Consider the following 57,671-nt stretch of genomic DNA (forward strand, 5'->3'; position numbering starts at 1 on the left):
CGTTACCACGGTCGCGCCCGCAACGGCAGCCGCATCCTGATTCTGGGCTCCGATCCACCGGGCGGGAGCGCCGTAGACAGGTTCTGTCACATCGGTACCGGGCGGCAGTGCCGAATGGTTGTCCGGCATCAACGCCAGCACCATATCCGGGTGCAGCGTGCCACGGGCCTGTTCCACCCCCTGAACCTTCACCACATAGGTTCCCATCTCAAGATCCGCCTGATCCGTCAGCCGGATTTCCGGCAGGATCAGACCGAAACTGGTGGCGATATGGGTTCGCATATTGGCAATCCGCGCATCCAGCCCGGTGCCCTCATCCAGAACCATGCTCACCAGATCCGGTGCGAACTCCAGGTGCAGATCGTCAAGGTCAAGAATATCACCAAGCGCCTTGGACGGCGCCGGATTGGCCGCCTCTTCAAGCTGTTCTTCAACCTCGGCCTCTTCGGCGCTCTGTTTTTTCATCTGAATGCGATACGCCGCAAAGCCCAGAGCCGCGCCGCCAACGATGAAGGGAAGGAACGGCAAACCGGGCACCAGCGCGAAGAGAACCATCAGAACCGCAACGGTGGTCAAAGCGGCCGGGTGTTTGCCGAACTGTTCGAACAGGGCGATATCGGTGGCGCCGGTGGCACCGCCGCGCGCCAGCAGCAGGGCCGCGGCAATGGAAATGATTACCGACGGGATCTGCGAAACCAGACCGTCGCCGACGGTCAGGATGGCGTAGGTTTCAAAGGCGCTACCTACCGGCATGCCATGCACCAGAACACCCATCACCAGACCCATCACCAGGTTCAACAGGGTGATCAGCAGACCGGCAACCGCATCGCCTTTGACGAACTTCGATGCACCGTCAAGCGAGCCAAAGAATGTGGTTTCGCGCTGGTCATTTTCACGGCGAGCCCGGGCGGTGGCATGATCAATGGCACCAGCGGACATATCGCTGTCGATGGCCAACTGCTTACCCGGCATACCGTCCAGGGCGAAACGGGCGCCCACCTCGGCCATCCGGGCCGCGCCCTTGGTGATGACCATGAAGTTCACGATCAGCAGCACCCCAAAGACCACAAGGCCCAAGAAAACACTGCCGCCCATCACGAACTGGGCAAAGCCCTGGATAACATCACCAGCCGCATCGGTTCCGGTGTGACCCTGACCAATGATGAGTTTCGTCGACGAGACGTTGAGCGACAGCCGCAACATCAGAGAGGCCAGCAGGATCGTCGGGAAGGACGAGAAATCCAGTGGTCTTTCAATGAACAGCGTGATGGTGAAGATCAGAATCGCCAGACCAAAGGAGGCAGCAAGACCAACGTCCAGCACCCAGGACGGCATCGGCAGAATCATCATCACGATGATCGCCATCAATGCCAGCGCCAGCAGCACGGTGGGGCTAAACAGCTGTTGAGGTGTGATTTTGGGCACCTGTAATGTCCCCTATTTCAAAGATGTCAGTGCAGGCCGGGCAGGTGCCACGGCATGCTGGGAATATGTTGAAGACCGCACGGCAGAGGGCAGCTGCCCGGTCCTGGACCAGCGCCGAGAGCGTAGCGAACGGGAAGGACGCAGCGCGCAGCTGTTCGTGCGGGGGAGACCAACCCCTGCCTGTTCACGCGTTGAGAAAACGGAGAAAGCGACAGCCGTGTCGCCGGGGCGCAGCCTGTCGAGTGAAGCAGAATCACCCAAGGACGGCGGGACCTGCTCAAGGTGCAGCGGCTGCCCAAAGCGCCGCCGCCCAATCAGGCGTATTCTATGTTGTTTTTCCGGCATTCTGCCCGTTCCAATTGCGGATTCATCCACGGTTCAAGCTAGGCAAAGACGGTTTACAAACCGTTATCGCCCAACGCAAAGACCGCCCTCAAAAGAGAGCGGTCCATGATCTAAAGGAGCCTTCGATTACTCTGTTTCAGCGCGTGCGGCTTTCAGCTGTTTCAGCAGATCTTCGATCCCGCCGCGGGTGCCCTGGCTGCTTTCGACAAGTGCACGGGCATGGGCCAGCGGTGTCAGACCTTCGGGATCCTTCGCAGTCTCGCCGATTTCTGTGGTCATGTCGGCAACTTGCCGGAACGGAGTTCCCTCATCCGCTTCCAACGACTGGATCGCTTCCAGGTTTTCGGAGTGCCAGAAGCCGCGGGCCGCCGCGTTCTTGTCCTCTGCGACCTGCATGTATTCACCCGACCGACCGTATTCACCATTGCGCCACAGCGCCTCGGCGCGCAGACGGTTGGCCTCGGTGCTCTCCAGCCCCATCAGTTCAACCAGAGCCCGCTGCGGCTTATTCAACGCCAGAGCAGCTTCGGCCAGCATCTCGCGGCGTTTTTCGTTTTCGGGCTCCAGCGCCAGTTTCTTCAGCAGGGACATGGCCTGCTCTGCAAATCCGAGATCCAGCAACCGGCGCGCGATGATATCTGCGACCGGCGCCGCTTCTCTGGCGGTGGATTGCATCGCAAAGACGAGCGCATACTGAAGGAAGGTTACGTCGTCCGCGCGCTCTGTGAGAAGAGTCATCAAAGGTTCCAGAGCCGCCGTGCGGGCGGCCGGACCATCGCGGTTGCTGAGGTCCTTCAGCTCTTGGAATGCATCGTGAAAACGTCCGGTGAGCGCCAGGGCGGTGATCTCGGCCTTGCGCAGATCTGCCCCCAGTTCGCCGTCGCGATTCTCGTGCTCATAAGAGCCGACAACATCCGGCACGTCCGGCGACAGAGCTTTATCTTCCTTATAGCTGAGCACAATCAGCTCAATCAGGGCAACCGGAGTATTCTCTGTGCGTTCCGCAACAGCTTCGGTCAGTTTTTCCGCAGCCTTTTCCGTGTCCCCTTCCAGATCCGCAATCGCGGCCTCGGCCATATTCAATTCCGGCACGTGATCAACACCGGTCCGGTTCACCGACCTCAGGATCGCGCCGGCTACATGATATTGCTCTGCCTCGGAAAAGAGAGAACTGACCTTGGGGCCAAGGTGCACCCGCAGATGTACAGGCAAACGCCCAAACGCCTGCTGAATGGCATCGGTATTGGCACCTTTCTTGATTTCACCGTCCGCCAATACCGACCACAGGGTAGTGTCGCCGTCACAGATTTGCTGTCCGGAAAACGGATGGTTTATCGGCAATGTCTCGCCTTCAACGAGATCCGCCAAAGCATTTAGGATATTTTTGTTTTCCGGTGTCAGCCGGTCCTCGGGCATGGCTTGGATCATCGCCTTGGCTTCGGCGCCAAAGCCGAAAAAAATGTAGAGTTTCGCCAAGGCCAGCACACCTGCCGGATTAACGTCGTCAAACTCGCGAACTAACGCACTGCGCAGCGGTCCCACCTGATCGGCAAAGGAGCTGTCATTGCCCCAGTTGTATACGGCGATACCATGATCAGGCAGGCACAATTCGGATTCATCCTCTTCGTCACGGGCGCGGGCGAGAAGCCCCGCCTCCCGATCGACTGCGGATGTAATGGAGATATTATCCAGTGGATCCAGTGGGCGCCCATCCCGGTCCAGCGGATTGATCTGCCGCTGTCCGGCATCGATCTGCCCACCTGCGATGGCGATGTCCAAAAGACCCTGGTTCGCGGCCCGGCCAATCTGACGCAGCAGGCGCTGTTCAGAGGCGTTCACGGTCGCAGCGCGGGCCGATTCTTCCATATCGAGAAGCAGATTCACTTCCGGCAACGTCATCGGCTCCTGCGGCTCGCCCATATTGGCCTTGACGAAATCCGGCGTCGGCACATTGCTTGCTTCGGCACGCGGCTCCAACGGCAATAGCGCAGGCAGACGTAACTGTTCGGAGCTCGCTGCGGCGTGCATTTCGGACTGGGCGACGGGCGCCTCCACACGAGTTGTACTGGTTGCTGGCGCGGGTGGTGCGCTGCGTTCCACCGCAGCAGCGAGATCCAGCGCCAGGCGGGCATCCGCGATGGCGCTTTGTCCCAGATTGAACCGGTAACCGGATGTCGGTTGCTCGGTTTTCGGCTCCTCGGCGGTTTGCAAAGGAAGGGAGGGCACGAAGGGCCGACCATTGCCTACGGCGGCACCACTGCCTGCCGTGGAATAGACTGGTTCATCGTTGCCATCACGGATATCGATCACGAGATAGCCATCGCGTTGCACGTAAGACCGGATTTCGCAGTTGCAGCCCAGATCCATCCGCAACGGCTGCCCGGGCGCGGCCTGCCCGATGGCCCGCAACCGGTCCCTCGGGATCAGGTTGAAAACGCGGGACGTGTCATAAACGATGTCCCGGGCGCCGATGTTCAATGTCGCACTCCGGCCACTTTGTGTCAGCGACCAGTCCGCCCCATTGGGCAGACGCATAACCAGCCGGGAAAATCCGTCGTGTTCACCTGAGCGGGCCACGATCGTCTGGGCCCGGGCTTCGCCCGAGACCAGAAGACTGGCCAAAACTGTGGCAGTTATCGCGAGTGCGCGCCAAATCATGCTGCGTCCTGTTTCACCGATCTGAGAGCTTCTTCCAGTTCCGAAAAACCGGGGCGGATGTGAGACGGGGTATTCTGACGCCCGACCTCGATGCAAATTGCTGCCGCGTGGTTATGCAGGTTGGCCACCAGTACTTCGCGGATCAGCTGATAGAAATGCGCGTCTTCCTCGGTCACCGATTTGACCTTGCTGGCGAAGGGGCCAACCAGGCCATAGGCCAGGAACACGCCAAGGAAGGTACCGACCAGGGCGCCGCCGATCATCTTGCCCAGAACCTCTGGCGGCTGGTCGATCGAGGCCATGGTCTTGATCACACCCAGAACCGCCGCAACAATCCCCAGGGCCGGCAGGCCGTCTGCCATGGTCTGAAGCGCGTGGCTACCGTGCATTGCGTGATGCAGGTTGGCTTCCATCCGCTTTTCCAGAACTTCCTCGACCTGATGCGGGTCGTCGTAGTTCATCGAGGCCGAGCGCATGGTGTCGCAAATCAGGTTCACCACCTCCTTGTCGGCCACGATTTTAGGGTATTTGTTAAACACCGACGAATTTTCCGGGTCTTCGATATGCTGCTCCACCTCGACCGGGTTCGCACGGGCGATCCGGATCAGGGAAAAGAGCAGGCACAGCAGATCCCGGTAATCATCCGGCTTCCACTTGGGACCCTTGAAGACTTTCCCAACATCCTTGAGCGTGTGTTTGATACCGCTCATGTCATTGCTGATAAGAAAGGCACCGACCGCTGCCCCGCCAATCATCATCAGCTCAAAAGGAAGCGACTTCAGGATGATGCCCATCTTGCCGCCAGCCATCAGATACCCGCCAAAAACCATGGCAAAGATGACGACAATACCTATAATCCCGATCACAGGTTCACTCCGAATTGTGTTGCTTTATAGAAGCTTAGGTGAGTCTGATTAAAAAAGACTAATCAACTGGGCCAAGTTCGACCGGCCCAAGTTATTCCGTCGGTACGGCGCCATTTCTTCCGGCCAGCACAACGCTGATCGTATAGGCCGCTTCGGGGCTCAGACCGGCCATGATGCCAGCTGCTGCCTCGGGACGCATGCGCGCCAGAAATCCGGCCGCAAAAGTCGGATCCATCTCTTCAAACAGTGCAGCCGATTCTTTTGGCTTCATCTGTTCGTAGACGGTGGTCAGCCGGGCCACATCCGCCTCGGTCGCACCATCGGCCAGGGCCAGAGTGGATTTCAGCTTCTCCTCGGCATCCTGAAGCGCTGCCAGTTTGGTGTCGATCGCCTGGTCCGCGATCTCCAGCGCCTTCATACGATCCTCGATTTCAGCCTCGCGGGCTGCAAGAGCCGCTTCGCGTTCCTTGAACGCAGCCAGCATCGCCTGCAGCTCTGCCGAAGACGGCATCGATTCGCTGCGCATCTCGCCTCTATCCGCGTGATCTTCGTTGCCTTCTTTTTGAAGGCTGGCAACTTCACGAGCAATCGCCGGACCTGCGTCGAGACCGAGGCGAAGAATCGCTGACCCCATCAGCAGCAATGCAATCATCATCAGGGTGCCGCTTTTTGCGCGAGCGCCCTTCTTTGATTTCTTTTTCTTCTCGCTCATCACGCCACCCGATTCTGACCACGAGCGTGACGGACAAACATCAGGCCGGAGGAGCTGGACGTATCCTCGGCCGGTTTTTCCGGCTCACCCTGCGATCCGTAGGCTTCCGCCAGAGCATCGTGCTCTTCGGTACCCTGGGCTGTGGGCTGCGGCGCTTCGGGCACTGCGGCTTCGGGCATGTCATGCATCGAGGCCATCATCAGCTCCAGCCGCTGGGCAACCGTCTCTGCGCGTCCGGTGAGCTGTTCCAACGCCTTGCTGGAGCCATCCGACACCTTCTGGGCCGATACGAGAGATTTGTTCAGGTCATCCACCTGCGCCGAAAGAACCGCGACGGCACCGCCGACGCCCTTTTCCAGATCGTTGAACCGTTTCAACCGGCGCGACAGCACCAGACAATAGAAACCAGCTCCAAGAGCTCCGGCTGCAAGCAGGATATCAGCAATAAGGTCCATCCTGTCCTCCTAGTTTAGTACGAAATCCATGATCAGCAGATCCCTCACGCGACCCTGTCCGGTCGCGATATTGATCCGCCGCAGCATCTGTGCGCGCAGTTTTGGCAGGGCCATCGGATCGGAAAGATCCTTAACCTCCAAAGCGCGTAGATAGCTGTTCAGTACATCGACAACTCGTGGGAGGACTTTTTCGACCTCGGCCTGATGGGCCAGATCGACCTCTAGTTGTGCACGGAACCGCAAATGCCGAATGCCGCTGGGACTTTGCAGCGATATTACAATCGGTTCCATTTCGATGAAGGCAAGATTGGCAATATCCTCTGCCGTCTCACCACTATCCACGCCTTCTGGCGCCTCTTCGGTCATATGCGCCGATTCGGGCGCTGCTTTGTGACCAAAAGGAAGAAGGCCTGACTGAACGGCGAAGAATCCGCCGCCCGCACCAGCTACCGCAAGCACAACCCCTATAATCAGGGGCATTTTGCTTTTTTTGGCTGGTTCTTCTGTATCTACTACAGCGTCTGTCATGGCTATCCCTAAAACGTCGTGCTCCTCTTCATAACCCGTGAGGAACTAACCGAATGTTAAGGCCGTTCGTTCAAAAAGGTTGCACGCCGGACAGAACGCCGGTGCGACGGAGGTTAATGTGCAGCAGATCAAGAATGTCTGGGCAGGTTTGGATACGCGGAAGCGCCTGATCGCAATTGGCGCGACTTTGGCCGTGATTCTCAGCATCCTGGCGATGTCCAATTTGGCAACCAAGCCAACAATGCAATTGTTATACGCCGGGCTGGAAAGCGGCACGGCCGGAGATGTGGTGAGCTCGCTTGAGCAGCGCAACATCCAATATGAAGTCCGCGGCGGCTCTATTTATGTGCCCTCGGACAAACGCGACGAGCTTCGGATGACCCTGGCAAGCGAGGGCCTTCCGGCAAATGGCGGGCGCGGTTACGAACTGCTCGATTCGCTCAGCGGGTTCGGAACGACTTCGCAGATGTTCGACGCCGCCTACTGGCGTGCAAAAGAAGGCGAGTTGGCCCGGACCATCGTCGGCAGCCCGCATATCACCCAAGCGCGAGTCCATATTGCCAATACTGGAACGAATCCTTTCCAGCGGACCGCAGATGCCACCGCATCGGTATCCGTGGTGCCGATGGGGTCGCCCATTACACCGGCGCAGGCCAACGCGATTCGCTTTCTGGTTGCCTCGGCCGTCACCGGCCTTGCGGTGGAAAACGTCGCCGTCATCGATGCCAATGGTGCCCTGATCGGATCCACCGAGGCTGCAGCAGCAGCGGGTGCAGGCTCCGATGACAGGTCGCAATCCATCCGCGATCGGGTCATGCGCCTTGTTGAGGCCCGCGTCGGCCATGGCAACGCAGTGGTTGAAGTCAGTGTCGAGACCGTAACCGACACCGAATCCATCCGCGAAAAGCGGGTCGACCCGGAAAGCCGTGTTGCGATCAGCACCGATGTGGAAGAACGCGCCGATTCGTCTCAGAACCAGGCCGGAGAGGTGACCGTCGCCTCGAATATTCCCGATGGGGATGCTGCATCAGGCCAGGGTTCCAAGGCGAACACCAGCGCAACGCGGGAACGGGTAAACTACGAAATCTCCGAAACCGAAAAAGAGATCGTGCGCGGCCCCGGTGCCATCAAGCGTCTCACCGTCGCAGTGCTGGTCAACGGTGGCATGGCGACCAACGAAGCCGGGGAAACCGTCTTCGAACCGCGCCCCGAAGAAGAACTGCAAGCCCTGCGCGAGCTGATTTCGGCCGCTGTCGGATTTAACGCGGACCGCGGTGATGTGATTACCCTGAAGTCGATGGATCTTCCCTCTGTCGAGCCGCAGGGCACGGTGGCCACCAGCTCCTTCATGGACAATCTGTATTTCGACGCCATGTCGCTGATCCAGATGGGGGCCCTGGCACTGGTTACCCTAATCCTTGGCCTCTTCGTTGTCCGCCCGATTCTGTCCAACAAAGGATCCTCTGTCGCCGCGCTGAGCGCACCTACCGGCGGTGCATTGCCTGATCTGCCCGCCTTGGGCGGAGGTGGCGACTTCATGTCGAACCCGGACATGGGTGCGAATCTCGCCCTGGACGGAGAAATCCAAGACAACATGGGCGGCGATTTTGCTCCGCTGGGAGATATGCCCGGCATGGGTAGCGGCCTGGACGACCTGGGCGGACTGCCCGCACTGGGTGGTGGTGGCGAAAACCCCGTCGACAGGCTGCGCTCCATGATCGGTGAACGTCAGGAAGAAACCGTCCAGATTCTGCGCGGCTGGCTGGAAGAGAACGAGGAACGAGTCTGATGAGTATCACGCACCTTCTGGAAGACTTCGGCGGCGGTTCAGCCGTCGAAGCCCCCGACCCCGGGCTTTCCGAGGAGGCCGTCGAAGAACAAAGGCTGGTGTCCTTTGAAAAGGGATACAGCGCTGGCTGGGAAGACGCCATCAGCGCAAAGGATCAGGAATCAACGCGGATTTCGGCCACGCTGGCCAGTTCGCTTGAAGACCTGAACTTTACCTACCACGAGGCCCAGGCCCAGCTCATCGAATCGCTGGACCCGATGTTCAAGGTACTGACCAGTTCGGTCCTTCCGGATGCTATGTCAGCCACCTTTGGCCACCACATCGTTGATCAACTGACCGATATGGCCCGGTTCCAGACCGATCAGGCGATGCAGATCGTGGTGTCGCCGAGCGAAAGCCATGCGGTCCGTGCCCTTGTTGCAGAAAACATCTCGGTTCCGGTGAAAGTTCAGGAAGACGACACCCTGGCCGAAGGTCAGGCCTATCTGCGTGTCGGCGCCTCCGAACGCGAACTAAACAGCTCCGCGCTGCTCGAATCTATTCATGGTTCGATCGACGCCTTTACCTATCATGTCAGAGAGGACAGCCAGTATGGATAATGCAGCCGAACTCAATATGAAAGCCACCGATGCAAGCAACCCCTTCGTATCGGTTCCAGTGGAAGTGGTTGTTTCGGTCGGCAAGGCCCGGCCACTGATCCGCGATCTGGTCAACCTTGGCGAAAACGCGATCCTGACTCTGGACAAACGGGTCGAGGATCCGGTTGACCTTTATGTCGGGGACCGTCTGGTCGCCCGCGGTCAGCTGGAAGAAATGGAAGGCGATCAGGCTGGTCAGCTTGCCGTGCGCCTGACCGAAATTGCCGATCTGCAAAACGGGCTGGGATGACACACAAACCTATCGCCTATGCGGCGCTGGCGCTTTTTCTGGCGCTGGCCCTGCCGCAGGCCGCCGTTGCTCAAGAACTGAGCCTATCATTGGCGGATGGACAGTCGATTTCGGCGCGGTCCATCCAGCTGATTCTGCTGATCACCGTGCTGAGCCTCGCGCCCGGCCTTTTGATCATGGTTACCTGCTTTCCGTTCCTCGTAACGGTGCTGTCGATCCTGCGCCAGGGCATGGGTCTGCAGCAGGCGCCGCCAAACATGTTGATGATCAGCCTGGCGTTGTTCCTGACCTATTTCGTGATGGAGCCGGTATTCAACGAAGCCTGGGTGAACGGGATCAGCCCGTTGATCGAAGAACAGGTGGACGTCGAAACCGGCATTACCCGGGGGCTGGAACCCTTCAGAGCCTTCATGGCAAACCGGCTGGATCCGGACACCTTTTATGCCATCGCAGATCTGCGCCCAGCCACCCAAGGGATCGATCCGACAGCCGATGCGCCGCTGTCCGTTCTGGTCTCCAGCTTTCTTCTGTCGGAAATCGCGCGGGCATTTCAGATTGGCTTTCTGGTCTTTCTGCCCTTCCTGGTTATCGACCTGGTGGTCGCCGCTATCCTGATGTCCATGGGTATGATGATGGTGCCCCCAGCAGTGGTCTCCCTGCCGTTCAAACTGGCGTTCTTCGTGGTCGCCGATGGCTGGAGCCTGATCGCAACCGCCCTGGTACGCAGTTACTATCCATCCTAGCCAGACTGGCAGACAATCAAGACAGATCTCAGCCCTCCGAACAGCGGTTCGGGGGGGCTTTTATGTTATGTGCCGTGACGCGCTCAGTTTGTTTTTGGAAAAGATCCTCGAATCCTAGATTCCCTTGAAACTGCTCCGTGTCTGCTTGCGAAACGATGCGCATTCTTCACCTCGTGCATAAGCCACAAGCAACGAAGCAGGTTCTACAAAACATGTAGGTCTACTGTGCGGACAAAGCTACCGTTCGCTGCAGTCCAAATGTCAGCTCTGGCCTCCGCCAGTTTACAGTTTCAGCAAAACGCCTATTCGGCTTCGCAGGGCTTTGTGGCTTGCTCCCCAGATCCTGCTGCAAAAAAGGTTCCATCAGGCTCGAACGTAAGTGTGGTGATCACAGTGCACTTGTTAGGGTTCCGATCTGACAGCAAGAAGCCTGTAAGTATGGACGGAAGTATGGGAGTCACGTGTAGGACAGACTCGTGCGTTCCGGCACTGATCAATTCTGCATGTCTCATTAGAAAATATCGCAGCAACAGCGCCTGCTCAGCTGCGCTTAGAGCGAGGTTTTCATCGGCTAGCTTAATTCCACATAGGTGCCGCGTTGGGCCATCTCGAGATGTCCAATTCGTGAGCACAACGTAAAACCGTGATTCAGGGAGCATCCAGGCCTCTTGGGCCGATGAGATGCCCCAATCCCGTACATCGCGGTCTGCGATGTCACGCCGTTGAAATCCTTCGTTTTCAAACGCCGAGTTCGTTTCTATCGCCACGCGGCAACGTTCGAAAAGGATATCGAAGTCATCCACCAAGCTTTGTGCATGAACTGGACCGTTTCCGAACCAGACTGCTGCCGTAAAAGTTGCAAGCCAATGCATTCTCGAGGTGAATAGGCTCATGGTTCCGGTTCGTAATTTCTTGAAACGGACTTTGGTCAACAGCGCAGCATACGTCAAGATGGGCTCAAAGCCGACCAACGCGCTTTGCATACTTGGCCAAAGAAAAGCCCGGACCGCGCAAGCGATCCGGGCTATTGTAATGTGCTTTGGCTGGCTTCAGCGCACAACGAATTCCGCGTGCAAAGCTCCCGCCGCTTTCAGGCTTTTCAGGATATCGATCATGTCCCGTGGAGAGACACCCAGCGCATTGAGCCCGGCAACGACCTCGGACAGAGACGTGCTCTCCGGAACTTCGGCCAGTTGGATGCCCTCCTCCTCTTCGATGGCAGCACCAGTGCGCGGAACGACGACCGATTCGCCATTTCCGAACGGGTTGGGCTGTACCACAAGCGGTGCTTCTTCTATCCGGAGGGTCAGGTTACCCTGGGCCACGGCCACCCGCGAAATCCGCACGTCGCTGCCCATTACAATGGTGCCGGAAGCCTGATCAATGACAACACGCGCCTTGCGCTGCGGCTCGACAAGGATGTTTTCGATCCGACCGACCGCATGGGCCGTGGATCGCGCACGGGTACGCTGGATATCCACCTCAACCGTGCCAGAGTCCCGCATCAGGGCCACGCTGCGGCCGAATTCAGCGTTAATGGCCCGTTCGATCCGGCCTGCGGTGGTGAAATCCGGTTCACGCAGCGCCAGGCGCATCGACGAAAGAGAGGACAGATCGAAGTCGATCTCCCGCTCAACCCGGCCACCTGCCGGGATCACACCAGCGGTCGGCACGCCCTGCGTCACACTGGCGGCCTCCCCCTCGGCGACGGTGCCACCGGCCAGGATGGTCCCCTGGGCCACGGCATAGATCTGACCGTCGGCCGCGTTTAGCGGCGTCATGATCAGGGTGCCGCCCATCAGGCTTTTGGAGTCGCCAATGGCCGAAACCGTCACATCGACGTTGCCGCCAACCCGCGCAAACGGTGGCAAAGTTGCCGTCACAAACACTGCGGCCACGTTCTTCGGACGGAATTGTTCGCCCGTCACGTTAACGCCGAGGCGCTCCAGAATGTTCGACATGATTTCTTCGGTGAAAGGCGAATTGCGCAGACCATCACCGGTGCCATCCAGCCCCACAACCAGGCCGTAACCAACCAGATCATTGCCGCGCACGCCATCAAACTCCACCAGATCCTTCAACCGGATCGCGCTGGCCTGAGCCATCGCAGGCAGAAGCAGACAGGCGATGAGGAGACGTAGAAATTTCAACATTACATGTACCTCAGCAGCGACAGTTGGGAACTACGCGAGGTCACCGAGTAGAGGCTTTCCAGCTGCAGCTGAGCTTCTTCTAGGCGTGTATACGTTTCATAGGGGTCCGCGTTGATCAGGTTGTTTTTGGCGATGCTCAGACTGGTTTCGGTCGCGGTGTTGCGTGTACTCACGCGCTCCAACTGCCCTTCGATAAAGCCGATGCTAGCCTGTTTATCGATGAGCTGTTCGGTGCTGTTGAGCAGTTCCGTCCCAGTCATCTTGGCAAGCTCAACCTTGGTGGCGTCGCTCAAACCCAGCGCGCTTTCGTTGACCAGAGCCGCGATGGCAAAGCTTTGCAGCGGGTGCTTCAAAGCAGGATCATCGGCGCGCAACGCAAGCGATACGGTTTCCCCATCGGCTACCTCGACCGGTGACAGATCCTTGGTGGAGCCCACATACATGGCATCGTCAAACCCCATCGGATCGGCGAACCAATCCTTTACCGCCTGCACGATGTCCGTTGCGCTTGTCAGCCCCGAAACCTCGGACACCAGTTCGGTCATCAGCGTACCTGCATCATTCAGCGGCGAGGTAGAGGTGGCGGTGCCGGCAAACAGGCTGCGGCCACCAGCCCAAGAATTCAGCTTGCTGATGGCATTGTCCAGCTGGATCCGTCCTTCCGCACCGAAACGCTCTGCATCGTCAGGCTTGAGCGTTGGTGTCAGGCCCAGCAAATTGTCACGCATGGTCTGAGCCGAAGATTGAATCAGCTCCAGGCTGCCCTGCATGCCCGTTGCAAAGAGCTTTGCCTCGTTGGTGGCAATCACATGGCTTTCCAGGCGGGTCAGGTTGGTTTCGATATCGGAAAGATACGTGAAATCACCACCCAGTCTGGCGGTAATATCGGAGAGTTTCCCGCTGGCAAGCTCTTGCCCCAGCCTTTCGATATCCTGCTTCAGCTCGGCGTTGCGGTTACGCAAGAACATATGCTGCGCCATGTCGCCATAGGACTTAATAATCATTGATCAGATCCCCAGAATAGTTTCCAGCAGGCCATCCACGACGGACAACACCTTGGCATTTGCACCATAGGCTTTTTCATACAGCATCAGGTTCTGCAGCTCGGCATCGGTATCGACACCAAAGCTCGCCTCGGTCTGGGCCATTTCGGTATAGCTGGCTGCCGCAAAGGTCAGCGTATTCGACGCGCTGTTATCGTCGCGGGCAAACCGGGACAGCAAGACGGAACTCAGCGTCGAGGCATCGCCACTGACACTGCCAAGACCTGTCGAACTCAGAGAACGGTTTTCCTTCAGGGCCTCTGCGTAGCCATTGATCAGACTACCGTCACCGGGATCACCCTGCGTGGCTGCGTAAAGCCCGTCCCGGAAACGCCAGGTTTCCGCCTGACCATCCATGGCAACCAGATCATTCAGCTCCAGTCGGCCGGAAATCCCAACCGTGTCGGCGCTATCGAAGAAGTTGCCACCATCAGTGAAGATACCCGCATCCGTGGCACCGATCGTGGAATCGAGTGCCGGATCCTGGAACCGTTCGATCAGATCGCGGGCATAGGCATCAAGATCGTCCTGCGCCTTCACGGCCAGCACGTCACGGACCTGGAACTGAGCAACCAGTGTGCCGCCTCGGATGGGGCCGTTTGCGCTTGTGCTGATCGGTTTGCCATTCACCTCAAGCCCTGACAACAGCCCGTTGTCCTGGGTCATATGAGGCAGCATGTCACTTTTGGGAGAGAAGCTGAGCTCAGAAGCTTTACCCTCCAAGAGCGCAGTGCCACCGGAGGAATAGAGCGCGATCCTGCCACCATCCCGGTTGATAACATTGACCGGGATGATCGCGTTGATTTCATCAACCAACATGCTGCGTTGGTCAAGCAATGTCGTAGTGTCGGCCCCCGCAGCTTTGGCCACGACAACGCGGGCATTCAGCTTTTCAAGCTCCTTCAGGGTGGAATTCACCTTGTCGACCTGAATACCGATCGAGGTATCGGCCTGAACCCGCATATCGCGGAGCCCGTCAGCCGCGTCGGTGATCGAGCGGACCAGAAGGTCCGCCTTCACCGCCAGATCATTCAAACGCGGCGTGGAGTCGGGCCGAGACAACGTCTCGACCAGACTGCCGTCGAAGTTGGCCATCTGCGATGCGATCGAAGATTCATCGTCAACGCTGCCGACAAGGCTACTCATCCGCGCGTAAAAAGTCGCGTTGACTTCAGCCACGGCATATTCAGCCTCAGAATCGCGGCGCGCAGAGACCACCCCCGGATCGACCATGCGCTGGACCGCACCGATTCTCACCCCCGGAGAGTAGGCATTCGCATTCAGATCCAGTGTCCGCCGCGTGTAACCCGGGGTCAGCGCGTTGGCGAGGTTCTCGGACACGATCTGTGAAGATCGCGACGCAGCATTCAATCCGCTCATCGCGGAGTTAATTGCACTTGTGATAGACATGATCAGCCTGCTCTTTCTAAGCCGGGGTCATTGCGCATCAGCGCGTTAACGCTTGATGTTGGTGGTTTCCTGAAGCATCTCGTCGACGGTCTGGATGACCTTCGCGTTCGAGGAATAGGCCCGCTGCGTCTGGATCATGTTGGTCAGCTCGCCCGCCACATCGGTCGAAGATTCCTCACGCGTGAAGCCAGCAATTTCACCGGTGGGTCCATCGCCCGCATTCCACAGGAAGAACGCACCGCTATCTGCTGACGGGAGGAAGGTCTGATAGTCCATCGACACCATACCATTGGGGTTAGGCATATCGACCAGCGGGATCTTGTAGAGGATGCGGCTTGCGCCAGTGCTATAATTGGCCCGGACAAAGCCCGACGTGTCTACATCAACCCCCAGAAGGTTGCCCGCAGTCGCACCATCCTTGGTGATGGTCGCGGGTGCAAAGGTATCGGAAACCTGGGTGAAACCATCATTTTCACCGATCAGGCCGATATTGATTTCGATCGGGCCGCCATCGACAGTAACGATAACACTACCGGTCGCAGCATCATACGCACCACCGCTCACATCAGTTACCGAAGCCAGATTGCCGCCATCGGTACGGCTGTCGTCAAATTCCAGAGTATATTCACCCACAACCGCGCCGCCGCTGGCGGTATCTTTGATGGTCATCGTCCATTGGTTGGATTTACCGGTCGCGGGCACCGTCGGAGTGAACTCGATATCCAGATTTTCCGAGGATCCAAGGTTGTCGAAATACTCGATCGACAGGGATTCAATCCCTGAGGTTGCGCCAGCCTCCGTCGCTGTCGCAGGCAGGTTGGCACCAATCTGCATTTTGGTTGTCGGCTCGCCGACCAGCTGGTTCTTATTCAGATATACCGGCTCCAGACCATCGCTCGAGTCCACAGCGCCGGCCAAGGTGTTCCCAGCAGCATCTGTCGGCCATCCAAGCAGTGCCAGCCCCGATTCCGTTGCGAGATAGCCATCGGAATTCATGCTAAAGGACCCTGCAGTCGTCAGCCGCATCGTCGGCGCACCATTGCCTGCTGCAATTTCCGAAAGGGTTGTCACAGGCAGGAAGCCGCTACCGCGCACTGCCAGGTCTGTCGGATTATCTGTCGTCACCAGGGGACCGCGTTGATCAATCAGACGCACATTGGTGGTCCGCACACCGCCCGCACTATAGGCACCGCCAGAGGACCCCGCCACGATCGAATGGAAATCCGTCTGGACGCGCTTGTAGCCAGCGGTAGAGGAGTTCGCGATGTTATCGGAGATGGAGGCCAGTCGGCTGGCATTCGCGCCGAGCCCGGATACACCCGCATATAGCGACGAAGAAATGGTCATAGCACGCCTTTCTGCTGCTTCAAATTCTTGATGCAATAGCTAGCGCACGAGCACTTAACGGGCGGCTAACAGATAAAATCCAATCTATCTGTCGCCGCCCGGTGGTGGTTAATTGTCATGTTTTACTTGCGCAAAAGGGTGATTTCGACGCGGTTGTTGCGAACCCGCATGGGGTTTTCAACGGCCAGAGTACGGTCGGCATAGCCTGTGATCCGATGGATTCGGTTAGATTTCAGACCACCCGATTCGAGTAGCTGGCGGGCGGCATCAGCGCGGGCGTGCGACAACTCCCACACCGGGTTCTTGGCAAGCACCACAGGCTGGGACCGGATGTGCCCGCCAATGGCGATACCGTTGGCCACCGTACCGCTGACCCGGGCCACCATGCGCACCAGATCGCGGAACAAGGGCGTCGGTTCTGCTGTACCATCTTCGAACAGCGCTGCGTCTTCGGTTTCGAACAATTCGATGATCAGACCTTCGTCGGTGACCCGTGTCACGATATGGCGCGCCAGGTCGGTCGAGACCATGCTTTCACCGCCAAGCCCTTTCAGCTCCTCTTCGACGACCCGGAAAACCTCCTCTTGGGCGGACTGCTCGCTTGCATCCATCAGCCCGGTCGCGCCTTGAGCCTGCCGCGCATTTGTCGGGTGTTCGTCCGTCGCGCCAATGCCGCTTTGCGGTTTGACATCCTCGGTGAACATGCTGTCCCCGCTGAACGCGCCGTTGCCGCCACCGGAGACCCGGCTGAGCGGAATGGACGGCGAGAAATAGTCAGCCAGACCTTTGCGCTGCTTTTCAGTGGTCGCATTCAGGAGCCACATCAGAAGGAAGAATGCCATCATCGCGGTCACGAAGTCGGCGTAGGCCACCTTCCATGCACCGCCGTGATGACCATCGCCACCACCTGACTTTTTCTTCTTGATAATTATCGGAGCTACATTGCTTTGAGCGCTCATTTCAACCACCACTTTTTTTCACCCACAATCGGGGTATCAGGCAGTGCGTTAATCAGATCTTAACAGCTAAAATTGGCTGCTATTAAGACATCTAAACAAATGATTTAAGGGCATAAATGTGGTTTTCAGGGGTGAACCGAGACGACCTCAAGTCAACGATGTGGCAGCTTTGTGGCGAAGGTGTGGCGGAGGTCTGACCCCGCCACAAAAAGGGCGGGATCAGAAGGGCGTTTCAAGCGTCCAAAAGGATGTCGCCGAATGATTCGCGCAGCTTGTTCTTGAGCACTTTGCCGGTGCCGCCCAGCGGCAGATCATCGGTAAAGACCACGCGGTCCGGAATCTGCCAGCTCGCAACCTTGCCTTCGTAATGCGCCAACAGCTCTTCTTCGGTCAGACTTTCGTCGGAACGCACCGCGATGACCACCGGACGTTCATCCCACTTGGGGTGCCGGGCCGCGATGGCAGCCGCCTGAGCGATCTTGGGGTGGGACATGGCGATGTCTTCCAGCTCCACCGTCGAAATCCACTCACCGCCCGACTTGATGATGTCCTTGGACCGGTCGCGGATGATCATATAGCCATCGGCATCGATGGTGGCGACATCGCCGGTATCGAACCAGCCATCCATGGTCAGCGCGCTGGTGTCATGGCCAAAATAGGTATCGATGATCCAGTGACCACGGATCTGCAACTCGCCCTGGGTCTCGCCATCCTCGGGCAGGCGTTTGCCCGCCTCGTCCACGATGCGCAGTTCGACACCATAGGGCGGACGCCCCTGCCCTTCGCGGATCTTGCCCTTTTCCTCGACGCTCAGGTCGTCGTGTTTCTGCAGAAGGTTGTTGAGCGTACCCAGCGGGCTTGTTTCGGTCATGCCCCAGGCGTGGATCAACTCCACTCCGTATTTGTCGCGGAAGGTCGGGATCATAACCGTCGGCAGGGCCGAGCCGCCCACAACGGTACGCTTCAGGCTTTCGGCCTTGCTGCCGGTCTTCTCCAGCGCCTGCAACAGCCCCATCCAGATGGTCGGCACGCCCAGCGCAAGGGTGACCCGCTCGCCATCGATCAACTTGACCAGGCTTTCCCCATCAAGATGCGGCCCCGGCAGAACCAGCTTGGCGCCGACGGCGGCCGCAATATAGGGAACACCCCAGGCGTTGACGTGGAACATCGGCACCACCGCCATAACCGTATCGCGCGCCGAGATCGCCAGCCCGTCCGGCTGGTTGCCGCCCATCGAGTGCAGCACAGTGGTGCGGTGGGTATATTGCACGCCCTTGGGGTTGCCCGTGGTACCCGAGGTATAGCACAGGCTCGACGGCGTGTTTTCATCCAGGTCGGGCCAGCTGTTGTCATCGCCTTCGGCGGCCAGCAGTTCGTCGTAGAACAGGATGCCTGGCACGGCCTCGGCGGCCGCCTCATCCCGCGGCCCCATCAGCACGATGTGTTTCAGCGTTTTCAGGTGCTCTTTCAGCTTGCCCACCGCAGGCACAAAGGTGGCGTCGATGAACAGCACCTGATCCTCTGCGTGGTTGATGATGTAAATCAGCTGTTCCGGCTTCAGGCGCGGGTTGATCGTGTGACAGATCATCCCGCCACCGGAGACACCGAAATAGATTTCCAGATGGCGGCGGTTGTTCCAGGCGATGGTGCCGCAGCGCTCTCCTGCCTTGATGCCAAGACGCTTCAGCGCGGCGGACAGTTTGCGGGCATTCGCCTCGATCTCACCCCAGTTGGAATGCACGACCTCGCCCGAGGTTTCGACCGAAGTCACGGTGGTGTTGCCGTGGTACCGGCCCGCGTGTTCGATCAACGAGCTGATCGTCAGCGGTTTGTGCATCATCTTGCCAAGCATTTTGCCTTGCTCCTCCAAAATTCACTCGGCGGCCAGAGCCGCCCGGTTGCGGATCAGATCCGCGGCTTTTTCTGCGATCATGATGGTCGGTGCGTTGGTGTTGCCCCCGATCAGCCGCGGCATGACCGATGCATCCACAACGCGCAGGCCCTCCATGCCGCGCACTTTCAATTCCGGATCGACGACCGCCATTTCGTCCTGCCCCATCCTGCAGGTACCCACCGGATGATAGATCGTATCCGACCGCGCCCGGATGTGCTGCTCCAACGCTGCGTCATCCGGCTCACCTTCGATGAACAGCTCCTTATGGATGTAGCCCTGCAAGGGCGGCGTCTGCATGATCTGCCGGGTCTTGCGCACGCCCCTGATCAGGGTGGTCAGATCCTCGGGATCGGACAGGAACTGCGGATCGATCCGCGGCGGCGCCATCGGATCGCCCGATGTCAGCCCGACCGCACCGCGCGATTTGGGGCGCAGCACGCAGATATGGCAGCTGAAGCCATGCCCCAGATGCAGCTTGCGGGCGTGGTCATCGACGATGGAAATGACGAAATGCAGCTGCACATCGGCGCGCTCCAACGTGGGGTCGGTCTTCAGGAACGCCGCCCCTTCGGCAAAGGGCGTCGCCAGCATCCCCTTGCCCGTCTTGCGCCAGTCGTTGATGTGCTTCAGCAGGCTGACGCTGCCCGGCAAAGAGATCCCGAAATTGTCCCGGTCCTTGCTTTTGTAGGCGAGGGTGAAATCGAGATGATCCTGCAGGTTCTGCCCGACGCCGGGCAACTCGTGCACCATACCGATCCCGTGCGGCGTGATATCCTCGGGGCGCCCCACCCCCGACAGCTGCAAAAGCTGCGGTGAATTGAAGGCGCCACCGCAGAGTATCACCTCGCGCCCGGCGTTGACCGTCAGATCCTGCCCGCCCTTCCGGTACGCAACGCCGGTGGCGCGCTTAACCTGAAACAGCACCTTGGTGGCGTGGGCGCCGGTGATCACCGTCAGGTTCGCGCGATCCATCACCGGGTGCAGATAGGCTGCCGCGGCCGAGCAGCGCTCGCCATTCTTCTCCGCCGCGTGGAACTGCGTCACCTGATAAAGGCCGATGCCTTCATTATCTCCAGTATTGAAATCCGCCGTCTCGCGGATCTGCAGCGCCTTGCCCGCCTCGACAAAGGCGCGAGTGATGGGGCGCGGGGATTTCTGGTGACTGACCTGCAGGGGGCCGTCACCGCCATGCACCGCATCGCCACCAGCTTCGTTGTTTTCGGCGCGCTGGAAATAGGGCAGCACGTCACTCCACCCCCAACCGTCACAGCCCAGCGCCGCCCATTCATCATAGTCACCCGCATGACCGCGGACATAGAGCATGGCGTTGATCGCACTGGAGCCGCCCAGCGCCTTGCCGCGCGGCTGGTATCCCTTGCGCCCGTTCAGGCCTGGCTGCGGCACGGTCTCAAACGCCCAGTTGTTGATCTTGGGACGACCCGGCAGCATGGCAACCACCGCCGCCGGTGCGCGTACCAGAATGCTGTCACCGCGTCCGCCTGCCTCCAGTAGACAGACGCTGGTGTTCGGATCCTCGCTGAGCCTTGAGGCCAGAGTTGACCCTGCTGAACCGCCCCCCACAATCACATAGTCGAACTGCATCGCTCCCCTCCCAAGGCTGCATCCTGTTCCAAAGTGAGCGCAGGAAGGGGCATCCTGTCCACGTTTACTGTGCGTAAACCATGATTGCGCGGATCCTGGCTTAACTACCTTCGCGCGCGCCGGTCACCGGGCGGGCCGATGTCGCATAGCGCTCCGAGGCTTCGTAGTAGTCGTCAAATCCGATCCGGCGGCGCAGCTCCATGAAATCCATCAGGTTGCTACGTGGCTGACCCACTTTCATCTCGGCCAGCGTCTGCATCATCGCCTGCATCGCCGAAGCCATCAGCGACAACGGGTAGGCCGCGATACGGTATCCGATGTCCTCCAGCGCCTCGGGCGGCAGGTCGGGGGTTTCGCCACCTTCGACGATATTGGCCATATTGGGCGCATCCGTTGCCGCGCAGACCTCGCGCATCTCCGCCTCGGACCGGGGCGCCTCGACAAAGATGATATCGGCGCCCAGCTCCCGGAACTTCTGCGCGCGGGTCAGCGCCTCATTCAGCCCGTGATCATGACGGGCATCGGTGCGCGCAAGGATCAGGATATCCTGACCTTCGTTGCGCGCGTCCACGGCGGCGCGGATGCGGTCAAAGGCTTCCTCGCGGCCCACCACGGCCTTGCCCGGTGTGTGACCGCAGCGTTTCGGCGCCAGCTGATCCTCGATCATCACGGCGGCGCAGCCCGCATTCGCCATCCCCTGCACCGTGCGGCGCACGTTCATCGCATTGCCATAACCGGTGTCCCCGTCGGCAATCAGCGGCATGGTGATGGCACCCGCGATATTGCGGGCCTGATCCAGCACCTCACCATAGCTCATCAGGCCCAGATCCGGCGCCCCGATCCGCGAGGCAGAGGCGCCAAACCCAGTCATGAAAGTCAGATCGAACCCGGCCTGTTCGATCAGCTTGGCAGACAGCGCGTCATAGGCGCAGGGCATGGTGTGAAGGCGGGGCTGCGCAAGAAGGGCGCGCAGGCGGTCAGCAGGTGTCGTCATGTCACTCACAATTTGAAGGGAATATAAAGGGCAAGGTCGGGCACCAGATAGAGCAGCACCACACAGAAGAACATCAGGAGCAGGAAGGGGATCGCCCCACGCGCCACATCGCCAAGGGTGGCCCGCGCCACGGCCTGGATCACGTAAAGGTTCAGCCCCACCGGCGGCGTGATCAGGGCCGCCTCGACCATGACCACCATGAAGACGCCGAACCAGATCGGATCAAAGCCCAGCCCCATGGCAGCAGGCAGCAGCACCGGGGTCATGATCAGCACCATCGACAGCGCCTCCAGTACCAGCCCCATCACCACGAGGATACCGGCCACCAGCAGCACGAACATCACCGGGCTGGACACCGCGTCCGAGATGAAGGCGCTGATTTCCTGCGGGATGCGATACAGGGTGATCGCCTTTCCGAACACCTTGGCACCCGCGATGATCAGTAGGATCGCGACCGTGGTCGCCATGCTGTCCACCGCCGCCTCCCAGAAGGCTTTCCAGGTCAGCGTACGCAGGACCAGCGCGGTGATGACCACGGCAAAGGCAAATCCGATGGCCGCAGCCTCGGTCGGGGTAAAGGCGCCGGAATAGATGCCCGCCACAACCACGGTGGCCAACGCAATCGACGGCAGCGCCCGCAGGGTGGCGCGGCGGCGTTCGGCGCCGGTCGCCTTTTCACTGCGGCCCATGCCCTTCATCGAGGCATAGATCATCGAATAGCCCGCAAACAGCACCAGCAGCGCCAGACCGGGGCCGACACCGGCCAGGAACAGGGCAATCACCGATTCCTCGGTGACGAAACCGTAGATGATCATCGGGATCGACGGCGGGATCAGGATGCCCAGCGTGCCGCCAGCGGCCAACAACCCGTAGACAAAGCGCCGCTCGTAGCCGCGGTTGATCATTTCCGGGATGGCAACGGTGCCAATGGTAGCGGCCGTCGCCACCGAAGAGCCGGAGATCGCGGCGAACAACCCGCAGGAAATCACCGTCGCCACGGCCAGCCCACCAGGCCAGTGGCCGACCCAGGCCTGCACGGCGGCATATAGATCACGCCCAACGCCGCCTTTCAGCAGCACATTGGACATCAACAGGAACAGCGGCACCGCCAGCAGAATGAAGCCATCCAGAGTGGAGAGGATCGCCTGCGGTGCCATCAGCGGAGAAAACCCGCCAAGGATCAGCATCGACAGCCCGAGCCCACCAAGCGCAAAGGCAACCGGAACACCGACAAGCAGCAGCGCGAACAGGGCGAAAAGGATCAGGAAAACCGTCATTATTCATGCTCTCCTTCAGCCGCGATATGCCCCTGCGCCGCGCGCCAGACCTCGATCACGGATTGCAGCAGCAGCACCGCAAAGCCGAAGGGCAGCGACAGTTCGACGTACCACATGGGCATATCCAGCATGGTGCCGGTGGTGCGCCCGCGAATGAAACTGTCGTGGAAAATCTCATATCCGTAGACCAGCACGACAGCGGAGAACACCGCCACCACCGCCATGGCAAAAACATCCGCACCGATCCTGGGACCACGCGGCAATCCGGAGATCACCGCCGTGATGCGGATATGGCGCCGTTCGCGCAGGCACCAGGGCGCCGCGATCAGCGATCCCCAGATCAGGCAGAACTGGCTCAACTCTGCCGCCCAGATGGTGGGGCGGACAAAGAAATAGCGGGCCATAACCTCATAGGTCAGCATGATCCCCGCAAGAACAAAGAGGACCGCCGCCACAAGGGCCAGCGCGGTCACGAACCTGGCAAAAACGTGCATGGAATTTCCCGAAGAATAAGATGGACCGGCCCCGGATGCGGCGCCGGTCCGTGACAGTCAGGCTCAGAATTTCTCGGCAGCAGACAGGATTTCTGCGCCAAGATCACCGGCCTTAGCGCGGAAGCCGTCATAGACGGGCGCGGCAGCCTCTTTCCAGGCGGCGATCTCTGCATCGGTCGGCTGGTACACCGTCATCCCGGCCTTTTCCGCCTCGGCATAGGCAGCAGCCTCGATCGCGGACATCTCGTCCCGCACTGCGATTTCAGCCTTGCGGGCGGCGTCCGACATGATCTTCTGATGCTCAGGCGACAGACCATTCCACCAGTCGGTGTTGGCCACGACGATGAATTCGATATCGGCGTGGTTGGTGACGGTGATGGTGTCCATGACCTCCCACAGTTTGCGGGATTTCACGCCCGAGACGCCGGTCATGCCGATATCAACGGTGCCGCGCTGATAGGCCAGATACTGCTCGGAGCCGGAAATCAGCGTCGGCGCGCCGCCGGTCGCGGTAACGAAATCACCCAGCGTCTTACCAAAGACTCGGGCCTTCTTGCCTTCCATATCAGCAGGCGTTTTCACCGGACCGTCCTGGGACAGCATGATCGCGCCGCCATAGGCCTGCCACCACAGAACCGTGGCGCCGGTATCGGCGATGGCCGCATCGATGGGCCCGCGGACCGGACTGTCCGGCGCAACGGCCTTGCGCACCTTTTCCTCGGAGTTGAACAGGAACGGCATATAGAAGACATCCACCGCCGGAATATCCCCGACATAGCGCGTCAGCGAAGCCACGCCCATTTCGATGGCGCCAGAGCCGACAGCGGCAGGCACTTCCTTGTCCTTGTAAAGCTGCGCGGAGTCGTAAATCTCCACCGCGATGTCACCGTTCGAAGTCTTTTCGACCTCTTCCTTGAACATCAAGAGGTTCTGGCCAAGGTGGCTTTTGAGCGGCAGCTGCAAAGAGATACGTGCAGTCACATCCGCAGCAAATGCGGGCAGTGCAGTGCACAGCGCCAGCGCGGCGCCGGTCAGCGTCGAAGTCAGTTTCATGAATTTTCCTCCCGTTAATAAAAGAATGTTCCATCAAGGACTTACCTTTGGTCAAGGAAAATGCCGGGGGGCTGCCGGGTGCGATAGTCGAACTTTGAAAAATTAATACAATTCAATTATTTGACTGGTTTTGCAGCTCAAATTTTTTTGGGAAGGCCGCATCCAAAGCGCCCTCAGCCGGGCGATAACGTGCAGCGGCTGCAGCAAAAAGAACGGCGCCGCGCAAATTGCGCGACGCCTTTCTTTTTGCCGGGCCCAACGGGAGAGGATCCTCCCGCAGGGGATCCGATCCGGGCGGGAGCGCCCCGCCCGAGGCGTATCCGGACCTCAGCCCAGGGTATTAGCCCAGAACCGCTTTCACGGCCCGCGCGGTTGCCGCAACCACGGTGTCGGCCTCTTCACGGGTCAGGCAGAAGGGCGGCGCAAAGCCCAGGATATCACCCTGCGGCATGGCGCGGGCAATCACCCGGTCCTGCTCCAGGAGCTTGGCCGAGATCTGCGGACCGATCTTGTCCGCCGCGTCAAAGAAGGTGCGGCTATCCCGATCCTTCACGAATTCCACCGCACAGAGCATGCCTTCGCCGCGGATGTCGCCGACATGGGCATGATCGCCCAGCGCGTCCTTCATCGACTGGTTCAGGTAGGCGCCAACGCTGCCTGCGTTTTCAACCAGATTCAGTTCGTCAATCAGCTTGAGGTTGGCAACGCCCGCCGCAGCACCGATGGGGTGCGCCGAATAGGTCCAGCCGTGGCCGATGGGGCCGTTCTCATCGGTGCCCTGCTCCAGCACCTTCCAGACCTTGTCGGATACGATCGAACCGGACAGCGGCGCATAGGCCGAGGTTAGGCCCTTGGCGATGGTGATGATATCCGCTTCCAGCCCGTAATGATCGCTGCCGAACATGGTGCCGAGACGGCCAAAACCGGTGACGACCTCATCCACGACCAGCAGGATGTCGTGCTTTTTCAGCACGGCTTGGATCGCTTCCCAGTAACCGGCGGGGGGCGGCACGATGCCACCGGTGCCCAGAACCGGTTCACCGATGAAGGCGGCGATGGTGTCGGCGCCTTCGCGCTCGATCAGCGCTTCCAGTTCTGCGACGCAATGGGCGACGAACTGTTCTTCGGTCTGGTTCTGATCCTCGCGGCGGAAATAATAGGGCGCATCGGTGTGCACCACCTGCGCCAGCGGCAGGCCGAATTTCTTGTGGAACAGCTCAAGCCCCGTCAGCGAGCCGGTGACCAGCCCAGAGCCGTGATAGCCGCGCCAGCGCGAGATGATCTTCTTCTTCTCGGGGCGACCCAGGATGTTGTTATAATACCAGATCAGCTTAACGTTGGTTTCATTGGCGTCCGAGCCGCCGAGGCCGAAATAGACCTTGGACATATTCGAAGGCGCCCGGTCGAGGATCATCTTCGACAGGGTGATCGACGCCTCGGTGCCATGCCCGACATAAGAGTGGTAATAGGCCAACTCCCGCGCCTGATCGGCGATGGCTTCGGCGATTTCCTGACGGCCATAGCCCACGTTCACGCAGTACAGCCCGGCAAAGGCGTCCAGCAACTTGGTGCCGTCGCGGTCCTCGATATGCACACCGCTGGCGGTCTTGATCACCCGGTTCGGGCTTTCGCCGCGTGCGTGCTGCGCCAGATGGGTCGAGGGGTGAAAGAAGTTGTCGCGGTCCCATTGGTCCAGTTGATCGTTTTTCAGCATATCTAGTCCTTCTGCGTTTCCCGGTGCCCGCACGGCCCGGGTGTGATCGTTTGATATTCAATTGCCCGGCATGGGGCCCGTCATGCCCAGTCGCGGCAGACGTATTTGACCTCGGTGAATTCTTCCATGCCCAGACGCGCACCTTCGCGACCCAGACCGGATTGCTTGGCGCCGCCAAAGGGGATCGGCGCACCGGTCACCTTGGTCCGGTTCACGGCCACCATGCCAAATTGCAGCGTCCGCGACAGCCGGTAGATACGGCGCGGATCCTGCGTATGCACATAGGCCACCAGCCCGTATTCGGTGTCATTGGCACGCTGGGTGATTTCCTCTTCGCTGTCAAAGGGGGCCACCGGCGCCACCGGGCCAAAGGTTTCCTCGTGCATGATCTTGGCATCCTGCGGCACGTTGGTCAGCACGGTCGGCTGATAGAACAGCGGCCCCATGGCGTGGCGTTCGCCGCCGCAGGCCAGTTTGGCGCCCTTCTCAAGCGCGTCGCGCACGTGTTCTTCCTGCTTGGCCACGACCCGGTCGTGCATCAGCGGCCCGATGTCCGGGTCGTCCATGCCTAGACCAACGGTCAGTTTCTTGGTCGCCGCCGTCAGCCGTTTGCAAAACTCCGGGTAGACGCTGCGCTGCACGAAGATCCGGTTGGCGCCGAGGCAATCCTGACCCGAGGTCGCGAATTTCGCCTTCATGGTCTCTTCGACCGCCTGATCAAGATCGGCATCCTCGAAGACGATCACCGGTGCGTGGCCACCCAGTTCCATCACCAGCCGCTTTACCGTATCGGCGCTTTGCCGGTACAACAGCTTGCCCACTTCGGTAGAGCCGGTGAAGGACAGCGCCCGCACGCGGGTATCTTCGGTCCAGGGTTTGACCACAGTCGGCGCATCGCCCGTGATGACGTTGAACACCCCGGCAGGCACGCCCGCGCGTTCGGCCAATTCGGCCAGGGCCAGAGCGCTGAACGGGGTTTCCGCCGAAGGGTGCGCCACAACGGTGCAGCCCGCCGCCAGCGCCGCTGCTGCCTTGCGCGTCAGCATTGCGGAGGGGAAGTTCCACGGCGTGATCAGCGCCACCACGCCAACCGGCTCGCGCCACAGCTCGACCTCGGCATCGGGCAGGTGGCTGGTGACGCCTTCGATGTTCGGACGCTTGGCCTCTTCGGCGTAGAACTCCACAAAGCCCGCGCCGTAGTCGATTTCGCCCATCGCCTCGGACAGGGGTTTACCCTGTTCCAGCACCATGATCCGGGCCAGATCCTCCTTATGATCGAGCTGCAGCTGGAACCACCGGCGCAGGATGGCCGAACGTTCCTGCGGCAAAAGCCCAGCCCAAGCGGCAAAAGCATTCTGCGCTGCATCGACTGCAGCAGAGGATTCTTCTGCCGAAAGGCTCGCGACATGGCCAACCACATTTCCGGTTCCGGGGTCCTTCACGGCAAAGGTATTGCCGTCTTCAGCCGTCTGCCACCGGCCATTCACATAAGAAAATGAACGGACTAGCGTTTTGTCCGCGATATCGCTGCGGGCAGAAAGGGCGGTGTCGGCCATGGCAAATCCTCCTGAAGTTCAGGAGGACATTCCTCTGCCAGACCCAGATACAGCAGCCAAAGTTCCCCCATGAAGGAGAAGATTCAGCTGCCAGCCCCCCGTCCCAGCAAAATATCCAACGGCGGACCGCCCGGACCTTTGACCGGTTTGGTCACGATATAGGTGAAATAGCGCGACAGGCCGATGCGGGCATCCAGCATCGAATCGATCAGCCGCTGATAGGCATCGATGTCATGGGTGACGATCTGCATCAGATAATCGAAACCGCCGCCCAGCGCCCAGCAGGCCGTGACCTCATCATAGCGCTGGATTGCCAGCTCAAACGCTTGAAACCGGGCCGCCGTGTGATCGGCAATTTCCACCGCCACAAACACCGTTATATGCGGCGCCAATTTGCGCAGGTTGATGCGGGCGCCGTAACCTTCGATCAGCCCGGCCTTTTCCAGCTTGCGCAGCCGGTCCCAGCACGGTGTCGGAGACAGGCCGATGCGTTCGGCCAGGGCCGCTTTGGTAATGCGCCCCTCCTGCGTCAGCACGCGGAGAATGGCGATATCCCGGTCATCAAGACGTATCATGCGTCAGGGCTGTATCACGGGTGTGATCACTGGAAAAGCGCCCCGCGAATCTGTGAACACTGCGCCACCTGCCGTGCCGGAGAAAACACAGGTGACCGCGATACCGGCGTAGGTTCTACTCTGGAACAAAACCGTCCAAAGATTCGCCGGTTGTGCACAACAATCACGCAACCTGCCGCTCACGACGTCGTAAATGCCGATTATGCGTGTCGTTTTGAGCAAATCCTTTGCCGCGAATAGATCGGAATCGGAGGATGTACTCATCTACAAAGATTACAGTCCCTATTTCCGACACCCCTCCTTTGAACAGAGGTCCCCATGCCACTGGAACTTGCTCCGTTTACTGAGGGCGAATACGCCCGCCGCATCGCCAAGACCCGCAAAGCCATGGAGGCTGCCGGGATCGACGTTCTGTTCGTCACGGATCCGTCCAATCAGGCCTGGCTGACCGGCTATGACGGATGGTCCTTCTATGTGCATCAGGGTGTCATCCTGGGGCTGAATGGTGATCCGATCTGGTGGGGCCGCACGATGGACGCCTTTGGCGCCCTGCGCACCGTCTGGATGGAAGAGCGCAGCGTCATCGGCTACGACGACCGCTATATCCAGTCGACCACCTGCCACCCGATGGAAGATCTGGCCGCGCATCTGACCCGGCTCGGATACGGCAAGGCCCGCGTCGGCGTGGAAATGGAAAACTACTATTACTCCGCCAAGGCCCACGCTGTCCTGCAAAAGAACCTGCCCAACGCCAGCCTGCATGACGCCACCGCGCTGGTGAACTGGCAGCGTGCGGTGAAGTCCGACGAAGAGCTGATGTTCATCCGCCGGGCCGCCCGCATCACCGAAAACATCGTCAATCTGGCCATCGAACGCGCACGCCCCGGATTGCGCAAGAACGAGCTGGTGGGCGACCTGCTGCAAGCCGGCACCTACGGGGTTGGCGAAGACTGGGGTGATTATCCGGCCATCGTGCCGCTGACCCCCTCGGGTCTGGATGCCACCGCGGCGCACCTCACCTGGGACGGCCGCGAGATGCAGACCGGTGAGGCGACCTTCTTCGAACTTTCCGGCTGTTATCGCCGCTATCACGCGCCGCTGTGCCGGACCGTACACCTGGGCCAGCCGCCGCAGGAAATGCTGGACGCCTCTGCCGCGCTGAACGAAGGCATCGAGGCCGGGATCGAGGCCGCAAAGGCCGGCAACCGCGCCTGTGACATTGCCAATGCCCTGAATGGAGCCCTGAAAAAGGCTGGGATCGACCGCAACGGACGCTGCGGCTACCCGATCGGACTCAGCTACCCGCCGGACTGGGGGGAGCGGACCATTTCGCTGCGGGACACCGATGAAACCGTGCTGATGCCGGGGATGACCTTCCACTTCATGCCCGCGCTCTGGATGGACAGCTGGGGGCTTGAGACCACCGAGACGATCCTGATACGCGAGAACGGACCAGCCGAAGCCCTCTGCGATGTGGAGCGCAAAATCTTTGTGAAAGACGAGGTTCTGAATGACCTTCCTGCCCCGAACGACGGATTTGTTGGGAGAACTCATCGCGCAACCGACCGTGTCCGCGAGCAGCAACCTGACGTTGATGTCGCTATTGGCGGACCGGCTGGATAGCGCAGGCGCACAGGTTCATCTGTGGACCGACGACACCGGCAGCAAGGCCAATCTTTTCGCCACCATCGGTCCTGATACCGATGGTGGCATCGTTCTCTCGGGCCATTCGGACGTGGTGCCTGTGACCGATCAGGACTGGTCCAGCGACCCCTTCCAGATGGTGGAGCGCGACGGCAAGCTGTTCGGGCGTGGCACCTGCGACATGAAGGGGTTCATCGCGGCAGCGACCGCGATGGCGCCGCATTATGCGGCGCTGAACCCATCCCGGCCGATCCATTTCGCCTTCACCTATGACGAAGAGGTCGGCTGCTTTGGCGCGCAGGCTCTGGCCAAGTCGCTGAAAGAACGGGAGATACGCCCCTCGGTCTGCATCGTCGGAGAGCCTACGATGATGCGCATCATCGAAGGCCACAAAGGCTGCTATGAATATTCGACCCATTTCACCGGGCTCGAAGGACACGGATCCGGGCCGGATCTGGGGGTCAATGCTGCGGAATACGCGGCGCGCTACGTCGCCCGCTTGCTGGAGCTGAAGGACGCCCTGCGTGCCCGCGCCCCCGAAGGCAGCCGGTTCGAACCGCCCTGGACCACCATAAACACCGGCGCGCTGGTCAGCGGCCACGCCCATAACGTGATCCCGGGCAAGGCGCGGGTCGACTGGGAAATGCGCCCGGTGCAGAAATCCGATGCTGACTTCGTCAAGGAAGACCTGCATCGGCTGTGCACCCATTCCCTGATCCCGCAGATGCAGGCGGTGTTCCCCGAGGCAGGCATCGTCACCGAGGTCATCGGCGAGGTCGACGGTCTGGAGCCAGTGACCGACAACGAGGCCCGCGAGATCCTGCAGGAGCTGACCGGGGCAAATGGCGCCGATCTGGTGGCATTCGGCACCGAGGCCGGGATTTTCCAGGGGCTTGGCATGAATGTCGCCGTCTGCGGACCGGGATCGATCGAACAGGCGCATAAACCCGACGAATACGTCTCGCTCGACCAGCTGTCGCAATGCCTTGGGCTGCTCGAAGGGCTCTCTGCCAAACTGGTCTGAACAGATATTTGCGCCGACGGGCGGGGACAGCTACACAGGCACCCAACCAAGGGAGGCCTCCAATGACCTCATCCTCGCCCAACACGGCGCTGGATCTCGACAATGCCGACTATAGCGCCCGTGACCGGTTCGAACTGATGCACCGGGAAATCCGGGATCGCATCTGTCTGCTGGACTATGCGCCCGGAACCCGCCTGTCGGAAACCGAACTGGCCGAGGAATTCGGCGTCAGTCGCACCCCGCTGCGCCGGGTTCTTGCCCGGCTCGAAGACGAAGGGCTGGTGCAATCGGTACACGGCGTCGGCACCTTCGTCACCGATGTGAACCTTGAGGAACTGGCGCAAACCTACCAGCTCAGGATGGAACTGGCCGGCATGATGGGCCACATCATGCCCCTGCCGCCCAGCGACGCGCTGATGGCCGAGTTCCGCGCCCTGTCGGATCGCTCCCAATCCCTGCTACAGGACCCGGCCCCGCGCGAATTTGCCCGGCTGATCACCGATTTCTTCCTCGCCACGCTGAAACTGACCGGCAACATGCCGCTGCGCACCACAGCCGAACGGCTGTATTATCAGACCTCGCGGATCTGGCTGACCTCGGTGATCGATTCCATCATCGACCTTTGCGACGAAATGCGCATCTTCGATGGCGAGATCAGCACCGTCACAGCAGCGCTGGAGGCTGGCGACCTTCAGGCTGCCGCGATGCTGCAACAGGCTCATATCTCGATGAGTTTCAGCCGCATGAGAGCTGGATAAAGACTGCAGGGCCGAATGCTTTGGCAGGTTTCCTATTTGGCTGACCTGCCTTAAACCCCATGTTAGCAGAAATATCGTCCAGTTCTGCCCGACACCACGGGCGGGGCTGGGCTACAGTTGAGTTCAGAGGCTTTAGCCCCTATTTCGGCAGAAAGGCGGGCCGCGCGGCCTGCCCAGACAAAGGACCGCTCCATTGCCCAATCATCTTTACAAAAACGACTTGCCGGACGGGCTTGACCTGGGCCCGGTTGTTGCAATCGATTGTGAAACCATGGGGCTCAACCCCCACCGCGACCGGCTGTGCGTGATCCAGATGTCCGGCGGTGACGGCAACTCTCATATCGTTCAGATTGAGAAGGGCCAGAGCGAAGCACCGAACCTCTGCCGTATGCTGGAAGACCCCAATGTGCTGAAACTGTTCCACTTCGGGCGTTTTGACATCGCAGCCATGTACCACGCATTCGGCGCGCTGGCAGCACCGGTTTACTGCACCAAGATCGCAAGCCGCCTGATCCGCACCTATACCGACCGCCACGGATTGCGGAACCTGTGTCAGGAGCTGATCGGTGTCGATATCTCGAAACAACAGCAGATGAGCGACTGGGGTGCCGAAACCCTGACCGAAGCGCAGCTGGACTATGCCGCCTCGGACGTTTTGCACCTGCACCGCATGCGTGAAGAGCTGGACAAACGTCTTGCCCGTGAAGGCCGCACCGACATGGCGCAGGCCTGTTTCGACTTCCTGCCGATGCGCGCGCGCCTTGATCTGGCGGGCTGGCCCGAAACCGATATCTTTGCGCACTCATGAGCGGGTCGGAACACTTTCTCGCCACGGCGCGTCAGGTCGTGACCGACGAAGCCCGCGCACTGGATGCGCTGGCTGCCGGTTTTGACGAGCGGTTCGCCGATGCGGTGCGCCTGATCCTGAAGGCCGAAGGGCGGGTGATCGTCAGCGGTATCGGCAAATCCGGCCACATCGGCCGCAAGATCGCAGCCACATTGGCCAGCACCGGCACCCCTGCCCATTTCGTACATCCGGCCGAGGCCAGCCACGGCGACCTTGGAATGCTGTCCAAGGGCGATGTGGTTCTGGCCATCTCCAACTCGGGCGAAGCGCCTGAACTGGCCAATCTTCTGGTCTTTACCCGCCGCTTTGACATTCCGCTGATCGGCCTCTCCAGCAGGCCGGAAAGCACCCTGATGACCCAGGCCGATGTGCAGCTGGAAATTCCGGCCCTGGGCGAGGCCTGCGGATACGGGATCGTGCCATCGATTTCGACCACGCTGACGCTGGCCATGGGCGACGCGCTCGCCATTGCCATCATGAAGCACCGCGATTTCCGCCCCGAGAACTTCCGCGATTTCCACCCCGGCGGCAAACTCGGCGCGCGCCTGTCCAAGGTCCGCGACCTTATGCACGGCGGGGATTCCCTGCCACTGGTTGCTGAAACCAGCCCGATGTCCGAGGCGCTTCTTGAAATCAGCCAGAAGGGATTTGGCGTGGCAGGGGTTTCCGGTGCTGAGAACGCCCTGACCGGCATCATCACCGACGGCGACCTGCGCCGCCACATGGACGGGCTGCTGAGCCAGACCGCTGCCGATGTCATGACCTCCTCGCCGACGACCATCGGCCCCGACGCCCTCGCCGAAGAGGCGCTTGCGGTGATGAATGCCCGCAAGATCACCTGCCTGTTTGTGGTGGATGCTACCCAGGGTCCGCAGGCACTGGGCCTGATCCACATCCACGATTGCCTGCGCGCGGGCCTCGGCTAAACCGCAACGCCAACAAAAGAGAAAGGGGACACCGGATGGACCGCTATTCGCGCACAGTCGCCTATCTCAAGGTGCTGCTGCCGCTGGCCGCGCTGGCGCTGCTGTCGACGCTGTTCCTGATTTCGCGCGGTGTCGACACCGAGGCGGTCATCCCCTTTGCGCAAAAGGAGATCGAGGAACGCATGCGCGGGCAGCAGGTCACCCGCCCCTTCTTTTCCGGCACCACCGCGCAGGGCGATGAGATCATGGTGATGGCCTCGGTTGCTCAGCCCAACAGCGACAGCGGCGGCGCCACGGCCACCAATCTGCAGGCCGAAATCCGCATGGCCGAGGGCGGCCGGATGACGTTGGTCTCTGACAGCGGCGCGGTGCATCCCGATCAAGGTCTCGCGCGGTTCAGCGGCAACGTCAAACTGACATCTGCGGATGGTATGACGGTTGAGACCGAATTACTGGAAACCGCGCTGGACGGGGTGCGCGCAGAAAGCCCCGGACCGGTTCATGCCACGGGCGCCCTTGGCGTTCTGACTGCGGGGCAGATGCTGGTGACGGCAAAAACCGAAGGCGGACCGGTGCAAATGGTATTCAAAAACAGAGTCAAGCTGGTATACGATCCCAATACTAAAGAAAGATAGCCCGTGTTCAGATTGCCCACCTTGCTGATTTGCCTGTCTTGCGCCCTTGCATCGGTTGCACCAGTTGCGATGGCCCAGACGGACGTGATTGCCTTTGGCGAGGTTAAGGCCGACCCCAAGGAACCGGTCGAGGTGACAGCCGATGCGCTGGCGGTCAACCAGGCCGATGGCTCGGCCGAATTCACTGGCAATGTGCTGATCATCCAGGGGGTGATGCGACTGTCTGCGAACCGGGTTCTGGTGATCTACAAGACCGATGAGACCGGCAAACGTGGCATCGACCAGCTTGAGGCGACCGGCGATGTGCTGCTGGTCAGCGGCCCGGACGCCGCAGAGGCCGAGAAGGCGGAATACACCATCGACAGCGGCACCATTGTGATGACCGGAAATGTCCTGCTCAATCAGGGAGCCAGCACGCTGACCTCGAACCGGCTTGAGGTGAACCTGACCACCGGCACCGCGAGCATGGCCGGACGGGTCAAAACCATCCTCAACCCGGATGGCGGCAACTGATGGCGACAAAACCCGAACTGAAGGTCACCGAAGGCTCGTCCGGCCTCAGGATCGAACACTTGCGCAAAAGCTATCGCAAGAAGGTGGTGATTCGTGACGTGACCATGCGTCTGGACCGAGGCGAGGTTGTCGCCCTTCTGGGGCCGAACGGGTCCGGCAAGACCACCAGTTTCTACGCCATCGCCGGCCTTGTCTTTCCCGAGGCGGGCACCGTCACCATCGACGGGCAGAACGTCACCAACCTGCCGATGTACCGCCGCGCGCGGCTTGGCATTGGTTACCTGCCGCAGGAAATGTCCATTTTCCGGGGCCTGTCGGTCGAGGACAATATCTCGGCCGTGCTGGATATTGCCGTCAAACACGACCACAAGCGGCGCGAACGGCTGGAAGAGTTGCTGTCGGATTTCTCTATCGAACACCTGCGCCGCGCCCCTGCGCTGGCCCTGTCGGGCGGTGAACGGCGCCGGGTGGAAATCGCCCGCTGCCTGGCGGCGGATCCGAAATACCTGCTGCTGGATGAACCCTTTGCCGGGGTCGACCCGATTTCGGTTGGCGATATCCGCCATCTGGTCGCCGATCTGAAGAAACGCGGCATCGGGGTGCTGATAACCGATCACAACGTTCGCGAAACCCTCGAAATCGTTGATCGCGCCTATATCCTGCATGACGGTCAGGTTCTGATGTCCGGCAGCCCCGAAGAGGTGGTCGAGAACGAAAACGTGCGCCGCGTTTATCTGGGCGACAATTTCCGTATTTCCTGAACCGAACCGTGCCTTTCGGGCCTCGGCCTGTTCCTGCCGGTTTCCTATTCCTTCACCATCTGCATCGCTTCTCCATTGACTCTTTTCGTCAGTTGTCATGGAATTGAAGTATGGCAAATGTGCAGTCCGATGCAGTCCGCAAGCTGGCCTTGGCAACAGGGTCCGCATGGTTGCTTCCGGCGTATTTGCCTAATCCCCTCATCCGCAGCTGACGATAGTCTGCCGGGCTTGGCCCCGGCGGTGTTGCGGGTGGTATTATTGTGAAGGAGATCACATGCGTTACAAAATCAGCGGTCAACAGATCGACATCGGCGAAGCGTTGCAGTCCCACGTTAAGGATGAACTGGGAACGGCTGTCGCAAAATACGCAGAGCGCCCGACGGACGCCACCGTGGTCTTTTCCCGTTCGGCGCATGAATACGTCTGCGAGGCCACCGTTCACCTGTCCACCGGTCTGACCGCTCAGGCCAAGGCTCATGCCACTGAAATCTATGCGTCTTTCGAAGGCTGCTGCAACAAGATGGAAAAACAGCTGCGCCGCTACAAACGCCGCCTGAAGGACCATCACCGCGACCGCAGCGAACCGGTTGAACATTTGGGCGCCAGCTCTTATATCCTCGCCTCTGATGAAGCGGAGACCGGGACCGAACCCGACTCGCTGCAGCCGATCATCGTGGCCGAGATGGAAACCAAGATCCCGTCCCTGTCCGTTGGCGAAGCAGTGATGCAGATGGAACTGGCCGGGGCGCCCGTTCTGGTTTTCCGCAACGAAGGCAAAGACGGATTGAATGTGGTTTACCGCAGGGATGATGGCAACATCGGTTGGATCGATCCTTAAGCAGTAGCCCAGCGGCCCACCGGATAAGGTGGTCGAGCGGAGCAAATGACCGAGATGCAGATTTCCAAGATCCTCAAACCGGACGCCGTCCGCGTGATTGGTGCAGCCTCAAGCAAGAAGCGGCTGTTTCAGGAGATCGCTGAGGTCGGGCATCTCGCCTATGGTCTCAATCCGCAGCCCACGGTTGAAGCGCTGCTTGATCGGGAAAGCCTGGGCCCGACAGGGGTAGGACACGGTGTTGCCCTGCCCCACGCCCGCCTTGATGGCCTCTCCGAGGTCTGCGGCGTCTTCGTGACTCTGGAAAAACCCTTGGATTTCGCGGCTGTCGACCGGCAACCCGTCGATATAGCCTTTGCGCTTTTCGCACCCGAGGACGCAGGCGTTGAACACCTAAAAGCGCTGGCTCTGGTCTCCCGCACTCTGCGGGAGCAGAATTTCTGCACAAAACTGCGCGCCAATAACGATCCGGCGACGCTGTTCACCATTCTCACCGAAAACCAGCCGGTTCAGGCTGCCTGAGAGCGGCATTGAACAGTCATGGGGAAACTGCCCTTGTTCAGGGCAGACACTCTTCAGCGCTGCCGCCTCCAGGCATCGAACCCCAGCATCATATAATCCCGCTGATAGAGCGCTGTGATCATCTCCTCCAGCGCTGCATCATGAATATCGCCCAGCGTATAGGGCTGCGATCTCGGCTGTGACGGCGCATAGGCGGGCGCGGAGGCTGCAAACCTTCTGGCTAGTTCGGGCAGTTCCACCGCCAGTTCCTCTTCGCGCAGGATCAGGTCGGGCGGGCCAAGTTCGGCAAAGCCCGACAAGGCCTGTGACTGGCTGGACCATTCGGCATCGACCCGGATCGAGGTCTGCCCGGCAAGGTTGGCTTTGACAAAGCTCAGGAACCCTACAAAGGCAGCGCGGTGATCTGCGCGGGAATAATCCTCATCCGGGCCATCCTTGGGCAGCGGCACCTTGAACTGGCGGCGCAGGGTTTCGCGAATGGCGCCATAACTGCCCGGCCCCTTTTGCAGAATGCGCTGGCAAAACACTTGGTGAATTCGCTCGGCCGGGTGACGCAGAACGGTGAAACTGCGAAAGCCTTTGTTCTGAGTTTTCCACTGGCGGAGTTCTTTCTGGTTCATCCCGGAGATCAGATCCTCCGACGTCACACCATCCAGCGCTGCCAGCCATTCCGCCACGGCTTCCTCGGGCCCGCCCCGCATCGGCAGGTAAAGGAGCGGCGTCTTGGCGGCCGCCAGATAGCCACGCACCGCAGGGCCGCGGCGTGGTTCGAAATTCGGCGTGCGCGACAGGTTGAACCAATCCATGGTGGCCAGCGCGGCCGTCATCTCATCCGGGTTGGCCACCTTGGACAGGGTCGGCGCCGGGTTCTGCCGCTTTAGCTTGTCATCCAGTGCCTCCAACCGAGAGTTGACGCCCAACCATTGCGCCAGACCGTTCATCACATCCAGATTCTGCAGGTCTTCATAATCCACATAGAATGCGGTCTGGCCTGAGGACTGAAGCCGGTTCATCAACGTGATCTGAAATGCCTGAAGATCCTCGACATGGCGGGAAAACTCCACCGCATCAAACTCCGCCTGCGCCTCTTTGCGGCGCTTGATATTGGTCAGCTTCCACTGGCCGGTGGCCGCAGCGATTTTGCGCGAGACGTAGCTGTCCAGCGGGTTGCGGGTCAGGATGATCTTGGCGCAGCGAGGATCCTCCAGCGCAATGTCCAGAACCCGCAGATCGTGATCGTGGAAATACCGAAAGCCGCCAAAGGCATCGGGCTGCGACCGGATCCGGTCGATCAGCTTACCAGGGTCCGCTTCGCGCATCTCCTGCGTCAGGCCCAGGATTTCGGTGCGGTTCGGGTAGCCGATGAAATGGGGATTGAAGGCCTCTCCGTGGCAGCTCACCCCTTCTAGCGCGTTGAGGTTGGACTCCAAAAAATTGGAGCCCGTGCGCATTTCAGCAAAAACAACGAAGTAATCAAAGTGGTTGGTCATCAGAACCTATCGCACCAAATACGGTTTTCGGGGGGACTTTGGCATGCTCACCGGTCCTTGTTCCACCGGGAAATCCCCCATCAGATAGGGGTGCATGCCCTGGTTCTTGAGGTTCTGCAGAAACTGTCCAAAGCCCTCCAGATCCGCCATCGTCGGCGCCTCGTTCAGATGGCGCGGGGCCTGCGCCCCAAGATCTTCCAGAATGGCCTGCAGGGGCTCCATCGGTGCCTCGACAAATTCCGCCATGGTCCAGATGCGGACGCGGGCCTTGGTATGCTGATCACGCAGCAGATGCAGATGCGCGGCCTCGATCCGCTGCAGGCGCGCCGCGATGCGCCGCAATTCGGAAAAACTCTGCGTCGAGCGGAACAAGGGCACCGCCCAAGCGCCGCTGATCACCGACACATGCGCATTGGGATCGCCTGCGATAAAGGCGCCGATTTTCTGGTTGTCCTGCGGGCCAAACTGGAAGCTTTGCCGTTGCCCCCGAGTATTCCAGATCAGATTGGTGAGGAAGCTTTCGGGATTATAGTCGCGCAATTTCGCCGTATCGCTGAGTGCGCCATTGATCATGCTGTCGCCATCGGCGAATTCGGCCCTATCCGGCGCAAACAGATGGCCATGCACCCGGCTGCCCGTGGTCCGGTTCAGCCAGCTTTCAAAATCGACGAAGAGTTCAGCAAAGCCCTGGAACACCGAATAGGGATTGGCGGTCACATTGCTCACCGACCATTTGCTCGGGAACCGGCTTTGCATGTAAAGACCCGGTCGCCCCCGGGTGCGCCGCTCCACCGCCTTAGAGAAGACCCGGTCGATCTTGCCTGGGTTGGGTTCCGTCCGCTTCATCGCACCTGCCGGATCGGTCAGGAAGGCATCATAAAGCCGCTGCGCTCGTGGCCAGATCTTGCGGGCGACGAAACAGTCGGACCGGCGCAACAGCTGTAGGTGATCGTCATAGAAGATATGCGGTTTGCCCTCGAAATCGAACTTCGACAGGGTCAGCGAACGGCTTTCGATCTGCGCCGAATGCTGCCGCGCGAGGGTCTGGAAATAGCTTTCGTCGGGGATCCAGACCTTCTTGAAGTAGCGATCATGGATTGGCCGGTCCGGGTCCTCAAGAATCGCCGACAGGGTGCGGCGGGTCAGGCACCACCATTGGCTGCCCATATGGGGCACCAGACCGGGCGGGATGCGCCGCTTGATCCGCAGCCTGCGCTGCAGATTGACATAGCCATCAAATAGCGCGCGCTGCTTTTTCCAGGAAAAGGGAAAGCGCAGGGTGAAACGTTCCACATCCAGACCGCCAACGATCCAGGGCACATCGGCGGTGGTCGCGCTTTCGATGAAATCGGTCTGCGGGCGGGCGGCCAGATAATCGACAAGCTCCTGCACCGGTCTGAGCGGCAGACAGGAGCCTGACGACAGGTAGACGTGGCGCACGCCGGGACAGGAGCGCAGCATCATCTCCGCCGCCGATTGCGAGGCGGCGACGATGCCCCAGGTGCCCCATTCGCAGGTGTGGCGCGGCGAAAACCGGATCAGCTCCTGATCCGACAGCCCGTCGCGGAAGGTTTTGAACGTGCTCTGCGGCACCTTACGGTCCACATGGATCACCACGGGGCAACCCGCCGCCGCCCAATGGCGCGCCACCTGTTCCGCCCGCTCCAGCGCCGTATGCACCAGCATGACGATGCCGACCGTGCCCTTGGTGGCCCCTTCCTTGCTGGTCTGACCTGCGCTGCTCATGCCCAGTTGCCCTTGGACATGAGACCCAGAATCTCAAGCTGGCGCCAGTTGATGTATTTCTCGCTCCATTTGCACCACAGGTCCGGTTGCTCGGCCAGGGCGGCGGCATAGGCCTTGTACTCGGCCGATTGCGCATAGTGCTGGCTGCGCGTCATCTCTTCGCGGGCCTTGTCACCAAAGGTGTCCAGAAACTTGGTATGGAGCAGCGCGCCGCTGGTCTTTTCACCGCCATTGGTCTCGTAAACTCGGTTCAGCCCGCGCGGCAGCAGAGCATGGGTCGAACTGACATAGGCGTATTTCCGGTCCCATTTGACCAGTGGTATCTTGTTCAGCGCCGGCGCCTTCTTTGGCCGGTCGGCAAAGAACATGCGGGCGCGGGGACCGCCCTGGATCCACAGGTTGCCATAGGTCGGGTTCGGGCTGATCGTGTAATTGCCGCTGTCGAACCAGTTGGCGATTTCCAAGGGATCCTGCCCGGGCTGATAAGCCGCATCGGTGACCTGCCCCTTGGGATAAACATCGATCAGCATGGCGGCAAAACTTCGGATTGCGGAATTGTCCAGCCAGTCGGTCAGCGCCCGGATCGGGCGCGTGTCGCAGAACGGATAGATGAACAGCTCATCCGGATCGACCACCAGAACCCAATGCCCATGGGCATAGCGGCGCTTGAGCGCATTCATCCAGTCCACGCCGTAGTTTGCCCGCCGGTAGCTCGCGTCGCTGTGCCAGAGGGACACATCCGGCATGCCCTGCAGATAGTCACGGGTGCCGTCCTGCGATCCGTTGTCCACAAGGAGAAAGTGATCGACCCCAAGGTCCCGGTAATAGTCGAGAAAGTAGGGCAGGCGGATTTTCTCGTTCCGCATCGTGGAAACCAGCAGGATATCATCCGGCCGGATCTGGCCGGTGTTGTCCTGAATGGTCTTGAGTTCACGGGATTTACGCAAGGCCCGGGCCAGCCTGTACCTGCGCCGTACACGCATACGGTAAGAATCCCAAAGACCCACGGCTACTCCATATCCGTCTGTTTCCGACCCTGTACGCTCCGTGCGGGTAGGCCCCGGCGCGCGACTGCCTGCGCGCAATATGTCACGCGCCAAGTCTATTAACAACGAATTTAGAAACAGTTACGGGGGCTACCCGCACCACCGAACTCGGGCAATTCACACCCTACCACTCGGGCGCCCGCATCAACCCCAGATCGGCCAGTTGCTCTGGTCCCGTGTATTTCAAAGCGTTCTCAAACCACAGGTCCGGGGCCGAGGTCAGGTGATCGTAGTAAGGATCGAAATCCTCGGGCGTATGGAAGTGCTGTTTTCGCTGCTTTTCTGTTGCCGATTTTGCGACAATTTCGGGCAGGAATTTTGTGTGCAGCAGCACGCCCGACGGCTGCGGCCCGCCCGGCCCGTCGTATAGGGCGTTCAGCGCCGGCGGCAGCGCCGCATGGGTCGAATTGACATAGGCGTAGCGGCGGTTCCAGCGAATCAGCGGGATCTTGTTCAACGTCGGAGAGCGATGTGGCTCCGCAGCAAAGAACACCCGCTCCCGCGCGCCGCCCTGCAGCCACAGGTTTCCCATCGGGTGCTGCCGGACCGCACGGTAAGGCACCGCATCGAACCACTGCAAAACCTCCAGCGGGTTCTGACCCGGCCTGTAGCTGACCTGATTCAGCGGCCCGCGCGGATAAAGATCCAGCATCATGGCGCCAAACCCGACCTGCCCGCTGCGGTCAAGCAGTTCGGTCAGCGCGCGCAGATCATGGGTGGCAATGCCGCCATAGGTCAGCAGTTCATCCGCATCCACCGTCAGGCACCAGTGATCCCTGCCATAGGTCATCAGCAGGAAGGTCAGCCAGTCCAGCCCAAAGCGGGAGGCCTTGTAGCCCGCGGACGTCTGCCAGAGCGAGACATCAGATTGCTGCCGCAGCATCTCTGCGCTGCCATCATCACTGCCATTGTCGATGATCAGGAAGTGCCCGACGCCGAGGCGCCGGTAATAGTCCAGGAAATACGGCAGCCGCGTCGCCTCATTACGCAGCACAACAAAGGCCAGAATGTCCTCTGCCCCGATTGCCGCTGTCTGATCGCGCAACAGGCTCAGCTGGTGACGAGAGCGCCAGGAGCGCCACAGAAGCCGCCGCCGTTTCCACCGCATCCGGTAGGCCGCACGCCAGCCGATATCCGGCATCTCGGCGGCGGGGCGGAGCGACTCCATGCTCAGGCCTCGTAATTGCCCGTCTGATGCCATTTCCAGGCATCAGCGATCATCATCTCGAGACTGGAACGCTGTGGGTTCCAGCCCAGATCTGTGATCGCCCGGGTCGATCCCGACACCAGTTTGGTGCAATCGCCCGCCCGACGCGGCCCCACGGTGCAAGGTACCTTGCTGCCAGTGACCTCTTCAGCCTTGTCCATGACCTCGCGCACCGAAAACCCGCTGCCGGTACCGAGGTTGAAGATCTGGCTGCCCTTGCCATCCTTCAGCCACTGAAGGCCCAGAACATGGGCATCCACCAGATCGCAGACATGCACATAGTCGCGGATGCAGGTTCCATCGGGGGTGTCGTAATCGGTGCCAAAAATGGTCAGCGCATCGCGTTTGCCGTCGATCGCATCCAACACCAGCGGGACCAGATGGGTTTCGGGACGGTGGAATTCGCCGACTTCAGCCTCGGGATCTGCGCCTGCCACGTTGAAATAGCGGAAGATCACCGAACGCAGCCCATAGGCCGCACCGAAATCTTTCAGGATATCCTCGACTGCGCGTTTGCTGGCGCCATAGGCGTTGAGCGGCAGCTGCGGCGTGTTCTCGTCCAGAACCACGTTGTCATGTTCGCCATAGGTGGCACAGGTCGAGGAGAACACGAAATCAAGACACCCGGCAGCAACCGCGGCTTCGATCAGGTTCAAGGATCCACCTGTGTTATTGGCCCAGTAGCGGCCTGGCTGGCTCATCGCCTCCCCGACTTGACTAAGGGCCGCGAAATGCATCACCGCGACCGGCTGATAGGTGGCGAAGACCTCGTCGAGACGAGCACGATCCGCAAGGTCGCCCTTTTCAAACGGGCCGAATTTGACCGCGTCCTGCCAACCGGTGACCAGATTGTCATAAGTGACGGGTGTAAACCCCGCCGTCTTCAGCGCCTTACATGCATGCGAGCCAATATAGCCGGCACCGCCGGTCACCAGAACATTTGCCACTGTCTGTATACCCCTAATTCGATCCTGTATTACCCGGTCTCAAAACCAGAGGCTGGCCAGTGTTTCCTACTCGGCAGCCTGTCCGACCTGAGCGATTTCGGTGATATACTGCAGCAGCTCATCCCGCAATTCCTCACGCCCCAGGGCGAAGGCGACAGTGGCCTGCAGGAAACCTGCCTTGGAACCGCAATCAAAGCGCTGGCCGCGGAAGCGATAGCCATAAACAGGCACATCTTTTTCGATGTCCTGGGCAATGGCGTCGGTCAGCTGAATCTCGCCGCCCGCACCCTGCTTCATCTTGTTGAGATTGCGCAGCACCGAGGGCTCCAGAATGTAACGGCCAATCACCGCCAGATTGGAGGGCGCCTCACCCATAGCCGGTTTTTCGACCATGCCACGGGCCTCGACCACGGATCCCATGTCGTTCTTCACATCCAGAACACCATAGGCACCAGCCTTTTCCGGTGCGACTTCCATCGCCGCAACCATGTTACCGCCGGTTTCGGAATAGGCCTCGACCATCTGCTTGAGACAGGGGGTTTCCGCCGCGATCACATCGTCGGGCAGGATCACCGCGAAGGGTTCGTTGGCGATCAGGCGCCGTGCGCACCAGACCGCATGGCCCAGACCAAGGGCCTGATGTTGGCGGATATAGGCGATGGCGCCGCTTTCCATATTGGTGTGCTTCAGAGTTTCGAGCAGCGCATCCTTACCCTTCTTGCGCAGCTCCTGCTCCAATATCGGGGCTTGGTCAAAATAGTCTTCCAATGCCCCCTTACCGCGCGAGGTTACGAAGATGAATTCCTTGATCCCCGCCTCGCGAGCCTCGTCGATGGCATATTGCACCAAGGGGCGATCCACCAGCGTCATGATTTCCTTGGGCACCGATTTGGTCGCAGGCAAAAACCGTGTACCCAGCCCCGCCACAGGGAAAATCGCCTTCGTCACTTTTTTACGCATGGTGTTCTCTCAATTATTTTCGGGGCATACTGCCCTCACTGGTTCCGGCCCCACAGGGTCACGCACTTCACCTGTTGCGCAATCCCTGTCCGTTTCACCCTATACAAAAACACCAAAAAAAGGGTTTTTGATGACATTGGGCCATGTTTTGCCCCTATTCAGAGACCTCCCGTTGGCCTCCCTTTGGTTAGGCCGCCCCCATACGGGACATCATCTCCTCTATCCTGGGCACATCTTCCGGATTGTTCAGTTCCCAGAATTCGCGCCCCCGCGCGGTGACTTCGACACACAGAACCTTGCGACCGTTTTCAAGAAAACGAAGCTGCTCCAGCCCTTCCAAGGTTTCCAGCAGCCCTGTCTGCCAATCAGGATAGGCGGCAAGTGCGTCGGGACGGTAGGCGTAGACGCCCACATGGTGGAAAACTGGCGTATTTTCGCCATCCTTATAGGCATTTGCACAAAAAGGCAGCACTTCTTTGGAAAAATAGAGTGCGCTGTGGTCCGCCGCGAAGACTGCAGTGGTGCCACCGACGCGGCCCGCGCGCCGATCTGCCAGAAGACTGTTGAGCGTTGCACCATCACAGCGCAGCACCGGCGTCGCCAACCCCATGCCCGGGGCTGCGCGCAGAGCTTTGACCAAATCCTCGATGAACCAATGCGGCGTCAGCGGCGCATCCCCCTGAAGGTTCACGACGACCTCGTAGCCGCCGCCCAGCGCCGCATGGGCCTCGGCGCAGCGCTCGGTGCCGTTGGCGCAGCTTTCCGAGGTCATCACGACCTCGGCGCCAAAACCTTCTGCCGCGCTGCGGATCCTGTCGTCATCCGTCGCGACAACGACCCGGTCGACCCCACCGACAGCACAGGCCGCCCGCCAGGATCGCTCGATCAGGGTCTGCTTTTCGCCGGTGGCTCCGGTCAATTCCACAAGCGGCTTGCCCGGATAGCGTGTCGACGCGTAGCGCGCGGGGATGACGATCAGGACAGACATCAGGCCTCTTTCAATTCAACGCCCGGAGCGTAAGCGATGAAAAACGGGTTCGCATAGCCCTCTTTGCCATAAACAAGGGGGGAATGATCGTCGAAACGCACCACTTTGCCACCTGCACCCGACAGGACCGCGTGGCCGGCCGCTGTATCCCACTCCATGGTGCGGCCCACGCGGGGGTAAAGATCCGCTTCGCCGGTGGCCACGAGGCAGAACTTAAGCGAAGAGCCCGCGCTCTTCATGTCCTTGACGCTGTACTTGTTGATGTAGTCGTCGGTCGCCTGATCCCGGTGCGATTTCGAGGCCACCACCATCAGCGCCGCATTGTCGCTGGAGGCAACGCGGATCGGAGATGTGGCTCCAACAGTCTCAGGGTCAAAGGCACCGGTTTCCTCTACCGAAGAGCCATCAGCGAGAGTGAAGAACATGCGCTCCTTGGCCGGGGCATAGACGACGCCGCGGGTCGGCACGCCTTTTTCCACCAGCGCGATGTTCACGGTGAAATCGCCGCGGCGGTGAATGAATTCCTTGGTGCCATCCAGCGGGTCGACGATCAGGAAGGTGTCACCGCGTTCCTTGTGCGAGGCGCTCTGCTCTTCGGTGACCAGCATCATGTCCGGGAACGCCGCGCGAAGACCTGCCGAAATCAGAGCATCCGCGGCCTCATCTGCGGCGGTGACGGGGCTGTCGTCCGATTTCACCTTCACATCGAAATCATCCGAATTGTAGATCTCCATGATCTTGTTGCCGGCTTCGATCGCCAGTCGGCGGATCACGGGTACGAGCTCTTCATAGTTCAATTCGGCGTCTCCCAGACCAGGGGTTAATTGAAAATTTTCCTGCGCCCCCTTATGGTGGCTCTGTTTTGGAACGGCAAGCAGCCCGTCCCCCAATCCGCAACAAACGCAGATTACAGGCCACATGTTTCAGGTTCGCACGCAAAAAACGTCGGTTTCCGGACTCATCGCCATGGGCGAGGTGGTCTTTCATTCGGTCGTGCGGAGCGTACGGTCGAAACACAACAACGCGCTGATCGCACTGGGGCTCAACCTGTTGCAGGCTGTTCTGTTCGTCGCGGCCTTTTACATCATGTTCGCGGTTCTGGGCATGCGCGGCTCTGCCATTCGCGGCGACTTTCTGCTTTATGTGCTGTCGGGGATCTTCCTGTTCCTCACCCATACCAAAACCGTCAGCGCCGTCGCCGGCGCAGAGGGGCCCAGCAGCCCGATGATGCAGCACGCGCCGATGAACACCATGGTGGCGATCCTGTCAGCGGCGCTTGGCTCGCTTTATATCCAGGTGCTGTCGCTGCTGATCATCCTGTTCGTCTATCACGTCGCCTTTACCCCGGTGCATATCGAACAACCCATCGGCGCCTTTGGTATGGTTCTGCTGGCCTGGTTCACTGGCGCGGCGGTCGGGCTTGTTTTTCTGGTGATGAAGCCCTGGGCGCCCAGCCTCGTTGGTATCTTCTCGATGATCTACCAGCGCGCCAACATGATCGCCTCGGGCAAGATGTTCCTCGCCAATACCCTGCCGACCTTCATGCTGGCCATGTTCGACTGGAACCCACTGTTCCACTGCATCGACCAGTCGCGCGGCTATGTCTTCATCAACTACAATCCCCACCACAGCACATGGCAATACGCCGCCTGGGTGGGGCTGGTGCTGGTGATGATCGGCCTAATGGGTGAATTCTACACCCGCCGCCACGTCTCGCTCAGCTGGAGCGCGCGCCGATAGTGGCGCACCCACACCACGTTCTTGCTTCGGTCAACCTGCCTGACGGCACCAACAGCATCTGCGTCGATATCTTCCGACGGGACGATGGCTCGTTCGGGTTTGACCTGTTCCGGCGCGAACCCGAAGACGAACGCGGCTGGTTCTCCATCGGCTATTTTGGTGATCGCCATTTCAACAGCGCCGCAGGGGCAGCTGTGGCAGCCTGCGCCGACGTACATTGGCTGGAAGACGCAGCCCCAGACCTGGTCCAACGTTTTAAATCACAACGCGCAGCGTCAGATTGAGCCGCCCACCTTTGGGCAAGAGCCGCGAAGACTTGAACCGGATCCGGTCCACCCCATGATAGGCCAGCCGCGCCTCTCCGCCCATGACCACCACGTCGCCGGAATTGAGCCAGAGCGAATCCGTCTTGCCGCCGCGTGTCGGATTACCAAGGCGCAGCAGCCCGTCATCACCAAGGGAAATGGACACAACCGGATAGGAGAAATCCGCCTCGTCCTTGTCTTGATGCAGACCCATGCGCGCGTCTTCGCCGTAGTAGTTGATGAGACAGCAATCGGGCAGACGCTCCAACCCCGTCAGCTCCCGCCAGATGTCGAGAATCGGTTCAGGGATCGCGGGCCAGTCGCTGCCGCGCGGATGCTTTGGAGCGTAGCGGTAGCCCTCGGCGTCGGAATACCAGCCGAACGCCCCAGCCGAGGTCATGCGCACCGACATCTGCCCGCCTCCAGGCACCACAGGCGAAAACAGCGGCGCCGCCTTCAGAACCGGGCGCAACGCCGCGATCAGGTTCCGCTGCGCATCGGGGGTCAGATGGCTTTTGTAAATCTCGAACCCGCGCAGGCGCAGCTTGCTCATCGCCGTTATTCCATTCTTAACCACGGCCCATGCAAAAAAGCGCATTGAATCGTCTTTCTCGACGCGTTCAGGCGCTTGCAGGGGCAAATTCCGCTCCCTATATACGCCGTGACGCCGGGAGATGCAGACCTCCTGGCACCGAAATCGGGGTCTGGATGCCAAAACGGGTCCAGGTCTCGGGAAATCGCCTTGAAAAGAAAAGGGATCGAAAATGAGCAAAGTTATCGGGATCGACCTCGGGACCACCAACTCCTGCGTTGCCATCATGGATGGTTCGCAGCCGCGCGTGATTGAAAACGCCGAAGGGACCCGCACCACTCCGTCCATCGTCGCATTCACCGACGAAGAGCGTCTGGTTGGCCAGCCCGCCAAACGTCAGGCCGTCACCAACCCGGACAACACCATCTTCGGCGTCAAGCGCTTGATCGGCCGCCGGTTTGACGATGCGGATCTGGCAAAAGACAAGAAAAACCTGCCGTTCAACGTGATCAGCGGCGGCAATGGCGACGCATGGGTCGAAGCCAAGGGTGAGAAGTATTCGCCGAGCCAGATCTCGGCCTTCATTCTCGGCAAGATGAAAGAGACCGCGGAGTCCTACCTCGGTGAGGAAGTGACCCAGGCCGTCATCACCGTGCCTGCCTATTTCAACGACGCACAGCGTCAGGCCACCAAAGACGCAGGCAAGATCGCCGGTCTTGAAGTCCTGCGTATCATCAACGAGCCGACAGCCGCCGCGCTGGCCTATGGCCTCGACAAGGAAGACACCCAGACCATCGCGGTTTATGACCTTGGTGGTGGTACCTTCGACGTGACCATTCTGGAAATCGACGACGGCCTGTTCGAAGTGAAGTCGACCAACGGCGACACCTTCCTCGGTGGTGAAGACTTTGACATGCGCATCGTCAACTACCTGGCAGATCAGTTCAAGAAAGAGCACCAGGTCGACCTGACCAAGGACAAGATGGCCCTGCAGCGACTGAAAGAAGCCGCTGAAAAAGCCAAGATCGAACTGTCCTCCAGCTCGCAGACCGAAATCAACCAGCCGTTCATCTCGATGGATCCGTCCTCGGGCCAGCCGCTGCACATGGTCATGAAGCTGACCCGCGCCAAGCTGGAAAGCCTGGTTGGCGACCTGATCAAGGCTTCGATGAAGCCCTGCGCCGCAGCTCTGAAAGACGCCGGTCTGTCCGCGTCCGACATTGATGAGGTGGTTCTGGTCGGTGGTATGACCCGGATGCCGAAAGTCATCGAAGAGGTGACCAAGTTCTTCGGTAAAGAGCCGCACAAGGGTGTGAACCCGGACGAAGTGGTTGCCATGGGCGCCGCCATTCAGGCCGGTGTTCTGCAGGGTGACGTGAAAGACGTTGTTCTGCTCGACGTGACCCCGCTGAGCTTGGGTATCGAAACCCTGGGTGGTGTCTTCACCCGCCTGATCGACCGCAACACCACTATCCCGACCAAGAAGTCGCAGGTGTTCTCGACCGCGGAAGACAACCAGAACGCCGTGACCATTCGTGTGTTCCAGGGTGAGCGCGAGATGGCTGCCGACAACAAGATGCTCGGTCAGTTCAACCTCGAGGACATCCCACCGGCACCGCGCGGCATGCCGCAGATCGAAGTGACCTTTGACATCGACGCCAACGGTATCGTTTCGGTCGGCGCCAAGGACAAGGCGACCGGCAAAGAGCAGACGATCACCATTCAGGCTTCGGGCGGTCTGTCCGATGACGACATCGAAAAGATGGTCAAGGACGCCGAGGACAACGCCGAGGCGGACAAGGAACGCCGCGAGCTGATCGAAGCGAAGAACCAGGCCGAAAGCCTGATCCATTCGACCGAGAAGTCGCTGGAAGAGCACAGCGACAAGGTGGACCCGTCCACCGTCGAAGTGATCGAACTGGCTGTTGCCGCGCTGAAGGACGACCTGGAAAGCGACAAAGCCAACGCCGAGAAGATCAAGGCTGGCATCCAGAACGTCACCGAAGCGGCGATGAAACTGGGCGAAGCGATCTACAAGGCGCAGGCTGAAGAAGGTGAAGAAGAACCCACAGCCGCTGACGAAGCCAGCGGCCCGGGCGACGACGACATCGTGGATGCCGAATTCGAAGACCTGGACGGCGACAAACGCTAAGGTCTGAATCATTGGCTTGACCCTCGGGCCGGTCCGGACCCCGGACTGGCCCGTTTTACGTTGAGGCAGAAGGGGTAAACCGATGTCAAAACGCGACTATTACGACATTCTCGGGGTGGCCAAAGGCGCCACCGCCGACGAAATCAAAAAAGGCTATCGCAAGAAAGCCAAGGAACTGCACCCGGATCGCAATGCCGATAACCCGGATGCCGAAGCGCAGTTCAAAGAGGCCAACGAGGCCTATGAGGTTCTGAAGGACGCCGAGAAGAAGGCAGCCTATGACCGCTATGGTCATGCGGCCTTTGAAAACGGCATGGGCGGTGGCGGCGGTCCCCGCGGCGGCCATCCGGGCGGCGGCGATTTCTCCTCGGCCTTCTCGGATGTGTTCGACGACCTGTTCGGCGACTTTATGGGCGGACGCGGTCAGGCCGGCGGGCGTCAGCGCGCATCGCGCGGCGCGGATCTGCGCTATAACCTGCGCGTCACCCTGGAAGAGGCCTTCTCCGGGCTGCACAAGACGATCAAGGTTCCGACCTCGGTCGCCTGTACCTCCTGCGAGGGCACCGGTGCCGAAGGTGGGGTCGAACCCACCACCTGCCCGACCTGTTCGGGCATGGGCAAGGTGCGTGCGCAACAGGGCTTTTTCACGGTGGAGCGCAGCTGTCCGACCTGTTCGGGCCTGGGCCAGATCATCAAGAACCCGTGCAAAACCTGCCACGGCCATGGCCGCGTGGAAAAGGACCGCTCGCTGTCGGTGAATATTCCGGCGGGTGTGGAAACCGGCACGCGAATCCGTCTGGCTGGTGAGGGCGAGGCGGGCCTGCGCGGCGGGCCTCCGGGCGACCTCTACATCTTTGTCGAGGTTTCACCGCACGACCTGTTCGAACGCGACGGCAACAATCTTTATTGCCGGGTGCCCGTGTCGATGGCCAAAGCTGCCCTGGGCGGTGCCATTGAGGTGCCGACCATCGACGGCGGCCGTGGACGCGTCCAGATCCCCGAAGGCAGCCAGTCGGGCCGTCAGATGCGCCTGCGCGGCAAGGGTATGCCCGCGCTGCGTGGCGGCAGCCCCGGTGACATGTTCATCGAGCTGGCCGTGGAAACACCGGTCAACCTGACCTCCCGACAAAAGGAACTGCTGCGCGAGTTCGAAGATCTCTCGGAAGAGAACACGAACCCTGAATCCCGTAGCTTCTTTTCCTCGGTCAAAAGCTTCTGGGACGGCATGAAGGGGTAAGCCCCTGAACCCTCCCCGGCTTGCGGGTCGAATACCATCGCAAAAACGCCCCCTCGTGGGGCGTTTTTACTTTGTGCAGCCCACCCCGCTGGCCCTTAATGACAGGGACAGGCCTGATACCCTCAAAGATGGTGATCGTGGTGAAAGCTGGCGCACTCCGGGACAAGACCCTGCCACTGTTTGATTGCAGTGACGAAGCGCGCGCCGCGCTGGTGCCTGCCGGACGCCTGCCATCCTATATCAAGGATCACCGCGCCCGGCTGCGCCTGCGGTTCATGGAGGGCGGCGCGGCAGCCATGCCAGATTATGAGCTGCTTGAGCTGATACTGTTCCGGTCTATCCCGCGTCAGGACGTCAAACCGCTGGCACGTCGGCTGATGGACACCTTCGGCGATTTCAACCGGGTCATCACCGCCCCGGCAGAGCGCCTGTTGCAGGTAAAGGGCATTGGCGAGGCGGTGATCACCGACCTTAAGGTGCTGGAGGCCGCCGCCCACCGAATGGCGCGTTCCCGCATCATGCAGCGGCAGGTGCTATCCAGTTGGGATGCGCTGCTGGACTACTGCCACACCACCATGTCCCACTCTGAAGTCGAGCAGTTCCGGGTGCTTTTCCTGGACCGCAAGAACGTGCTGATCGCGGATGAGGAACAGGCCCGCGGCACCGTCGATCATGTGCCGGTCTACCCGCGCGAGGTCGCCAAACGGGCGCTGGAGGTGAACGCCAGCGCTGTGATTCTGGTGCACAATCACCCCTCGGGCGATCCGACCCCCTCGGAAAGCGATATCAGCATGACCGCAACCATTGAGAACGCCCTGACCGCGCTTGACATCACCCTGCACGATCACCTGATCATCGGAAAATCATCCGAACTCAGCTTTCGCAGCCACGGGTATCTGTAGCTCTGGCACCCACCGCAGGGGTCAGCGTACCCAGACTTCGACCCGGCGGTTCACCTCGCGGCCCCAGGCGCTGTCATCGCAGGCCATGGGCAGGGCCTCACCAAAGGCAGCCACGTCGATCTCTACCCGGTCGAGATTGGCGGTCTCTGCCGCTGCCGCCACCGCATCGCGCACCGCATTGGCCCGCTTGATGGCGATCTTGCGGTTTGTCTCAGCCGGTCCCACTCCGTCGGAGAAGCCGACGAAGAGCAACCTGTGCGAATCGTAGATCCCGGCCTCCAGCGCCCGGCCCAATTGCTCGATATTGCTGCGGGACTGGGCATCAGGGCGGGTTGAACCCGGTTCAAACCGGAAGGATGTTGTCAGCCTCTGGAGCCCGCGCAGAGTAGATGTCAGCCGCTGCAGTTCTTCCAGATCCACCTCTGGCCCTGCCGCCTCTATCGCGTTGGCCAGCCGGTCCCCCTGGGCGGCAATCGACACGCGTTCCGGCGCCTGATCGACGAATCCCGCCCTGCGGATCACAATCTGCGCGCCGGGACCACGCACGTAGCTAAGGAAATCCCGCGCCACCTTGGGCAGCCGTCGTTCCGGCAGGTAAAGGAACATGGGAGAGGTCAGCGGGTAATCCTCAGTCTTGATCGACCGGCGCGTCGCGCGCAGGGAGAAACCACATGGCCCGGTCAGGGTCAGAGCCCGCGCGGTGCCCGTATTGGCAAAACTGCCGATAGCGAGTGCGAAGGGGTCCGTGGCAACCATGCGCACCATCGTGCTGTGCCGGTCATGGCGACGCAGATCAGGCATCAATGTCGCCTTGGCCGGGGCCAGCAGCTTGTCCTCAACCGCCTGTGCCAGGCCGGAGCCTTCGACCGGCAGGTGCAGGGAAATCGGTGCATCGGCGCCGCCCAGCTCGGACCAGTTGGTGATCTCACCGGAAAGGATCGCAACCAGCTGCGGCAGAGAGATACGCTGCACCGGGTTTTCCGGCGACACCAGCGGCACCATCGCATCAAGCGCCAGAACCCGGCTACGCGACGGGCCCGTCATATCCCCCATGCCAGCCGCCTGCGCGTGTTCGCGCTCGGCCGGGCGGATTTCCCGCAGCGCCATGACGATATCCGCCTCATCCGCCAGAAGATCAGCAAAGCCTTCGTCGGTATTGCTGACGAAAAAATCGAACCGGGCAGCGGGACGATCCCCGCGCAGCAGAACATACTCGAAATTGTCGCCGGGCAGCGGATCGCGGCGCGTCTGATAGCCGTTGCGCAGGGCAAACCCTTCGATCAGGGCGGGCAGCAGGACCTCTGCCATGGTCGAGGATCCCGACAGGGTGATCTCGGCCACGTAATCGGACAGGCTGGGACAGCCCGGACCGTCACAGCTGACCCCGGATCCGTCGACGGTCAACTCGCCGAACTTGGTGTCGACACGGTAATACTCTCCGTCGAATCCCAACAGGTTGCCGGTGATTTCCACGGCCCCATCGGGAGAAGACAGCGTGACATCCTGGGCGGCCAGCGATGTGATAGTTCCGGACAGAAGAAGTGCGGCGCAAATCGCCGCACGAAAGAAAGCCATGAGAAATCCTGGAATGAATGCGGATCAGTTGGAGGCGATTTTCAGGTTTTCCAACAGATTATTCAACACCAGAAAGTCACCCTTGGCCGCACAATCCGGGATCGCCAGCGTCAGGTCGCGGGTCTGCAGTTTACTCTGCCCGCCAGCCCGATGCAGGGTCAGGGCCTGCGCCTCAACATCACGGCCACAGTTGATCGCGGTGATCTCTGCCTCGACGCTGATTTCCACCGTTTCACCGGCTTGTTCGGCGGCGCGCGGGAAGCTGTAAACCTCGGCCAGACGCGGCGCCAACTGGCTGTCATCGCCCAGCCGCACCATATGGCCCATGCCAGAGGCCGGATCAGAACCATGCCAGACATGCCCCGGCGCGCCATAGTCGGCGCCGTTTTCGCGGGCATGAATTTCAAAACCGCTGTTGCCGGTCCATTGCAGCGCGACGCGGTCGATTTCGGAAAGGTCCGGCACCGGTACCACCGCGACTTCGGCCATCCCGTCCTGCGGCTCGATGATGAATACCGCCGAAGTGGCCAGGGCTGGCACCTCTTGTGTCAGATGGCCCGTATCATCCAGCGCTACCGTGAACATCATGCCCTGATGATGCACCGTCAGCCGCTTTCCCGCCTGGCAGGGCGCGGATACGTCGAGATTAACCATGGCACCGGGCAGTGCATTGGCTGCGACCGACAGCGCGCAGTCATCCTTAGCGACGACCGCTTCGGCCTGCACAGTCTCTGCCTGCTGCGGCGCCGGGTCTTCGTGCGGAACCGAGGTCAGCGTGATGTTCTCGATGGTCAACTCGGACAGATCCGGATCGGCCGGGACCTGCACCGACGCGGCACTGATCTCCGGTGTTTCATAGATACGCGGAGCGGCGGACTGCTGCATGAAAAAGCCGATCCCCAGCGCACAGGCCACGGTTCCGCTGCTCAAGATCAAGATACGTTTGTCCATCATCACACACTCCACACCCTGGATAGGTTAAGGAAGTGTAGCATGGGAAAGGCGGCCAGTTTGTGGCCGCCTGCGGGAGAGATTCGGGCAGAATAAAGAGAATTTTAATATCTCTGTCTGAATGGCCCCCGCGTGCGGTCAGGCCAAATCAGGGGCCGATCCCCGGTTAAAACGGCTGGCGTTCAACCGGGGATGCAGGCGTATCTCAGGCCAGACGCCCGTGGCAATGTTTGAACTTCTTGCCCGATCCACAGGGGCATTTGTCATTGCGCGACGGGTTGCCCCAGGTTTCGGGATCATCCTCGACAAATCCGGGCGCGGGCTCTTCCGCGAGTTCAGCAACAGCTTCGCCTTCTGCAGCAGGCGCAGGTGCGCCGCCAGCGGAGGCCATTTGCTGCATGGCGGCCTGGCGGGCTGCCATTTCCATCATCATCTGGCGCTGCTCTTCTTCGTTCATCGGACGCACGCGGCTCAGCTGCTTGGCAACGTCTTCGCGCAGGGAGTCGAGCATGCTTTCGAACAGCTGGAAGCTTTCGTTCTTATACTCGTTCAGCGGATCACGCTGCGCATAACCGCGGAAGCCCACGACCGAGCGCAGATGCTCCAGCGTCAGCAGATGTTCGCGCCACTTGGCGTCGATGGTCTGCAGCAGCACCTGCTTTTCGATGTTGCGCATGTTTTCCGGACCGAAGGCTTCGGTCTTTTCCGCCATCAGCGCATCGCTTGCGGCCTCAAGCCGTTCGCGGATCTGTTCGTCATCGACGCCTTCCTCGGCAGCCCATTCGGCCACCGGCGCGTCGATGCCCAGCCCTTCAAGTACGGCAGCCTGAAGGCCTGCCGTGTCCCACTGTTCGGCGTAGGTCTTGGGCGGCATGTAAGTGTCGATCAGGTCGTCGATCACCTCGTGACGCATATCATTGACGATCTCGGACAGATCCTCTGCCGCCATGATTTCACGGCGCTGGCCAAAGATCACCTTGCGCTGGTCGTTCATCACGTCGTCGAACTTCAGAACGTTCTTGCGCATGTCAAAGTTGCGGCCTTCGACCTTGGCCTGGGCGCGTTCCAGAGACTTGTTCACCCAAGGATGAATGATTGCTTCGCCTTCTTTCATGCCCAGCGAAGACAGGACCTTGTCGAGACGCTCGGACCCGAAGATGCGCATCAGGTCGTCTTCGAGGCTGAGATAGAACCGGGTACGGCCGGGGTCACCCTGACGGCCCGAACGGCCGCGCAGCTGGTTGTCGATACGGCGGCTTTCGTGGCGTTCAGAGGCCATCACGAACAGGCCGCCCGCGTCCAGAACCTTCTGCTTTTCTTCGGCGTGTTTGGCTTCCTCGGCGGCGCGCAGCTCGGCAGGGTCGGCATCGGGGTTGGCCTCAAGCGCGGCCATCACCTTGATGTCGACGTTGCCGCCCAGCTGAATATCGGTACCCCGGCCAGCCATGTTGGTGGCGATGGTCACCGCGCCAAGCCGCCCGGCATCGGCGACGATCTGCGCTTCCTGCTCGTGGTGGCGCGCGTTCAGCACGTTGTGTTCGATGCCTTCCTGCTGCAGCATCTGGCTCAGCAGTTCGGATTTCTCGATCGAGGTGGTGCCCAGAAGAACCGGCTGCCCCTTGGCATGGGCCTTCTTGGTCTCTTCGATCATCGCGCGGTATTTTTCCATCGCGGTGCGGTAGACCTGATCGTCCTCGTCCACCCGTGCAATCGGCCGGTTGGTCGGAACCTCGACCACGCCCAGACCATAGATCTCGGCGAATTCCTCGGCTTCGGTCATGGCAGTACCGGTCATGCCCGACAGGCGGTCATAAAGGCGGAAATAGTTCTGGAAGGTCACCGAAGCCAGCGTCGTGTTCTCGGGCTGGATCTGCACCTCTTCCTTGGCTTCGATGGCCTGATGCAGGCCTTCGGACAGGCGGCGCCCAGCCATCATGCGGCCGGTGAATTCGTCGATCAGCACAACCTCGCCATCGCGCACGATGTAGTCCTTGTCACGCTGGAACAGTTTATGCGCGCGCAGGGCCTGGTTGACGTGGTGCACCACGGTGGTGCTTTCGGGGTCATAGAGCGAGGCCCCCTCTTCCAGCAGGCCGCGTTCGATCAGCTTCTGCTCAAGGTATTCGTTGCCCTCTTCGGTGAAGGTCACACCGCGGGTCTTCTCGTCGATCTCGTAGTGTTCCTCGCTCAAGAGCGGGATCACCGTGTCGATGGTGGTATAAAGCTCGGAGCGGTCTTCAGCCGGGCCGGAAATGATCAGCGGCGTACGTGCCTCGTCGATCAGGATCGAGTCGACCTCATCGACGATGGCAAAGTTGTGATACTTCTGGAACACCTGGTCCAGGCTGGGCTTCATGTTGTCGCGCAGGTAGTCAAAGCCCAACTCGTTGTTGGTCGCATAGGTCACATCGGACTGGTAAGCGGCCATCTTCTGATCGTCGGGCTGACCGGACCAGATCACGCCTGTGGTCATGCCCAGCTGTTCAAAGACCTTGCCCATCCATTCGCTGTCACGTTTGGCTAGGTATTCGTTCACCGTAACCACATGCACGCCCTTACCGGTCAGCGCATTGAGGTAGGCCGGGAAAGTGGCGACAAGTGTCTTACCCTCACCCGTTTTCATCTCGGCGATATTGCCCTGATGCAGGAAGACACCGCCCATCAGCTGCGTATCAAAGGCCCGCAGACCCAGCGCCCGGCGGGCCCCTTCGCGTACGTTGGCAAAGGCTTCGGGCAACAGAGCGTCGAGGGCTTCACCGTCCAGCGCGCGTTTGCGCAGCTCTTCGGTTTTCTCGATCAGACCCTGGTCGCTGAGCTTTTCGAATTCGGGTTCCAGCGCGTTGATCTTTGCGATCAGCGGCCGCGTCGCCTTGATTTTTCGGTCATTCGGTGTGCCGAAAATCTTTTTGGCGAGTGTTCCGATACCCAGCATGTGCTCTCCCACGGTC

Annotated in this window: 51 protein-coding genes (1 of these 51 only partly in view); 19 read left to right on the top strand and 32 right to left on the bottom strand. The window is 60.2% G+C overall.

The window, feature by feature from the left end; translation table 11 throughout:
* The 6 genes from flhA to SM763_RS06320 all read right to left on the bottom strand — a co-directional run.
* A protein-coding gene (gene flhA, locus SM763_RS06295; RefSeq protein ID WP_420480638.1) for a flagellar biosynthesis protein FlhA crosses the window boundary here: on the bottom strand, positions 1–1,365 show its 5' portion. 669 nt of this gene lie to the left of the window's left edge; only the first 1,365 of its 2,034 coding nucleotides appear in the window; the start codon lies at positions 1,363–1,365; the stop codon falls past the left edge of the window.
* A 531-nt stretch (positions 1,366–1,896) separates the two neighbouring features.
* Positions 1,897–4,428, bottom strand: a complete 2,532-nt coding sequence (locus SM763_RS06300) for a hypothetical protein (RefSeq protein WP_368998000.1) — start codon at positions 4,426–4,428, stop codon at positions 1,897–1,899.
* On the bottom strand, positions 4,425–5,294 hold the full coding sequence (gene motA, locus SM763_RS06305) for a flagellar motor stator protein MotA (protein ID WP_065272128.1): 870 nt from the start codon (positions 5,292–5,294) through the stop codon (positions 4,425–4,427). Before motA ends, SM763_RS06300 begins: the two co-directional genes overlap by 4 nt.
* A 91-nt stretch (positions 5,295–5,385) precedes the next feature.
* On the bottom strand, positions 5,386–6,006 hold the full coding sequence (locus SM763_RS06310) for a MotE family protein (protein WP_274839670.1): 621 nt from the start codon (positions 6,004–6,006) through the stop codon (positions 5,386–5,388).
* Positions 6,006–6,461, bottom strand: coding sequence for a hypothetical protein (locus tag SM763_RS06315; protein WP_274829376.1), 456 nt, complete (start codon positions 6,459–6,461; stop codon positions 6,006–6,008). Before SM763_RS06315 ends, SM763_RS06310 begins: the two co-directional genes overlap by 1 nt.
* 9 nt (positions 6,462–6,470) lie before the next feature.
* Complete coding sequence (locus SM763_RS06320) at positions 6,471–6,989, bottom strand: flagellar basal body-associated FliL family protein (RefSeq protein WP_065272125.1); 519 nt, start codon at positions 6,987–6,989, stop codon at positions 6,471–6,473.
* Positions 6,990–7,107: 118 nt separating this feature from the next.
* On the opposite strand from SM763_RS06320, the gene fliF reads away from it, so the two are divergent.
* Genes fliF through fliP form a run of 4 tightly spaced genes read left to right on the top strand, consistent with a single transcriptional unit; the run spans position 7,108 to position 10,409 of the window.
* The gene (fliF, locus tag SM763_RS06325; protein ID WP_065273660.1) at positions 7,108–8,778 is read left to right on the top strand and encodes a flagellar basal-body MS-ring/collar protein FliF; all 1,671 of its coding nucleotides are present in this window, start codon (positions 7,108–7,110) and stop codon (positions 8,776–8,778) included.
* Entirely contained in the window at positions 8,778–9,377 is a 600-nt protein-coding gene (locus tag SM763_RS06330) for an ABC transporter ATP-binding protein (RefSeq protein WP_065272124.1), read from the top strand. Before fliF ends, SM763_RS06330 begins: the two co-directional genes overlap by 1 nt.
* Positions 9,370–9,666 (top strand): FliM/FliN family flagellar motor switch protein, encoded by a 297-nt coding sequence (locus SM763_RS06335; protein WP_065272123.1) that lies wholly within the window; start codon positions 9,370–9,372, stop codon positions 9,664–9,666. The genes SM763_RS06330 and SM763_RS06335 overlap by 8 nt, the downstream gene beginning before the upstream one ends.
* Positions 9,663–10,409: a flagellar type III secretion system pore protein FliP gene (gene fliP, locus SM763_RS06340; RefSeq protein ID WP_065272122.1), complete on the top strand. Its 747-nt coding sequence runs from the start codon at positions 9,663–9,665 to the stop codon at positions 10,407–10,409. The genes SM763_RS06335 and fliP overlap by 4 nt, the downstream gene beginning before the upstream one ends.
* A 1,049-nt stretch (positions 10,410–11,458) precedes the next feature.
* On the opposite strand, the gene SM763_RS06345 is transcribed toward fliP, so the two are convergent.
* The 14 genes from SM763_RS06345 to SM763_RS06410 all read right to left on the bottom strand — a co-directional run bounded on the left by SM763_RS06345 (position 11,459) and on the right by SM763_RS06410 (position 28,477).
* Complete coding sequence (locus SM763_RS06345; protein ID WP_065272121.1) at positions 11,459–12,562, bottom strand: flagellar basal body P-ring protein FlgI; 1,104 nt, start codon at positions 12,560–12,562, stop codon at positions 11,459–11,461.
* A complete protein-coding gene (locus SM763_RS06350) occupies positions 12,562–13,566 on the bottom strand; it encodes a flagellin (protein WP_368998001.1) in 1,005 nt (334 codons plus the stop codon). The genes SM763_RS06345 and SM763_RS06350 overlap by 1 nt, the downstream gene beginning before the upstream one ends.
* A 3-nt stretch (positions 13,567–13,569) precedes the next feature.
* Positions 13,570–15,015: a flagellar hook-associated protein FlgK gene (gene flgK, locus SM763_RS06355; protein WP_065272119.1), complete on the bottom strand. Its 1,446-nt coding sequence runs from the start codon at positions 15,013–15,015 to the stop codon at positions 13,570–13,572.
* A 45-nt stretch (positions 15,016–15,060) separates the two neighbouring features.
* Positions 15,061–16,362 carry a flagellar hook protein FlgE gene (locus SM763_RS06360; protein WP_368948548.1) on the bottom strand — a complete coding sequence of 434 codons (1,302 nt, stop codon included), beginning with the start codon at positions 16,360–16,362 and terminating at the stop codon, positions 15,061–15,063.
* Between the two features lie 122 nt (positions 16,363–16,484).
* Positions 16,485–17,321, bottom strand: coding sequence for an OmpA/MotB family protein (locus SM763_RS06365; RefSeq protein ID WP_274837893.1), 837 nt, complete (start codon positions 17,319–17,321; stop codon positions 16,485–16,487).
* Between the two features lie 232 nt (positions 17,322–17,553).
* Entirely contained in the window at positions 17,554–19,173 is a 1,620-nt protein-coding gene (locus SM763_RS06370; RefSeq protein ID WP_274831691.1) for a long-chain-fatty-acid--CoA ligase, read from the bottom strand.
* Positions 19,174–19,194: 21 nt separating this feature from the next.
* On the bottom strand, positions 19,195–20,817 hold the full coding sequence (locus SM763_RS06375; RefSeq protein WP_368998002.1) for a GMC family oxidoreductase: 1,623 nt from the start codon (positions 20,815–20,817) through the stop codon (positions 19,195–19,197).
* Between the two features lie 100 nt (positions 20,818–20,917).
* Complete coding sequence (locus tag SM763_RS06380; protein ID WP_368998003.1) at positions 20,918–21,811, bottom strand: isocitrate lyase/PEP mutase family protein; 894 nt, start codon at positions 21,809–21,811, stop codon at positions 20,918–20,920.
* A gap of 5 nt (positions 21,812–21,816) precedes the next feature.
* Positions 21,817–23,088 carry a TRAP transporter large permease gene (locus SM763_RS06385; RefSeq protein ID WP_274829370.1) on the bottom strand — a complete coding sequence of 424 codons (1,272 nt, stop codon included), beginning with the start codon at positions 23,086–23,088 and terminating at the stop codon, positions 21,817–21,819.
* Positions 23,088–23,582 (bottom strand): TRAP transporter small permease, encoded by a 495-nt coding sequence (locus tag SM763_RS06390; RefSeq protein ID WP_368998004.1) that lies wholly within the window; start codon positions 23,580–23,582, stop codon positions 23,088–23,090. The genes SM763_RS06385 and SM763_RS06390 overlap by 1 nt, the downstream gene beginning before the upstream one ends.
* Positions 23,583–23,645: 63 nt before the next feature.
* The gene (locus SM763_RS06395; protein ID WP_082996067.1) at positions 23,646–24,635 is read right to left on the bottom strand and encodes a TRAP transporter substrate-binding protein; all 990 of its coding nucleotides are present in this window, start codon (positions 24,633–24,635) and stop codon (positions 23,646–23,648) included.
* 340 nt (positions 24,636–24,975) lie between these two features.
* The gene (locus SM763_RS06400; protein WP_368998005.1) at positions 24,976–26,349 is read right to left on the bottom strand and encodes an aspartate aminotransferase family protein; all 1,374 of its coding nucleotides are present in this window, start codon (positions 26,347–26,349) and stop codon (positions 24,976–24,978) included.
* Between the two features lie 80 nt (positions 26,350–26,429).
* Complete coding sequence (locus SM763_RS06405; RefSeq protein WP_368998006.1) at positions 26,430–27,905, bottom strand: NAD-dependent succinate-semialdehyde dehydrogenase; 1,476 nt, start codon at positions 27,903–27,905, stop codon at positions 26,430–26,432.
* Between the two features lie 83 nt (positions 27,906–27,988).
* Positions 27,989–28,477, bottom strand: a complete 489-nt coding sequence (locus tag SM763_RS06410) for an Lrp/AsnC family transcriptional regulator (protein WP_065273657.1) — start codon at positions 28,475–28,477, stop codon at positions 27,989–27,991.
* Between the two features lie 321 nt (positions 28,478–28,798).
* Between SM763_RS06410 and SM763_RS06415 the strand changes: the two genes are divergently transcribed.
* The 10 genes from SM763_RS06415 to SM763_RS06460 all read left to right on the top strand — a co-directional run bounded on the left by SM763_RS06415 (position 28,799) and on the right by SM763_RS06460 (position 36,945).
* Positions 28,799–30,103, top strand: coding sequence for a M24 family metallopeptidase (locus tag SM763_RS06415; protein WP_274829365.1), 1,305 nt, complete (start codon positions 28,799–28,801; stop codon positions 30,101–30,103).
* Positions 29,991–31,148, top strand: a complete 1,158-nt coding sequence (argE, locus tag SM763_RS06420) for an acetylornithine deacetylase (RefSeq protein ID WP_274836080.1) — start codon at positions 29,991–29,993, stop codon at positions 31,146–31,148. The genes SM763_RS06415 and argE overlap by 113 nt, the downstream gene beginning before the upstream one ends.
* A gap of 62 nt (positions 31,149–31,210) precedes the next feature.
* Positions 31,211–31,906 carry a GntR family transcriptional regulator gene (locus SM763_RS06425; RefSeq protein ID WP_368998007.1) on the top strand — a complete coding sequence of 232 codons (696 nt, stop codon included), beginning with the start codon at positions 31,211–31,213 and terminating at the stop codon, positions 31,904–31,906.
* A gap of 193 nt (positions 31,907–32,099) precedes the next feature.
* Positions 32,100–32,714, top strand: a complete 615-nt coding sequence (locus SM763_RS06430) for a ribonuclease D (protein WP_368998008.1) — start codon at positions 32,100–32,102, stop codon at positions 32,712–32,714.
* Positions 32,711–33,679, top strand: a complete 969-nt coding sequence (locus SM763_RS06435) for a KpsF/GutQ family sugar-phosphate isomerase (RefSeq protein WP_368998009.1) — start codon at positions 32,711–32,713, stop codon at positions 33,677–33,679. Before SM763_RS06430 ends, SM763_RS06435 begins: the two co-directional genes overlap by 4 nt.
* A gap of 35 nt (positions 33,680–33,714) precedes the next feature.
* Positions 33,715–34,314 carry an LPS export ABC transporter periplasmic protein LptC gene (gene lptC / locus SM763_RS06440; protein ID WP_065272105.1) on the top strand — a complete coding sequence of 200 codons (600 nt, stop codon included), beginning with the start codon at positions 33,715–33,717 and terminating at the stop codon, positions 34,312–34,314.
* A 69-nt stretch (positions 34,315–34,383) separates the two neighbouring features.
* Entirely contained in the window at positions 34,384–34,827 is a 444-nt protein-coding gene (locus tag SM763_RS06445) for an LptA/OstA family protein (protein WP_082996065.1), read from the top strand.
* Positions 34,827–35,588 carry an LPS export ABC transporter ATP-binding protein gene (gene lptB / locus SM763_RS06450; RefSeq protein ID WP_065272103.1) on the top strand — a complete coding sequence of 254 codons (762 nt, stop codon included), beginning with the start codon at positions 34,827–34,829 and terminating at the stop codon, positions 35,586–35,588. Before SM763_RS06445 ends, lptB begins: the two co-directional genes overlap by 1 nt.
* A gap of 274 nt (positions 35,589–35,862) precedes the next feature.
* Positions 35,863–36,426 carry a ribosome hibernation-promoting factor, HPF/YfiA family gene (hpf, locus tag SM763_RS06455; RefSeq protein ID WP_065272102.1) on the top strand — a complete coding sequence of 188 codons (564 nt, stop codon included), beginning with the start codon at positions 35,863–35,865 and terminating at the stop codon, positions 36,424–36,426.
* A gap of 54 nt (positions 36,427–36,480) precedes the next feature.
* Positions 36,481–36,945, top strand: coding sequence for a PTS sugar transporter subunit IIA (locus tag SM763_RS06460; protein WP_065272101.1), 465 nt, complete (start codon positions 36,481–36,483; stop codon positions 36,943–36,945).
* Positions 36,946–36,998: 53 nt separating this feature from the next.
* On the opposite strand, the gene SM763_RS06465 is transcribed toward SM763_RS06460, so the two are convergent.
* The 8 genes from SM763_RS06465 to cysQ form a co-directional block, all read right to left on the bottom strand.
* On the bottom strand, positions 36,999–38,435 hold the full coding sequence (locus SM763_RS06465; RefSeq protein ID WP_368998010.1) for a nodulation protein NodH: 1,437 nt from the start codon (positions 38,433–38,435) through the stop codon (positions 36,999–37,001).
* 6 nt (positions 38,436–38,441) lie between these two features.
* Positions 38,442–40,181, bottom strand: a complete 1,740-nt coding sequence (locus SM763_RS06470) for a DUF5927 domain-containing protein (RefSeq protein ID WP_368998011.1) — start codon at positions 40,179–40,181, stop codon at positions 38,442–38,444.
* Positions 40,178–41,164 (bottom strand): glycosyltransferase family 2 protein, encoded by a 987-nt coding sequence (locus SM763_RS06475; protein WP_368998012.1) that lies wholly within the window; start codon positions 41,162–41,164, stop codon positions 40,178–40,180. Before SM763_RS06475 ends, SM763_RS06470 begins: the two co-directional genes overlap by 4 nt.
* 187 nt (positions 41,165–41,351) lie before the next feature.
* On the bottom strand, positions 41,352–42,395 hold the full coding sequence (locus SM763_RS06480) for a glycosyltransferase family 2 protein (RefSeq protein WP_368998013.1): 1,044 nt from the start codon (positions 42,393–42,395) through the stop codon (positions 41,352–41,354).
* A gap of 2 nt (positions 42,396–42,397) precedes the next feature.
* The gene (gene galE / locus SM763_RS06485) at positions 42,398–43,381 is read right to left on the bottom strand and encodes a UDP-glucose 4-epimerase GalE (protein ID WP_368998014.1); all 984 of its coding nucleotides are present in this window, start codon (positions 43,379–43,381) and stop codon (positions 42,398–42,400) included.
* 66 nt (positions 43,382–43,447) lie between these two features.
* Complete coding sequence (galU, locus tag SM763_RS06490) at positions 43,448–44,341, bottom strand: UTP--glucose-1-phosphate uridylyltransferase GalU (protein ID WP_274836072.1); 894 nt, start codon at positions 44,339–44,341, stop codon at positions 43,448–43,450.
* Between the two features lie 187 nt (positions 44,342–44,528).
* Positions 44,529–45,329, bottom strand: coding sequence for a 3-deoxy-manno-octulosonate cytidylyltransferase (locus SM763_RS06495; protein ID WP_368998015.1), 801 nt, complete (start codon positions 45,327–45,329; stop codon positions 44,529–44,531).
* Complete coding sequence (gene cysQ, locus SM763_RS06500; RefSeq protein WP_368998016.1) at positions 45,329–46,126, bottom strand: 3'(2'),5'-bisphosphate nucleotidase CysQ; 798 nt, start codon at positions 46,124–46,126, stop codon at positions 45,329–45,331. Before cysQ ends, SM763_RS06495 begins: the two co-directional genes overlap by 1 nt.
* Positions 46,127–46,247: 121 nt before the next feature.
* Here cysQ and SM763_RS06505 point away from each other — a divergent pair, with 121 nt between their 5' ends.
* Positions 46,248–47,069: an ABC transporter permease gene (locus tag SM763_RS06505; RefSeq protein WP_065272092.1), complete on the top strand. Its 822-nt coding sequence runs from the start codon at positions 46,248–46,250 to the stop codon at positions 47,067–47,069.
* Entirely contained in the window at positions 47,069–47,353 is a 285-nt protein-coding gene (locus tag SM763_RS06510; protein ID WP_368998017.1) for a hypothetical protein, read from the top strand. The genes SM763_RS06505 and SM763_RS06510 overlap by 1 nt, the downstream gene beginning before the upstream one ends.
* Here SM763_RS06510 and SM763_RS06515 read toward each other — a convergent pair.
* The gene (locus tag SM763_RS06515) at positions 47,325–47,927 is read right to left on the bottom strand and encodes an alpha-ketoglutarate-dependent dioxygenase AlkB family protein (protein WP_368998018.1); all 603 of its coding nucleotides are present in this window, start codon (positions 47,925–47,927) and stop codon (positions 47,325–47,327) included. The two genes, SM763_RS06510 and SM763_RS06515, sit on opposite strands and share 29 nt — an antisense overlap.
* Positions 47,928–48,138: 211 nt before the next feature.
* Between SM763_RS06515 and dnaK the strand changes: the two genes are divergently transcribed.
* From dnaK to radC, 3 genes are all read left to right on the top strand, one after another.
* Positions 48,139–50,058 carry a molecular chaperone DnaK gene (gene dnaK, locus SM763_RS06520; RefSeq protein WP_065272089.1) on the top strand — a complete coding sequence of 640 codons (1,920 nt, stop codon included), beginning with the start codon at positions 48,139–48,141 and terminating at the stop codon, positions 50,056–50,058.
* Between the two features lie 82 nt (positions 50,059–50,140).
* Positions 50,141–51,295: a molecular chaperone DnaJ gene (dnaJ, locus tag SM763_RS06525; RefSeq protein ID WP_368998019.1), complete on the top strand. Its 1,155-nt coding sequence runs from the start codon at positions 50,141–50,143 to the stop codon at positions 51,293–51,295.
* 128 nt (positions 51,296–51,423) lie between these two features.
* Entirely contained in the window at positions 51,424–52,197 is a 774-nt protein-coding gene (radC, locus tag SM763_RS06530) for a RadC family protein (RefSeq protein ID WP_368998055.1), read from the top strand.
* A 21-nt stretch (positions 52,198–52,218) separates the two neighbouring features.
* Here radC and SM763_RS06535 read toward each other — a convergent pair whose 3' ends face one another.
* The 3 genes from SM763_RS06535 to secA form a co-directional block, all read right to left on the bottom strand.
* Positions 52,219–53,772, bottom strand: a complete 1,554-nt coding sequence (locus SM763_RS06535; RefSeq protein WP_368998020.1) for a substrate-binding domain-containing protein — start codon at positions 53,770–53,772, stop codon at positions 52,219–52,221.
* Positions 53,773–53,796: 24 nt separating this feature from the next.
* Positions 53,797–54,726 (bottom strand): hypothetical protein, encoded by a 930-nt coding sequence (locus SM763_RS06540; RefSeq protein ID WP_368998021.1) that lies wholly within the window; start codon positions 54,724–54,726, stop codon positions 53,797–53,799.
* A 202-nt stretch (positions 54,727–54,928) separates the two neighbouring features.
* On the bottom strand, positions 54,929–57,655 hold the full coding sequence (gene secA / locus SM763_RS06545) for a preprotein translocase subunit SecA (protein ID WP_274829348.1): 2,727 nt from the start codon (positions 57,653–57,655) through the stop codon (positions 54,929–54,931).
* Between the last annotated feature and the right edge of the window lie 16 nt (positions 57,656–57,671).

The organism is Pseudophaeobacter sp. C1-32P7, assembly GCF_041008775.1.
Taxonomy (GTDB): domain Bacteria; phylum Pseudomonadota; class Alphaproteobacteria; order Rhodobacterales; family Rhodobacteraceae; genus Phycobacter; species Phycobacter gallaeciensis_A.

Bases quoted from the DNA above. Each gene is read 5' to 3' on its own strand.
- SM763_RS06300 (WP_368998000.1), bottom strand. From the start codon at position 4,428: ATGATTTGGCGCGCACTCGCGATAACTGCCACAGTTTTGGCCAGTCTT.
- SM763_RS06310 (WP_274839670.1), bottom strand. From the start codon at position 6,006: ATGAGCGAGAAGAAAAAGAAATCAAAGAAGGGCGCTCGCGCAAAAAGC.
- SM763_RS06315 (WP_274829376.1), bottom strand. From the start codon at position 6,461: ATGGACCTTATTGCTGATATCCTGCTTGCAGCCGGAGCTCTTGGAGCT.
- SM763_RS06320 (WP_065272125.1), bottom strand. From the start codon at position 6,989: ATGACAGACGCTGTAGTAGATACAGAAGAACCAGCCAAAAAAAGCAAA.
- SM763_RS06330 (WP_065272124.1), top strand. From the start codon at position 8,778: ATGAGTATCACGCACCTTCTGGAAGACTTCGGCGGCGGTTCAGCCGTC.
- SM763_RS06335 (WP_065272123.1), top strand. From the start codon at position 9,370: ATGGATAATGCAGCCGAACTCAATATGAAAGCCACCGATGCAAGCAAC.
- fliP (WP_065272122.1), top strand. From the start codon at position 9,663: ATGACACACAAACCTATCGCCTATGCGGCGCTGGCGCTTTTTCTGGCG.
- SM763_RS06345 (WP_065272121.1), bottom strand. From the start codon at position 12,562: ATGTTGAAATTTCTACGTCTCCTCATCGCCTGTCTGCTTCTGCCTGCG.
- SM763_RS06350 (WP_368998001.1), bottom strand. From the start codon at position 13,566: ATGATTATTAAGTCCTATGGCGACATGGCGCAGCATATGTTCTTGCGT.
- flgK (WP_065272119.1), bottom strand. From the start codon at position 15,015: ATGTCTATCACAAGTGCAATTAACTCCGCGATGAGCGGATTGAATGCT.
- SM763_RS06360 (WP_368948548.1), bottom strand. From the start codon at position 16,362: ATGACCATTTCTTCGTCGCTATATGCGGGTGTATCCGGGCTCGGCGCG.
- SM763_RS06365 (WP_274837893.1), bottom strand. From the start codon at position 17,321: ATGAGCGCTCAAAGCAATGTAGCTCCGATAATTATCAAGAAGAAAAAG.
- SM763_RS06370 (WP_274831691.1), bottom strand. From the start codon at position 19,173: ATGCTTGGCAAGATGATGCACAAACCGCTGACGATCAGCTCGTTGATC.
- SM763_RS06375 (WP_368998002.1), bottom strand. From the start codon at position 20,817: ATGCAGTTCGACTATGTGATTGTGGGGGGCGGTTCAGCAGGGTCAACT.
- SM763_RS06380 (WP_368998003.1), bottom strand. From the start codon at position 21,811: ATGACGACACCTGCTGACCGCCTGCGCGCCCTTCTTGCGCAGCCCCGC.
- SM763_RS06385 (WP_274829370.1), bottom strand. From the start codon at position 23,088: ATGACGGTTTTCCTGATCCTTTTCGCCCTGTTCGCGCTGCTGCTTGTC.
- SM763_RS06390 (WP_368998004.1), bottom strand. From the start codon at position 23,582: ATGCACGTTTTTGCCAGGTTCGTGACCGCGCTGGCCCTTGTGGCGGCG.
- SM763_RS06395 (WP_082996067.1), bottom strand. From the start codon at position 24,635: ATGAAACTGACTTCGACGCTGACCGGCGCCGCGCTGGCGCTGTGCACT.
- SM763_RS06400 (WP_368998005.1), bottom strand. From the start codon at position 26,349: ATGCTGAAAAACGATCAACTGGACCAATGGGACCGCGACAACTTCTTT.
- SM763_RS06405 (WP_368998006.1), bottom strand. From the start codon at position 27,905: ATGGCCGACACCGCCCTTTCTGCCCGCAGCGATATCGCGGACAAAACG.
- SM763_RS06415 (WP_274829365.1), top strand. From the start codon at position 28,799: ATGCCACTGGAACTTGCTCCGTTTACTGAGGGCGAATACGCCCGCCGC.
- argE (WP_274836080.1), top strand. From the start codon at position 29,991: ATGACCTTCCTGCCCCGAACGACGGATTTGTTGGGAGAACTCATCGCG.
- SM763_RS06425 (WP_368998007.1), top strand. From the start codon at position 31,211: ATGACCTCATCCTCGCCCAACACGGCGCTGGATCTCGACAATGCCGAC.
- SM763_RS06435 (WP_368998009.1), top strand. From the start codon at position 32,711: ATGAGCGGGTCGGAACACTTTCTCGCCACGGCGCGTCAGGTCGTGACC.
- lptC (WP_065272105.1), top strand. From the start codon at position 33,715: ATGGACCGCTATTCGCGCACAGTCGCCTATCTCAAGGTGCTGCTGCCG.
- SM763_RS06445 (WP_082996065.1), top strand. From the start codon at position 34,384: ATGGCCCAGACGGACGTGATTGCCTTTGGCGAGGTTAAGGCCGACCCC.
- lptB (WP_065272103.1), top strand. From the start codon at position 34,827: ATGGCGACAAAACCCGAACTGAAGGTCACCGAAGGCTCGTCCGGCCTC.
- hpf (WP_065272102.1), top strand. From the start codon at position 35,863: ATGCGTTACAAAATCAGCGGTCAACAGATCGACATCGGCGAAGCGTTG.
- SM763_RS06460 (WP_065272101.1), top strand. From the start codon at position 36,481: ATGCAGATTTCCAAGATCCTCAAACCGGACGCCGTCCGCGTGATTGGT.
- SM763_RS06465 (WP_368998010.1), bottom strand. From the start codon at position 38,435: ATGACCAACCACTTTGATTACTTCGTTGTTTTTGCTGAAATGCGCACG.
- SM763_RS06470 (WP_368998011.1), bottom strand. From the start codon at position 40,181: ATGAGCAGCGCAGGTCAGACCAGCAAGGAAGGGGCCACCAAGGGCACG.
- SM763_RS06475 (WP_368998012.1), bottom strand. From the start codon at position 41,164: ATGCGTGTACGGCGCAGGTACAGGCTGGCCCGGGCCTTGCGTAAATCC.
- SM763_RS06480 (WP_368998013.1), bottom strand. From the start codon at position 42,395: ATGGAGTCGCTCCGCCCCGCCGCCGAGATGCCGGATATCGGCTGGCGT.
- galU (WP_274836072.1), bottom strand. From the start codon at position 44,341: ATGCGTAAAAAAGTGACGAAGGCGATTTTCCCTGTGGCGGGGCTGGGT.
- SM763_RS06495 (WP_368998015.1), bottom strand. From the start codon at position 45,329: ATGTCTGTCCTGATCGTCATCCCCGCGCGCTACGCGTCGACACGCTAT.
- SM763_RS06505 (WP_065272092.1), top strand. From the start codon at position 46,248: ATGTTTCAGGTTCGCACGCAAAAAACGTCGGTTTCCGGACTCATCGCC.
- SM763_RS06515 (WP_368998018.1), bottom strand. From the start codon at position 47,927: ATGAGCAAGCTGCGCCTGCGCGGGTTCGAGATTTACAAAAGCCATCTG.
- dnaK (WP_065272089.1), top strand. From the start codon at position 48,139: ATGAGCAAAGTTATCGGGATCGACCTCGGGACCACCAACTCCTGCGTT.
- dnaJ (WP_368998019.1), top strand. From the start codon at position 50,141: ATGTCAAAACGCGACTATTACGACATTCTCGGGGTGGCCAAAGGCGCC.
- radC (WP_368998055.1), top strand. From the start codon at position 51,424: ATGGTGATCGTGGTGAAAGCTGGCGCACTCCGGGACAAGACCCTGCCA.
- SM763_RS06535 (WP_368998020.1), bottom strand. From the start codon at position 53,772: ATGGCTTTCTTTCGTGCGGCGATTTGCGCCGCACTTCTTCTGTCCGGA.
- SM763_RS06540 (WP_368998021.1), bottom strand. From the start codon at position 54,726: ATGATGGACAAACGTATCTTGATCTTGAGCAGCGGAACCGTGGCCTGT.
- secA (WP_274829348.1), bottom strand. From the start codon at position 57,655: ATGCTGGGTATCGGAACACTCGCCAAAAAGATTTTCGGCACACCGAAT.